This is a genomic window from Rhodococcoides fascians NBRC 12155 = LMG 3623 (assembly GCF_001894785.1).
GTDB classification, from domain to species: Bacteria; Actinomycetota; Actinomycetes; order Mycobacteriales; family Mycobacteriaceae; genus Rhodococcoides; species Rhodococcoides fascians.
Window position 1 is genome coordinate 1 of sequence record NZ_BCWW01000019.1, and the last position, 57,671, is coordinate 57,671.

Genomic DNA, 57,671 nt, shown 5'->3' on the forward strand with positions numbered 1-57,671 from the left:
CCTGCGGTGGCTCTGGTGGGCGCTGCGCGCCCACCGCCAGAAGCCGGCCGCCAAGGCGGCCTATTGCGGTCTTTCCTTGCCGGGCGCTGCGCGCCAACGGCCAACGGATCACCTATCTTGGTTGTCTTCCAACATCTTTCGCATTTAGTACACCTTCGGACCGCTGCGCGCCCCGACCAAGTAGACCGCTACCGGGAAGTGGGGCACGCTGCGCGTACCCCACTTCCCGTGCGACTACTACTCACCCACAGTGAAATTCACATCGAGATACGAGAAATTGTCTCGTAGATGCTGCCGTACATCGTCGAGATCTACGGCCTCGTCCGCATCTTCTTGGCTACGCGCCGATCGCGTCATTGTTAATGCAACCGTGACATTCACTTCTACATCGAAGTCACGTTCTCGGCCTTCGAGCCCCCACTGTTCGCAGAACCTCTCGAACTCGCTGCACAGACTGTTCTCGTCCGCCCATTCGCACGCGGACTCGCTCATCCGCCTGACCCACTCGCGATGGTTCGCACGCTCGGTATTGGCGCTCTCGCGTACGGCCTGCAAGGTCCGTTCGACGGCGGCCCGTTCGTGGATCGGCCGCACATACTCACCGAACCACGCGGGAGCGGCCCCAGGTGACACCGTGACCGGTGAGATGTCACGTGTACGCACCAACCCCGTCCAGCTCTTGTAGGTGTGCTCGACGGCCATCAACGGCTCACGCCACACGACAGCAACGCTTGCATGGGTCTCGGTGGCATTGCGCTCGTCCACCGAGAACCATCCCGACGCGGCGATAACGCCGCTTCCATCACTTATCTGCACATAGGCCCCCTCTGCGGGGTATCCCGCAACCAGGGGCTCTGGCAAGGCCTCGAGCACGACGGCCCGGTTCGACCAGTCAGCACCCCCTAGAGACCCGTTGTCGAAGACCACCTCGAGCACGGACGCAACTGGCAACACTGAATCGACGATCGATGTCATGGCAGATTTCAGCCTCTCAATTCGGGTGACGGATGGTCAGTCCGCCGATCAACAGAACGCCTCTGAATCTACCATCGAAACACTTGCACTGGAAGACGTAGGAGTCATCGAAACACGTTGATAAACAAAGCGTTTGGGATCACATCTATCGACAAGACGCAACCCGGCAGCGGCCGCAATTGTCCCCGGCGCACTCGGTGCCGGGGACCGGGTGCGCCCTGTCCGAAGCCAATGCCGGAATAGGATCGCTCAGGTGCCCCGTCCCTTTCCTCTTCTCGACGACTCCGTCTTCACCTCCTCCGGATACAAGCGGAGTACCAAACGGGTGGGACCCGATCTCGAGGACGCCTGCCTCTGCGGATCCCGCCGGCGGACGCGGTCCTGCCATGCGACTGCAGCCGGTCGCTGGATCGTCTCGGAACCGCCACCCCTCCTGAACGATGCTCGCACTGGCTACGCACACCCCGAGTGCTTCGGCCAGGCAGGAGCAGACTGTTCCGACAAGATCAGTAGAGAGCATTGGATCAGTGCCAACATTCACCGGCAGCTGCACATCGACGGAAAAGCACCCATGCTCAGCGGCGCACCGTGGCTGCATGGAGCATCGAAATCGGTAGGCACAAAAGCACTAGCCTCGAAGATCCTCTGTGAGCGCCACAACAATGCATTGTCACCTTTGGATTCCATTGCAGGACAGTTCTTTCAGGCAGTACGGGACATGCAGTTGTCCTTGGCGAGCACGACAGCACCTTTCCTGGGGCCGGCCGACGATCATTTCCTCCTTCTCAGTGGACCACGACTACAACTTTGGCTCCTCAAACTCGTTCTCGGGGGCGTGGCCTCACGCTCCTTCGGTGCGGCCGGCACACCCCTCAAGTCAGTCAGGACACAACCAGGGGTTGCGCTCCATGATATTCTTTGGCGCGGAGCGTTGTTCCCTAATCGATGGGGACTGCACGCTCGAAGGCACCGAGTCGATCCCAAGGGCACGCCAGAATCCATCGGCGTCATCAACCAAACAATTGACGACGAGGTATGCGGTGCAACAGTTCAATTCGGGGCACTCAATCTGAACCTCGGCCTTGGGGTGCCCGAGAACAGCGCGACGGTACAACCTGCTTCATACCGCTTCGATAGACCCTCGACAGACGTCCAGAAATACATTGCGCTTGCCTGGCCAGAGGACGGCCACGAACCCATCAGTTACTCGAACCTTGGATAGCCCACGGCGCGGCCGCTCCGCCACCAACAGCGTTGATAGCTCCCATTTCGACCTCGTATTCGCGATGTATTCTCGCGGGCATGACGCTCACCAGTTCGCTGGACCAGGCCAGTTCTACGATCCACGACGCCGGCCTCCGCATTCAATCTCTGCAGTCCACACTGGACGGCACCAAGCGAGACCTTGCGCAAACGCAGGAAGAACTGGCTCGCCTAGCTCTCGTTCTCGACACCTACGCTGCAGCTACCGAGGCTGGGCAACCTGCTGAAGGGAACCAGCTCAGACTGATCTCAGGAGCACTTGCTGCCGCAGCACAGAGCCTCACTAAGTCGTCCGACGCGCTTCGCGACGACGTGATCGCAGGCATCTAGCTAGCAGGTGACCGCCCCTTGGTCTCGGTCTCTGCGTCTCCGCGACGAGCTCGCCGGGCTTGCCAAGTACCTGATCGAACTGCATCGCTCGACAACCCGGTTTGGAGCTGGTTTGCCGCCAGGCGGGGAAGCCGTCGCTCGACACAGTTACGCAGCCCCGCCCCATAGCCCTGCAAGAGGATTGCCCACCCAGCGTAGTTGATTGAACGACCCTCGACGTCGCGCACGTGACAACAACAGTGACCCGTCGTGAATTGCTGAGCAGAACTCATCGATCCTGTTGAGCACCGACTCGGCCGGGGACGATTGCACTGTGATCCACACCGGAACCGAAAACTTTCGTATCCATTCCCACGTCTCACGGGATCCGGTAGCGGCCCACAGCAACAACACTATTCGGGTTCACGCTGTTGATGTTCGGGGTCCGATCGAACTGCGCCGCGCTACCGTTGATCTCGTCCTCGAACAGCAACTCGCACGCGCTCGACGAGTCGCGTTGACCGAACGTCCGTACGCGCAGCCGTGGCACGAATATTTGACCTCACTCGGCGACGGAGATCAGGAGTTTCTTGATCTGATAGAGGCGGCGTCCCAGCAGCTCGTAGCCCGGTCCGGACGCGCCGAGGTAGTTGCGAAGGTGTGCTTGGCTGTAATGCTCGCGTCTGGGTGTGTGGTTCGGCCGGCGTTCGACGGCGGAGCGCGGACGACCAATCGTGCAGCCGAGTCGGCCGACGGTCAGGACGACATGGCAGCGTTCCCGGAAACGTGGGCGGCGCGAGACGTCACTCGAAATAACAGGCTGGTGCTTGCAGTGGGATCGCTTCCTGCGAGCGATCCCACCTTGGCGGACGCCCTGATCACTGCGGTCGTACAGCCGTGCCGAGTCAGTGTGTTTCGCCCGCATTCTTGACAGAACACGGCGATACGCCCGGACAGTGATCGGGGATCGCTCTAGTCGAGCGATCCCAGGCGCGAGTCTTGCCGATGATCGTGGAACGACAGCATGTTGTGCGCGACGATCCACTGTAGAAACGAATCCGGGAGAGCGTGAATGGCGTCGGCATCGACGTGGTGCCCGACTTGGGTCAGGGCGTGACGGAAAAGCAGCACCTTCTGACGCTCGCCAGAGAGCCCGGGCCTGCTCGCCGAAGGCTCGAAACGCGGCGGCCACTCCAGAAGATCGCTGAAGTGCCATTCGATTAGATCGAGTGCGGCCAGATACTCCCGATGCGCCTTGGTCCCCGGCACGACCTTTGGGTAGAAGTACTGGTCAGTCGGGTCTTCTCCGGCTGTGAGACCGGTTTCTAATTCGCCCGGAACATAGTTCGGGGACGTCGGTGGCAACCGATGCACCCTGCCCGGATGTACGAGCACCCAGACTGCCTGCTCGTGGGATGTCGTTTGACCGCGTTCCAACGGTCCCGAGCAATCGACTCGGAACGACGTGGGGTCCGTTGTCACGAAAAAATTCTCGTTCATTCTCAGCGCTCTAGCGGTTGCGTGACCCCACCACTGGATATGGCAGCCTCCGCGCTGCTTGGTCCTAACCTGCGTCGCGTCCGCCCTCTCCGTGATCAAAAAACTGTTCCGAGAGAACGCCTTATGTGCATCCGGCACATCTAGTCGTCTGTATCCGTCGGTGACGTTCTTGGTGGGCCTACCGATTTCGAGGCGGTCCCCTTCCTCCAGCTGGATCGCAGGTCCGACCTGTTTCGGCGGGCTGAACCTTACGACGGGGACGCGCCTGTTGTTCGCACCGTCATCTCGGTACTTGACGATGTCCGAGGCCCACACTTCGACCGTGGTGTAATTCGTTGCCGTCATGAACTATTTTCCCTGCGTTCCTTGTGGTTTGCGACACGGGCCGATATCTTCTCGTACTGCGTCGATTGCCGCCACCGCTACCTCGGCTGCGACGGGAGCGGCATCCGCTGCACCGGATCGAGGCGACTGTTCACCGCCCAAGATTCGGACGGCGATGACTATTTCGGGGTTCTCTGCCGGCGCGAGTGCGACTACCCAGCCGTCGTAGGAACCGCGGTCGTCATCCGCGGTGCCGGTCTTCGCGGCGACCGGCATGTCGAGAATCCCGAGCTCGCCTGCGTGTCCGTCCTGCACGACCGCCCGCATACCGTCGAGCACGGGTCCGGTAACCGGGTTGTCGAGAACGAGTGCGGTTGCCGGTGGCGACGTAACGGAGTCGACATCCAGCTGGTCGTCTGTGCATTGCCCTAGCTGCACCCGCGCGCGGGGTAGTGCTCCGTTCGTCGCGAGTCGGCCCACCGCCACGGCCATTTCGTACGGTGATGCGCGGACGTCCTGCTGACCGAATCCCGTGCGCGCAAGCGCATCTGGGTCGTCGCCGACGCCTCCCACGACGATGCCGGGGTGAGTCGGGAAGTCGGCGGAATCGGCGGAGAGCACCGCGGTCATCTGGGTGATCGACTGCAGACCGGTTCGGATGGCGATCTCGGCGAATGCGGTGTTACTGGACTCCGCAAGTGCCTGGGTCAGATCGCCGCCGCCTTCGATGTTGCCGGCGTTGTGGACGATGCCGACCCCGCCCGGGGGTGTGTATTCGTCGCGAACCGGCGTGGTGGTGTTCTGTCCTGCGCTCAGGGCGCTGGCTGCGACGATGGTTTTGAACGTCGATCCCGGTGCGCTTTGCGAATACACCGCCGGGTAGCCGGCGTCATAGGAGTGTTGGTCCGAGCGGTGTGAGTAGAGGCCGAGGATACTGCCGTCCTTGAGGTCCAAGGCTACGACGTCCCCTTCGTATCCGCGGGTTTCGAGACCGTCGCGGGCAGCGGTCTGGACCGCTGAATCGAGGGAGGTGACCATTGTCGGTGATTCGCATGCCTTCTTCACAACAAGGTGTTCCAGCCATGGTCGTAAGCAAGTGCCGGCGCTCATGTTCGTGGCGACGAAGTAGGCGGCGTCGATGTCTCCGTTGAGCTGCGGTATCGACGACTCCAGGGTGCGGGTTTGCACGTCGGCATCGGTGGTCGCGTCACGCATCGTCGATGGGACGAGGAACGGCGTCCCGTCGCGGAAGACAACCGGGCCGGGGTTTCGTGACGCGGCATCCTGGGCTGCGGTTCGTGCGGGAACTTCGGGTACGACGGTTTGCCAGGCAACCAAAGTGATGACGATCAACCACAGTCCGAGGATCGCCCACTTCGTTCGGTCGACGCGTGCGACAACGCGGAGTTCGGGGACGCTTGGAACCGGCCGCCAGCGGTGGGATCCGATGCCGACGATAAGCCCGACGGCGATCCACATACAGGTCAGCGAGCTTCCTCCGTTGGAGAGGAACGGGACGACCATCCCCGTGACAGGCACCTTGTTGATGGTGGCGAGCGTGACGTACAGGGCTTGCACGGACACCATGGCTGCCAGGCCGGTCGAGATCAGGCGTGGCCCTGCGCTGGTGGCACGGATTGCCGACAGCCAGCAGGCGGTGACCAAGGCACCGAATAGGCAACAGATTGCTATGACCACTATCGCTCCCCGTTCCTCTCCGATGCCGGCGAGGACGAAGTCGTTCTCTACGTTGGCGACGTCGAGCGGGGATCCGTTGTTGAAGCCGGTGCCGAGCCAGCCTCCGGTCGCGAACGACCGAAGTGCCGCGCCTGTGTTCTGAAGCTGTCCGTCGGACGTGATGGGGTTCAACATCTGGTCGATGCGGGCGCGGAGCTTTCCCACACCGAAAAAGGTTGCGACGACGAGGACTGTACCGACGGCCGTAAATCCGATCCAGACGCGCGGTGGCGGGCCGCACACGATCAGCATGACTGCTACTGCACCGGTGAGCACGAGTACCGGACCGAGGTCGGATGCGTAGCCACCGAGGGCCGCGGCGAAGGCGACCGGCCAGCAGGCTAGCAACGCGGGCGTAACCCTTCCCGCTCGCAGCGCTGGTCCTGCGGCATACAGCATCGATCCCAATCCGATGATGATCAGGATTCTGGCCAGATCGCCCGTCTGTCCGACGAAGGGCCCGACAGATATCCAACCAGGGGCACCGTTGACTAGTACGCCGATCCCGGGCATGAGGGGAAGCGTCAGTGCGACACAACCTGCGACCGCTACGCCTGTCCCCGTGATCGAGCGAGCGGTGGTGTTCCACGTACTGCCGATCCACGCAGCGACGAGGAACGCGGCCACCCCGACCAAGGCCCACCGCGCCTGGTCGACGCCGCTACCCGGATAGAGCCTCTCCGCCGTCACGGCACCGAGGCACGTGAGGGTCCAGGCGGCGACTGGGATCACGAGGGAGGCGGATGCGCCCACAACGCGCCGAACGAACGCACACAACACGATCGGAACCACCGCTGCCGCCGCGACGTAGAGCAACGAATGCTGCACGGACCAACCCAGCTGGGCTGCTGCAGTCAGCACCAGCGCGGGAGGTCCCCCAAGAGCCGCGAGGTCGCTGGAACTCTGCCCGCCGCTGAAACCGGGTGCGCCGCCACCTGCTGGTCGAGTCGCCACCGCTTCCGTGTGTACCCGCAGGAGGGCGAGAACTGTGAGCGCCAGTACGGACAGCGTCGCGAGCATGTCGGCGATCATCTCGACGCCCCCGAGGCACTTCGTTTCACCAGACGTATCCGGTCGTGCTTTCCCAGTCGGATCACGCACTCGGACGTCGCCGCCCTCGGTTCGCGGGGGGGCCACCCGGCTGTTGTCGAGCCAGGTGCCGTTGGTGCTGTCGAGATCTTCGACTTCGACCACCTGAGCGGCGGGATGCCAGCGCAGGGCAGCGTGTGCCCGTGAGACGGTCCGCGAGGAAACGACAATGTCGGATGTGGAGGATGCGCCGACCACGTAGCGCCGACCCTTGCGAAGAGCGACGCGTCGACCGTCGGGCAGATCGGCGAACCACAGCTCGGAGGCGTCACCCGGCGCGACATCGGTGATGTCGTCCTCGCCGCGCGGTCGGCGAGGGACGTCGCCGACTTGGTCGGTCGGAGAGTCGTCGCCGTCGGGATAGCGAAGTACTACCTCGACATCTCGTCGGCCGAGAGCCGGGTTTGCGCGGAGGGAGAACGCAACGCCGGAGTAGTTCCACGATTCTGCTTCAGCACGGGCGGCGAGATCTTCTCCCAGTTCACGGGAGAACTGCACCCAGATCGGCACGACGCGTTCATACATCTCCGGAGCGAGTTCGAGGAGCACGCCTACCGGCATGAACTTCGTTCGAGCGGTGCCGATCGCACCGCTCACGATCTTGTCCAGAACCCGGACACTAACGTTTTCGGGGGTGGGTAGAGGAACCCGAAGACGCTCCTGCACCGTCTTGGAGACGGCGCGAGGAGCGTTCCCCGCGAAAGTGCCCTGTGCGCGTTGGGTCCGAACCACTTTCGCAATGACAGCGGCTGTAGCGACCAGTGCTGCGATGATGATCAGAGCAGTCATGCTTTCCTCCTCGGTCGAGGAAAGCATGACGCGCTACGGCCTTCACGAACAGAACCGATGGATTCTGTAGTTCACGCGCGCTGGATTCGGCCCACGATCACTGTGATGTTGTCGGTCGCACCGGTTTTGGCAATCTCAACGAGGCGTTCTGCGATGTGAATCGTGGAGCGTTGTCGCGCCTCCACCAACGTTGATTCGATGTCATTCTCGTGCAGTGAGCCTTTCCACAGACCGTCCGTGGCGACGAGCACGATGTCGCCTGGTTCTGCCTCGTGGGCCCACACATCGGGCGTGACCGACCGCGCACCACCGATACTGCGTGTGAGCGTGTTGCCGGTCGAATGGTCTGCCGTCAATCTTCTCAGTCGCCGACCTCGCGCAGGAAGAATGTAGACGCGGCTGTCACCGACATGGGCGCCGTACAGATAGCCGGTTTCATCCAAGTGAACGATATCCAGAGTCGTTGCTCTTCCTCGATCCGCGGGGTCGTCGTCCTGGCGCGCGCGGACGTCGGTGTTCGCACGCGTAACCGCCGACGCCAGACTCATGCCGTCTTCCTCGATCGCATCGCGGACTGCCCGCAGCGCAGCGCGAGATGCTTGACCGCCGGCAGACCGCCCGCCGACCCCATCGGCTATACCCAGCAAAGACCCGCTGAGGATCGCCCAGTCCTGATTTTCTTTGCGCGGGCCGGCGTCCGTCGCGCTGTCGGCGTCGAAGAAGAGTGCGCCACCGCCGCCGCCGGGAAACGACAGTATTCGACCTACTGTCGATTCCTCGGTATCGATCCGGTCCGTCGATCGGCCGAACAACCGGTCAAGGGCTCCGCCTCGGGTGCTCGTACTCGTACTGGGCTCGCCACGATCGATTACGCGAGACGCAGGGGGCACACCGATATCGGTCATTTCGCTTTGCACAGAGTCGGTTTCACCGCCGAGTGGAACGTGACGGGTGACGGTCAGGCTGTCCGGGTTGACCGTTGCACGAGGCGCACTGAAATCGTCCGGACTCGCTTGCCGTAGCACCCGGTCGGGACCGAACGGTTGCGGTGCCGGTGTTCGCTCCGGACGGCGTTCATCGTGGAAGTCGAACAGGTTGCGAGACATGTCATTCCGATCGTCGCGGCGGGGGGAGGCGGCCTGTGATTGCGCCACAGGATCGAAGGGATCGTGTTCTGTCTGTTCCTCGCGATCGGTCCATGAAGCACCGGCCTGGGACCCAAGCCCTTGCCCACGTTCGCGGCGATACTTCAGGTCTGAAATGCCAATACCAGCAAACCGCCACACCATCAGTGGGACAACACTTCCCACGAGAAAGACTGCCAGTGCGGCGTTGTCACGGACGAAGTCGATTCTCCCCACACCGAAGACCAGCACAGCGACGAAAACGATCCACAACGCAGCGCAGGCTATCCGGGTACGCAGTGCCTCGCGGATCCCGATCTTCGCGGGCGGAACTGGCGAAGAGTTGGGGACCATCGCACGTGCCTCTCTCAGTGGTAGATGCTTGTTCATCGTATGCCCCTGACCGTCGAGCCGAGGCGTGCCAGAGCGTCCGACATCACGGCTTCGTCACCGCGGTTCTCGAGCAGCGCACCGGGGTCGGACAGGCTCTCACCCTCGGCCAACGTCAGAGCAGTGCGATCAACTCGATCGAGTGGGTTGTTCGATAGCCATCGTTCGACGAGATCAGCAAGCGGCGTAGGCACACCGGGGGTGATGACGTCCAGCCGGGGCGCGTCAGGCCTGGTCTTTTCCAGCCACCGTCGGTACTCGTCCGATCGGCGGTCGACTTTGCCGTTGTCGAGCAGGGGCATGTCGACCCAACGGGACTCGGCGAAGTCACGCGGGTACGCCCCCGAGATGAGCCGATAGACCATTGCGCCCACTGACCACAGGTCGCACAGTGCCGTTTGATGGCCGAGTCCGCGCCCCGGGAGGATCTGTTCGATCGCGGCGTAGTTGTACGTGCCGGTGAAGGTGGAGTCCATGTCGGTGAACCCTGCTTGATCGAATGCGCGGGTCGCTCCGGCGATACCGAAGTCGGTGAGCACAGCGTGAGGTTCTCCATTGATCAAGTCGACAAGGACGTTGGCAGGCTTGATGTCGAGGTGCAGGAAGCCGGCGCGGTGCGTCACGAGCAGAGCTTCCAGCGTCTGGTGGATCAACTCCAGCAGTGGAAGTATCGGCACTTCGTTACCCCATCGGTCCTCCACGTACTTCTTCATATCGCCTAGCGGGTAGTGCCTCATGACGATGAACGGTCTCTCGGAATCGTCGTCTAGCTGCACGTCTTGTCCACTGACTATGTCGACGACATGGTGCCGACCCAACGGAATGAGCCGAGCGAGAACGTCGCGTTCGAGCCCTTTTAACGCTGGCTGCTTGGCCGGCGCAAACGCAGGATCGATTTTCCCGATCTTGGCTACGAAGTATTCCTCCCGAGTCGTTTGGTCTTCGTCCTCACGATCTTTTCTGGTGCACAGCCAGAGGTCGTACCACCGTGTTCGAGCGTCCGGGAGTGGTTCCACGAGCTGGAATTTGTCCCCGTCAGTCGTTCGGAGGACGTATCCGGGTCCGACACCGTTCGTCGGTTCGGAGTCCGGGTCGACGAGTGTCTCCGGCTCATCGAGAACATCGTCACGGGCGTTGGTCGGGGATTGCCAGCGCCCCCGAATGTCGTCGGCTTGTTTCTCGAAGACGTCGGTGAAGAACGCGCGGCGTTGATCGGCCGCGGGCTTCTTCCATCCCCTCTGCTTTTCCAGGAAGTGTGGAACAGCGTGCACAGAGTCGTTGATCTTCTCGGCCAGTTCGTTGTTCGCGTCGATGCTGTCCTTGCGGACCCGCGCGTCATGACCGGTGGTGCCGCCGACGAACTTCGCGGTCAACGGCACCAGATCGATGCTGGCGAGCACGATGAACAACAGGATGCGTACTGCCCAGATAGTGGTTCCGTGTTCTCCGGAGGCAAGTGAGGACAGCGCGACGATCCGACGCAGTAGCCCGTTCTGGCTGGTGTCAGCCTCGCTGGGTACCGGTACAGCGTTGACCTGTTCGCTGACCAGAATCTGTGCTTGGCATGTATCGATGGCCTGCTGTGTCAGGTCAGTGCTCGTCGGTCCTTGGCCGCACGCTTGCAACTGGTCGGCGGTGAAGCCTGATGGTTTGAGTATCACCGTGTAGTCCTGGCGCGCAGCGACTGCTCGCTGAAGCGCTTCGTTCGCTCTCGCGACTGCAGCGGAGGCCTCTTGTCCTTCTGCGCCGAGCCCCGGGATGCCGGTTCCCGTCTCGCAGTCCGGTGCCGGGTTTGATTCGCACTTGAGCACGCGATTCGCGTCCTCGACCTGTTTCGTCGCGGCATCGACCGAGGCCGTGAGACGGTCGACGGCTGTGTTCGGGTACTCGATTTGCTCTTTGTACCTCTGCTCTGCCGATGCCTTGGCATCGAGCCGAGCCTGGTTGTACTCGTTCTGCTGCCGGACTGCTGCAGCATTGTTGTCTCGATCGACCTGCGCTGAGATCTCGTCGTCGAAAAGCGTCAGCTCAACGCCCTCGGCCATCAAGATCGCGATGCCCGCGGCGAGGAGAAAGCGCACGAAGAACAGGCTGAATTTGCTCCGCCACCGCGACGAGGTGAGCGGCCGGGAAACGATCAGGCGGTCGACGTTGAACACGACGATCGTCCACACCACTCCGATGGCAATCACCAGCGCCAGCGGCAGATTCGAGTAGCCAGTGGTAGCGAGCAGCACTGCGGAAATGCCCGAGATGATCGAGGTCACGATCACCGACATCCCCAGGCTGCAGTACCAGTTGAGCTCCGCTTTTTCCTTGATGTGCATCCAGTTGGCACCGCAGCAACCGAGTAGAAAGCGTGCGATGGGGCCGGGTCGAGTGATCGTGTCCGGTCGGGTGGGGGTTGTCATGGCCGTGGCCTTTCCGAATGCTGCTGAACGCCGACGGGATCGGCATCACGATGGTCGCAGGTGTTGAAGTAACTAGAAGTCATCCGCGTCGGCCGCTCTGCACGAGAAACAACAGAGGTAGGAGATCCACGCTGACCAGAACGAAGAACAGCCCGACCACGACGAGCCAGACCGGGCCCGCGTTCTCGGAGTTCCACAGCAAGGAACCGAATGCCTCGAGGTGCGGGAGAAGCCCGTTGCTCGAGCGCGCGGGTGGGTGCTCCGGGGCGAGTTGGTCGACGCTCGATTCGACCAGCAGCATGCCCTGACAGCGGTCGGAATCGTAGGGCGTCAACTCGGTCGTCTGTTTCGAGTATCCGCACGTTGCAAGTTGGACTGCGTCGAAGGGGGCAGGCACCGGAAAGACGGTGTACTCGGCAAGCCGCTGCTGGGCCGAAGTGCGCTCAGTGGTGACAGCATCCAGCTCTTCATTGGCCGCCACCGACCGAGGGCCTATTCCTACTTCGCCTGTGCCGGAAAAACAATCGGGTGAAGACGTCATCTCGCACATCACCATTTGCCAGGCCCCGGCTTCGCGCATTTCAAGACCGGAGACTGCGTCCTGCAGGCTGTCTCGCATCTGCGCAGGCTGCGACAGTTGCTCGGCGTACATCCTCGACGCGACATCACGGTTGGCTTCTCGGCTGCGGTACCACTCGTTCAAGTCGTCTTGTTGATGCATCGCCACGTTCACCGCGACCTGAGAGCGAACCTCTTGCCCGAAGATCGCCATCCCGAACACCCAGGAACCCGTCCCGGCAGTGAGCACGCTCACGGACGCCATGACGGCCACACTGACGAGATGCGATCCGGTTCGTCGCGACCGCGCGAACACGGTGGACGCCACGGTCGCCACCACGAGGCGGCGATACGAAAAGTAGAGGGCGGCAACAACGACGCTGACGATCGATGCCCACACAGGACCCATGTCGGCAAGCCCCGCAATGATCGTCGCGCTCAGCGCGACGATCATTGTCGAGAACAAACCAGCTACTCCGACGCTCTGCAGCAGAGTCCATGTACCAACGGGCGCAGTACGTACGTACGTCGGGCCGGCGCACCACACGAGCGCCTGGGAGAAACGACTCGGCCCGTACTGGCCGCTCAATTCCTCACCCCCTCGCTCGACTCCGCCGCCGACCGACCCGTCCGGATAGACCGTTGGCTCCTCGTCGTCGTAGGACGTCACGCTGCCTTCCCCGCTCATTGCGCTGCCCGATCGGTAGTCCGTAACTGCGGCCGACTATCGGCCATCCGCGCTGCGAACACGGCGACACCCGAGCTGCGCTCGGACGCACGTGGGCCACGCCGCGCTGCGCTCGTCGAATGCGCGTTATGCGCCTCGACAACACGGTCCGATCCACGAAGACAGATCAGATCGTCACAGCTGCAGTACAGTTCGGCGCTCACACCGACGCCGGAGGCAACGACCTGAACGACTCGAACGCCGGCAGCCCGGAGCGCGCGTGCAAGCGGTGCGAAGATGTGGTCCCCGGACGCGATGATCACCTCATCGTGCTGGTGAGCCACCCTGCCCACATCCACCGAATCGAGCAACGCGAGGTCCGCGGCATCCGGCGCGGACGTGACACCGATACGCCGAGCGTTCGCCGGGACGGCGAAGAATGCCGGCGCGGCATGTCGCCAGGCTGCGGCGACCGTAATCTGGTCACGCTCTCCGACACCCACATCGGTGACGTAGTCCGCCCACCAGGCGGAGCATCGGACAGCGGAAACGTCGCCGGACACCATGTTCTCGATGTCGAGCAAGTGCAATCTGGATGGATCGATTCGGCTAGCCCGGTCGTCGCTCATGACTTCTCCGATCTCCGTCAGGACCCGCATATACGGGGTCTGACGATGATCAAACTGGAGGAGAGGCGACGACAACAGAATCGGTGCGTCCCCTTTGCCCGGGAACCTTGAATGCAACTACAGAACGACTGTTTGGCCGATGTCAACGGCTCAAGCTCTGCACGCCGACTCCCACGATATCTCGCGAGGTCGGTGGGGTAACCGCGTTTCCGCACATCCGAACATTTCGCTGCTTGGTTCCCCCGCGTAGAACGTACGTCGACGCGAAGCCCATTGCGCCTTTGAGTTCCGGTACGTCGAGCATTCTGAAGGACAGGTCTTCGACAGCGATCGGTCGGCGTGTGGACTTTCGATGGTGAGCGGCAGCGGGCACGACCAAGCCATGGTGGTTACCCGATGCCGTCACGGTGCAGAGAGCGTCGCTGACCGATCGCGCAGTCGAACCTCCACCTCGCAGCTCTGCGATGAACGGGGTGATCACCGCATGATGGCGGCCGCCCGCGGATACGGTCGACAGCGCCTCCGAGGTTCGATGATTCTTCGACTGGCCCCGCAGCACCGACACGAACGGCTCGAACACCGGGGCCCGCCCCTCAGACGGCCGTGATCTTGCCTGCCGATACTCGAACAGCGTGCCCGCGGCTTCTCTCGCGTCCTCGGCATGCGGAGCTGCCCAATACCGGTCGATGCCGGCCTGGATTCGTGCGATCGTTTTCGGCTTCAACGGACGAGTGCGGTCCCCTATCCGCTGGCCGGTCTTGGTCCAGTCGATGATGGTCGAGGCAGGGAGCCAGTCGGGCTCGAGCACGGTGTCCGCACACGCACGTGCGGGGCACCGGTAGGAGTACTGGCTACGGTACTTACCCACAGCCACCCCTGGGTTCTTCCAGGCCTGCAACGCACGCACGGGCCCGCAGCGAGAGCAGGTTGCCGGCGGACGGACCACGGTCTCGAAGTCAGGTGCCCGGTTGCCGGCCTTCCAGAAGCACACATAGAGGCGATCGCGGGACTGCGGCGCTGGTGTCCCAAAAGTCCATGAGTGCATCGAATTCAGGCAGATAAGGCGATGTTCGTAACCGAGGGCGTGCATCGCCGCGATCCATGGCCTGTAGAGAGGCCATGAGTAGATCTCGACGACGTTCTCGACGAAAACCAATTCGTATCGGTGATACTCGGTGAACCGAACGACGTCCCACATCGTCGCCCTCGATCGCTCGGCGGCCTCGGACGGTAGGTCGTCGGACAGTAACGAGATCTGCGCGGCGAGGCGCTTGGCCCCGCGAGCATTCGAGTGCCAGGTGCATTCGGGGCTGAACCATCCGATTGTCGTGCGAGGAAACAGCTTCGGAGTGATCTGAGAGAGGTCCGCGAGGATGTGCTCGGTGTGCTGGTGGTTGTACTGGTGCGTCTCGATTGCCTTGTCCCAGTGGTTCGACGCTGCCGATACCCTCACCCCGGGGATGGCGATCATTCCGGTCGTAGATCCGCCGGCACCGCAGAAGAAGTCCGATGCCGTGATGTCGAGCGATCCTCTCATCGTCCGGCTCCGTCGGGCACGCTGTCCCACACCCGTCGGTCGAGGATCCGGCCGGCGGCCTTACGGCCGACTCGTCGAACTTCGGTGCCGTCGTCGAAGTGGTGGTAGTCGCGGAATCTGGCGATCACCTCCGCTGGTGCCCACTCGCCCCACTGCTTGAACAGAAAGGGCACATCGGCAGCGGTGCACTGGTCCCGGATCTCTCGTACCCATCGCGGATGCATAGGCCGTGCCCCGCGGCCGGACTCACCGCCAACGATCACCCAGTCGAGCGCTGGTTCGCGCTCGCCGCCGCATTTCGAGTCTTCGACCGAACGGAGCCCGTCGCGAGTCAGCGCTCCTCCGATTCTGCTGGGTCGTAGGCGCGTGAAGTCGATCGGTCCGAGGAGCGGTTCGGCAGAGACGAACCGAAGAGCTGCAGGCGTGTCCAGCAGCGCCCATACTCGCAGGTCTGCAGTCTTCTGGTCTTCGGCCGAGACGCCGATCCACAGGTTCGGCAGCGGCCAGCTCTGGTACCAGACATCGGCGGGGCGGAAGGCTGCGACGACGCCAGCGATGGCGTCGTCGACGGCGCGGCGGAAGGCATCGGACTGGAGCAGTGCCCGCATCCGAGCGGGTCTCTTGGTGAGCAATTGAAAGGTGTGCTGGCGGGCGAGCGCGATCACCGCGAACACCGCGAACACCCGGGCGATGTAGTCGTCCGGGATTGCTGGATGGAAGAGGTCGCTCATCGAATTCACGAAGATCCGGCGTGGCCGGCTCCATCGCAGCGGCTGGTCGAGCTTGCCGGGGCGCATCTCGACGTCGAATCCGTGCTCGAAGTAGTGCCCCGGTGTGCCGCGGAACCGCTCAGCGAGGGTTTGGGCGTAGCAATGATCGCAGCCCGACGAGACTGCGGTGCAGCCGGTGACCGGGTTCCAGGTTGCGTCGGTCCATTCGATGGCCGTGGCGTCGCCCATCATCGCTCTTCCGGGTCGTGGAGGGCATCGAGGAGCTGGAATCGTAGATCGGCGTCAATCGCGAACGAGATCCCCCTGCTGGGCAATTCGATCGTGTAGCTGTTTCGATCAGGTGCGGTCGTGATGATCCATGGGTTGGGGTGGAGCGGGACAGCGTTTGTGTCGGTGGTGGGGTCGGTTTCGGTCATGGCGTCCTCCGAACGTTGGGTCATTGGCTGCAGACGCTCGACGCTGTTCGCGCATCGGCGCTGGTGATGTCGAGGTCGTATTTCGCGGCCACGGTGAGATACGAAGTGACGTAACGGCATTGGTATGGCGCGTTGGGTGGCAGCCAGGTGTCGATTCCCTTGTCCGACTTCTGCTGATTCGTACGTCCGTCCACCGCGAGCAAGTTGATGTCGACGTCGTTGGCGAAGGCGGTTCGCTGGTCGATCGACCAGGCCCACGCCCCTGCGTCCCACGCCCTCGCCAACGGGTACACGTGATCGATCTGAATCTTCCCGAGGTCGTCGATCGTCGATCCTGTGTAGGGGTCGTGGAGTATCCCTGCTGCGACTTTGCAGTCGCGGGTTCCGGGCTTGAACTCGACGTCGATCAGTTGGGTTGCCAGGACGTCGTTTCGAGTGTCACAGCCGTTGTGCGATCCAGGGGCGGACGAGTCATCGGTCCACGCCGGGCCGAACACGCACCCTGAGCCCTTCTTGCAGGATCGGTCGTATCCATCGACGTCTGCGAGCGAGTCCACCGTTTCGAGCTGAGCGAGGAGCTGCGCGATGGGTACAGGCGTGCTCGCCGCGGCTGGGTCTGGGGTGTTGACCACCGCTAGTCGTGAGAGCGGATCGGCGTGCGTTCCGAACGTGTACGTCCCGACCGCGAGTACGGCCATCACGATGGGCACCGCGATGCGGAGTCGTCCGCGCGCGCTCATCGAACCGCCTCCGCCGGCAAGTCGGCATGCCCGCAGCTTCCGCGCCGCCTACGGTCCGAACGGTCTGACCAACGATGCAGTAGTGCCAGAGTCAGAGCCGAGAAGGCAGCGAGCAACGTGCCGGCCAAGGAGATGACCAAACTGACGGTGACCAGATCCTTCACGATCGGCAGAGCCCCGTTGAAGATCGCGAGCATGCCGACGACGTAGCCGACACATGCAAGCGCAACAGTGCGAGCCTCGCGGCGGCCATCTTCGGCCGCGAGGTGGCGCTCTACGTCGTGGATGAGGCCGTCTCGGCCGGATTGTGGGTCCATCAGGGAGTCCTTTCGTAGTGAGCGCGATAGCAAACGCAGTCCTGCACGGGGTAGATAGCGTGGCGGTGAGGTCTGTGACAGCCGGCCACTGAATCGCAACCCAGGAGCGTTCTCCTGTGGCTGCACCGGGCGGGCAATATGCGCCCGGGTGTCACAAGCGTTGCGAGTTCGGGGCCGTCTGGTACTGGTCTAGTGGCCGGTCGCCGGGATGGACCGGGCCGACGTTGCGACGCCACGGCCCGGTCAGGTAGTCGTAGTGCTCTTGAGTGAAATCGGAACCGATCAGATCTCGTACGACCAAGCCTCGGCCGACATCGCGGGCAGCGACTCTGGCAGCCCCGCATCCGAGGACGCCGAGCAGGTTCATGGTCGCTGTGAGTTCGTGACGCCGATTGTCGCCGCAGGCCGCCGTGTGGGCAGCATGTGTCGCTTTCCGCCAGCCGGGTGCGCACCACCACGCGGCGCTGACCGTCTCCGGTGCGGTTTCCAGCAGATCGGACTCGACGTCGAGGGTGCGCGCCAAGTCGAACACCTGCCGCCACCGCAATCCGAAAACCACCTCGAAAACGTGGTCCGTCAGCTCATGGTCAGGAACGGTTGGTCGGAAGCGGTCGGCGGCGTTCGGAGTAGCAGCAAAGTACCTCTCAGACAGGCCGTGTTGCATCCGGCGATGGACTTCGCTGGCGATGGCGCTGTGCGCCTTACTGTTCGAGCTGCAGCCGGTACTGCCGGCAGCTCGTGCGTGCGGTGAGAGGTCGACCGAGGGCGGCCGCGTTGTCGAGATCGAGGATTGCATGGGTACTCCCGTTTCTGTGGGACAGATGGTCGGTCTGTCGATCAATTTCTGACTGGTCTCTGTGCCGCTATGCGACCAACAACGCGGCGCTATATCACTCTGCTGCTTAATTTTCCGATCTTTCAGCGCCGTCCAGCCAGTCACCGATCCTGCCGCGGACGGCGTCACCACCGGGGGGATCGTCGTAGGCGTCTTCGAGCGCTCCCCGCGCTCCGGATGAGATGACCGCGAGATCGCAGTCTCGTGTGTCGGCCCAGTCGCCCCACGTCCATCCCCTTCCTGCGTCGATGTGAAATTGTGTTGCTGCAGCCGGAACACCGTCGACGAAGACTTGGATGTGGGTAGGACCATCTGGATCGCGGACGACGATCACCTCGATCCGAAGTGCGGGGGCGAATCTTCTCGTCACGATGTCGCACCGGCCAGACGCTCGGGCCTGTCGAACTCCCCTGCCGCCCGACTATTCGAGTTCACAGTCCGGTGGTGGCGCGACGCAGCCTCTCTCGGTGGCCGTGCCCTGTGAACGGGCTTGGCATCCGTTGCGCCGCTACGCCGTCGAAGCAGCCACTCGATCCCGGTTGCTACAGCACACGCCACGGAGGAAACGGCGAACACCATCGCTACACGACGCGGATCTCCGTCGATGGCGGCATCGTCGGTCCGGCGCAGCAGTGCAGCCCAAGCCAAGCCGGCAAATGCAGCGAAGACAGCCAACACCCCCGCAACACCGCGCGCTACGGCTACCACGCAATATCGCGACGAACCCGAACTGCTCGCAGGTACATGATTCCTACCGTCGATCCGGACGAGGACTCTCATATTCGACACACCTCTGCACTTCTCGGAAGTCGGATGGTCAGTCCGCTCATCTGGTGAAAACGCCGACAACAACAGAAGTCGTCGTCGCCGCGGCTTCGTGGAACCACCCACCAAGCCGATACGCCAGGACACTACCCACCGGACCCGGAGTTCGCTAGGGCTCAGCAGCGAAAACGTCCCCGGCGCACCCAGTGCCGGGGACGGGCCTGGGGCGAGCAGCGACCCGGCGCACCGAACCGCCGCTCACTCCTCTCCCCAGAGCGTCCCCTACTCGGTCCCGTACAGCTCGCAGCGGTAGTGGTCTTGACCGCGTTCGTCTACGGCGTCCCAATCGACGCCGACGGCGTCGGCAAGGTGCCGCAGGTCGCTCAGAAAGTCTCCGAACACCGTTGTCAGTTCCTCGGTTTCGAGGCCGATCGGTCTGGCGTATGCGATCAGCCCTTCGGCAGCGTTGGCCGCTCGAACACCGTTGTCCCGGCTTTGGGTATCGAGGGTGTAGCCGATGCGCGGACGCTCGCGTCCCTCGACCGATGCGTGGAGTTCTTTCGGCGTCTCGATGCCGGATAGCCGCTCGGCCTTGTACTCGATACTTGTGTCGGACATGTTGTGTGCCTTTCTTTTTGGGGATCGCTACACGACGGGCGTGCAGTGCAGTGCGGCCATCAGGCCGGTGTGGGTGGCGTGAGCCGGGGATGGTTCGGCGTGTTCGAGGACGTGGGCGGTGGCGTCATCGATGACCACAGTCATGTGGGCTCGGTGGCGGGTGAGCATCACGCACGCTCTGCCGGGGTCGAGATTGAACGGCTCGGCTGTCCGGTACCCGGCAAGCGGGTGCAACACGACAACGGCGGCGCGTTCGAGGCCTTGCAGAGAGTTTGCGGTGCCGACCAGTACGTCGGGGTGATCCGAGAGCAAGGCCCGGACAGCGGCAGCCTGCGTGACATGAGGGACGACGACAGCCAGGTCCGCCGCTGTCATGGCCCGCTGTCCGTCCGGTGTGGTCACATCGGCGTCCAGCAGTTCTCGCGCGCGCAGGGCGCACTGTGTGGCCAGGACGGGGTCGGTTGGGCCTCCGATGACCCGCACTGGCCGATGCGCGAGTTCGGGCAGGCCGGGGCCGCTGGAATCGGTCAGATGCTCCGGTGGGCGACGGGAAGTGAAAGGCAGGCCGGGGTAGAACAGCGGTTGAATGAGGGCCGTTGTCCTCGCGCCGAGACGCCAGGTGTGTCGCAGACGGACCACGCCGACCGAATCGCCGTGAGCTGCTTGCAGAGCGAGGGGGGCAGGCAGGTTCGGTGCGGTCTCGCTGCCCTCCCACCGCGATACGTCTCCGGTGACCACCGGATCGATCTGTCCGGGGTCTCCGACGCAGACGACCTGTCGAGCCATCGCGCCGAGCGCCCCCAGATCGGCGTAGGTACATTGCCATGCTTCGTCCACGATCAACACATCGGCACCGATTCGGTCCGGGTCCGAGAAGAGCCACGGCGCCGTGGTACCGATGAGAATTGCGCCAGTCTCATTCGACCACCGCACTTTTCGTCCTGTCACTACGGGAGTGCTTCCACTGTCGGGGAGGGGTGCTTTCGCCTTCCAGATCAACGCTGCTCGATCTGTCAGCGCGCCGAGCCGACGCGCGATTTCCACGGCTTGTTCTCGGGTTTGCGCCGCGATACCCACCCGTAGGTCTGCGCGATGGGCCAAGGCGGCGGCGAGCAACGCGACCAGTCGAGTTTTTCCTGCGCCCGGTGGTGACGGGACGACGACAACGGGGTCTCCGGACCACACAGAGAACAGCACGCGTGCAGTGATCGGGTCGGCCATGATCTGTGATCCGGGCCAATGGGCGGGCGATGACGGTTCGGTTCCCTTGAAAGGTGTTGCGTCGGGGTTCGGGGTGTCCGCTCCGGGTGCGACGATACGCATTGTTGTCCCGTTCTTCTTCTAATGTGTTGTTCATGAATACTTTTGGTCGTCTTCTGATCACGGAGCGTCCTCTGCACCCGCTATCAGGACATCGAGCGGGACTTCGCGGCGCACGGCGCTCGGGGCTTGTCCGGTCGAAAGCCAGGAACGGCGAGCGCGGTACAGATTCCAGTACCTCGCCCGTCCTGCTCGCATCGTCGCCGGTGAAGGCGGTTGGGGCATCAAGGTCACCTGGTCTCCGTCGTTCGGTGCGTGCGCTCCGAACACCCCGATACCGAGCGTCAGTTTGCCGTTGACCACCTGTGCGGACGTGACGTCGGCAGAGAAGCGCTCGAAGGGTTGATCGAGCGGTGATCCGACCCATCCCGTAACTGCCGAATCAACCCGCATCCTTGAGTCCAGCCGGTCGCAGGTCACCGACACCGAAACGTTGCGGCGGCGTGAACCTGTCGGCGGTGCCGCCACCGATGCGATGCCCTGGGCCACGTGTCCTGTATGCAGCGCACGTACTCGCCACAGTGGATCACTCAGCAACGCAGCGGCTTTGAGGTCGGCGGCATCGCATCGGGTCCGTAGTCCCATGGCCGCACTAGCTGAGTTGTCCGGCCGTGACCAGTCGTGGCCCGCAGTCGTGGCCGACAATGTCCGATCCCAGGAGTATCGGTCATCGTCGTGTATCGGATCGAGAAGCGGCAACAGCGGTCCCGTTGCGATGCACGCTGCCCACTCATGCAGGCCTGCGACGCTCTCGTCGGTAATGCCGAGCCAGGAACGCCATGTTCGGGCCGCTCGCTCGGCGTCGGGCGCAGTGCCGAGGACCAGACGCGAGGACGACGCAGCAACCAGATCGATCACCGCCGACGTTCCGGGATGGTCGGCTCGATCGGCCCACCATCCGATCATGGCGGCAGCCCCCGCTATGTCCGGATCAGGGTGGTGGGCGTGCGCACGCGCCAGGGCCAGCAGGCTCGGTATCGTCGCGGCGTCATCGGTGAGCAGCATGGCCGGTTCAGCCGTACCCACCGTCGTTGCCCCGTTGCGAGCGAGCAGGGCCAGAGCCTCGGTGTCGTGCGCGGACTCTTCGGTGCATCCATCTCGAGCGACGGACACGGCCAGCGTTGTTCCTCGCGTGACCGCACGCACGGCCACGGCGGCTCTGGACGGCTTGAAGGTGGCATGTGCCAGCCGAGGGACCGGTTGCATCTTTTCGGCGGCATAGAGGCGTTGCGCGAGGTCGAACCACTCCACGCTCATCGCTCGTCACCGTCGACGAGGATCAGGGCGTTGCTCGCGCACTCCCACCCTGCGCGCAACGCCATTGTGGCGGCGTCGGCCGCTGCGCTGGCGACGACGATGCGGATATCGGCGGCGGCGATTCCAGTGCCGGTGAGCACCCTGTCTGCGTACTTGAGCAGTTCCACGGGTCCGCTTTCGTTCATCGTGTGGCCCCCGATCCGACTGGCACGTGCACCGTCGATGCCCATGCCGGTGTGACGCCCCTACCCTGGACGCCGCCGATGATTGCGCACACTAGGTGGGACCTCGTGGGCCGGTCGGGCCAGGGTGTATCGCCATCGGTCAGCACCACGACGACGTGGGGTGCAGGGCGCGCAGCGTTGGCTGCGGCGATTCCCACCCTCATATCGGTTCCGCCACCACCAACCAACGTCACATCAGCGACCGATCGTACGTGTTGTGCCGTAGTGGATTTGGCGTCACACGCCAGAATCCGAACCCGGTCGCGTGCTATGCCACCAGCTTTGAGAACTCCCGCCACTTCGCCCATCGCGGCATCGAGGTCTGCGGCGGGAGGGACGGGAGTACGAATAGTTCGTCCTACCCGCCTGCTCTGCCAACGCACGCCGAATTACGGCCCGTAGCAGACGATCCCACGCTACCGTGGGCGGGGCGAGAACATCAGCTGCCCACCGGACCAGTCCCGCCGGGGCACTACCTCGACCGGTACCAGCTGCTTCGCGAACTGCCTGCGCGATAGATCGGCGCACCAGGTCCGCTTCCGCATTGTCCAGTCCCTCCGTGATCACTTCTCCCGAGCCGATGAGTTCACCGGGGACCACAGGGCACCCCGATCCTGATCCGCATCCCGGATCGCCCTCAGCGCCAACGAGTTCGGTGACAGTCTGATGCGCAATCGGGTCACGCAGGTAGTCGTAGTACTGCTCGGCTGTGTCTCCGGAAAGGCAGCCGAATGATTGAGGGGTGATCACCCCTTCGGGCAGGCTGACTCCCGCAGCCAACAGGTCGTCGTTGATTTCGGCGTCGGCCGCGAAGTTCCACACCAGATGATCGATGGGCTTCGCCAGAGCGGCGGCACGGTCGGCGTGTGCCCGTAACAAATGCCCGACCTCGTGCAGCAGCACTGCACCGACCATCGGCACCGGCCACGCGCAAGGCCCGACCAACAGATCCGGATCCAGGTACAGCCGCCACCGAGCGTCGACCGCAAACGTACCCAGGCCCGGTGCCGCCACGGGTTGCGCTGCGAACAGAGCGCGCATGAAGTACGGCATCTGCTCAGCCGACACCAGCCGCGCGAGTCGGAACGCTCGCATTTCAACCGGCTCGAGCTCACGCACGCCGCTCATGCCGCAGCCTCGACCAAACCCGCTGCCACCAGCATCGGCGCAAACCGGCGCGCGCTCGCAGGAACAGCGGCCTTCGCCGGTCGCGCTTTCGCCAGAGTGCGTGCCGCAGCCCCGGCCACGTCGGGTGCTCCTGCCTCGGCGGCGGCAATCAGCGGACCCCAGGCGTTGCGCCACGCTTCGACGGTGCCCCGCGAGGCCGCCCACGCCGTCACGCCGGACAGCACGGCCCACACCAGATCAGGACGCGAGCGCCAATCGAACGCCGTCTCGGGGTTTTCGATCACGGCAACGGGGTCTGGGAGGTCGGCCTTGCGACGCCATTCGAGGAATTCGACACCCGCGCCTTCCCCGATCAAGCCGAATACCACCGCGTTGGTCGCCGCATTGTCGTCGTCGCAAAGATGTGGCAACACCCGCGCAAGCATCGACCAGGTGCGCCGAGACGGCCATGCTCCACCTGTCTGCACTCCGACCTTCGGAAACGCATCGAGCGCCTCGGGCGCACGCTGGATGTACCCGATGATGGAACTGCGCACCAACGCCTCCCGCTGCTCGTCGCTGGTCACCGCACGCGAAGAGGCCGTGCTTGCCCAACCCGTGGCCATACCGTCGAGCCATTCATCGACAGACGGCGTGAACTCGATGTGGCAGAAGCGGTTTGCTAAGGGAGCCTCCAACTCGTACCCCCCTGCAGCGCAATCGGGCGGATTCGCACCTGCGATGACCCGAGTCCCCTTCGGCAGTTGCAGATCACCCACCTTCAAATCCAGTGCGACTGCCAGCATCGCCGCCTGAACGGCCGGTGGACTCGTGGTCAGCTCGTCCAGAAAGAGGTAGCCCCCACCCTCTGCATGTAGCCGTCGCGCCCAATCCGGGGCCTCCAATCTCACGCCACTCTCACGGACTACCGGTAGGCCTGCGAAGTCGGCGGGCTCCCGCAAGGACCCCAAGACCGTTTCGCACAACACCCCCTCGGATGCAGCAAGTGCTCGAACCAGGCTCGACTTCCCCATACCCGGACCCGAGATCAACAACGACGGGACACCAGCCCTCCCGCACGCATCCACAACAGTTACCGCAGTCGCCAAATCCGGCATCGCAAAACTCCTCGAAAGATGGGCAAGATGGTCAGTCTCACCAACAACAGGACGCCTCAATCTTACTGCGTCAGAACGCTTTTCACCCAGTCACACCAACCGTCAACGTCCCCGGCGCACTCAGTGCCGGGGACATTGACGGTCCGGGCTCAAAGAGCACCGGACCGCCACGTGTGCTGCGTGAAGTGTCCGGGTCCCTCGATATCGTCGAACCCACTCGAAAAAGGCCGGGTCGCCCGAAAGAAAGGACCCAACACGTGACACCGCTCGAAACAGCCATCGCCGCGCCACTGCCCCCGCCCGCGGCGGCGGACATTTCGTCATGGCGCTCGGACGCATTGTGCGCACAGACAGACCCCGAGGAGTTCTTCCCGCCCCCGGGTGGAGCAACCAGCAGAGCAAAGCGGGTCTGCGCAGAATGCCCCGCCAGAGCCGCTTGCCTCGCCCATGCACTGACGTACAACGAACAACACGGAATTTGGGGCGGAAAGACACCACGAGAGCGCCAAGAGCTTCAGCACACCACAGCCATAGAGAGCCGGCCTACCCGGCATCAACAACAGGCGCTCACGATAGCCACGCTTTCGGCCCAGAACGTCCCAGCCGAGTCCAGTGCAAGCCAGCTCGGAATCACGACCCGGCAGGTGTACCGAATACGCTCCCGCACAGCGTGAATCAACGCGCGATTCGCCGGTCAGACCTGCCTGGTGATGCCTACCCCGTTACAGTCGGCGCGATCAACCGCGGTTGATCGTCGAAGCGTCTCGACTTGCGTCGCTCCTCGCTGAAGGCTTCTCGCCGCAGGTGATGTCTTGGCCGGCGAGAAGGTCCGCAAGAACGACCGCGCGCGCCGCATGGGCCAAGATTTCGGCAGGTAGCGGTGGACCATCGAGGGTTCGGATTCGCATGGTTGTCAGTATGGCGTTCGGCTCCGACAAGTTGCTGTCCCGCAACGTTTCCGGTGCGTGTTCACGGGTCACTGGGGTGTCCATGGCATGCATAGCTCGCGCATTCTCGACCGGTGCATGTGCGGTGGCCGTATCGCGCCTCGGCCCAAACCGCCTGTTTCGACTGTTGGTTTGCCCTGCAGACAGATGCGTGGGCTCAGGCGGCCGAGGTGGCCGTTCGGATGGAGGTGGCCGGCCGACCAGTCATCGATGTCGACGGGCTGCACTTCCCATCTCAGCACCTGCCCCTCGCCCTGGCTGCGCTTCTTCCCGATCGCATCGATCGACGCCAGGGTTGCGCTCACCCGGTCGATGTCGCCGACACCTCTCCAGAGCACAGTCCGCGTGGAGGTCAGTAGGAGCGGCATTTGGCGTGCGCGATATCGGCCCTGCCGGTCGGAGATGACCGATGGTCGGTACCTCGCGAGTTGCTCGAGCGCACGGTGGTCGGGTCGTCCGCTCCAGTGATGGATTTCCGGGGCGTCGGCCAGGTCTTCGGGATAGGCGTATGTCGCGCACCAATGCCAGTCGTCGCCTCCCCCCAGAGTGCACCGAGCGAGTGGTAGATCCAGATCGGCGGGCACCTCGTCGGGGCCGGCGGCTTCGAGGTACTGTCCGCGGTCCCGAGCAGCGGCTTTTTCGTCTTCCCACATCTCGGATGCGAGCAAGCCATCGAGGCTCGTCGCCCACGGAGCTGCATGCGCAAGTCCGACCGCCAGGTGTGCTTTTACCTCGAACGGCCTCATCACGTCAACGCCTCCATGACTTCCAGCGCCTCGTCACGGCGCTCTCGAAGATGGGTTCGCCAGTCGAGCTCTTTCGGCTCGTCGCCGGCGAGAAGGGTCCGCTCGAATCTGGTGCGGACGAGGCCGTGTCCGATAGCTGTACGCCCGCCGATGGTTCCGGACTCGACGAACCTGCCAACGACGTCGGAGAAGAAGGCCACGTCCAGATCGGTTGCGCGATCGAGACGCAAAAAGGACTCGAATCGTGTACCGGCAGGCAGCGTTTCGATCTCATAACGCATCAGAGAGCTACCGTCGACGGTGGCTGCGTCGGTTCGGCCGACTGCGGGGAAGTCATGATCGGTGGAATCGTCGAACCGGCTGTACCGTTCGAGCGCCATGGTGTCGAATTGGCTCAAGACAGCACGGTCCGGTGCGGGACGGCTCATGAGGTGGTCGGTTTCGAGGACGTGCGGGATCACTTTGCCCACGCGGAGACAGCCGTCGATCATTCGACCGCCGCCGCTCCCGCCGAACACGCTGACCTGTGGGTTCAATGTACGGAGCCGGTGTAGCCGTTCGCCGGACAGCGGCTCTCCGGTGACCTTGGTCAGGCTGCCCCCGTTCCGAAGTGTGTGTGCTGCAGACAAGCTGAGAAGCCCTTCGTATGCGAGGACGTCCCGTAATAGCTCCTCCCCGATCCGCCGGAGCGCCCCTCGGAAGGAGTTCCCGGACACAATCGGAACCAAGGCTGCGGAACCGTTGGGCTGCTGTATTTTTTCGCGCCGGAACAAGGTCGTTGTGGTGGCGCTGTGTTCACCGCGGTGCGAGATTGCCGAGACCGCTGTGATGTCGAGCTGCCAGCGCATGGTCGAGGTCACTTCTGCCTCCTGGGCGATGTAGCAGTCGCTGCGGTGGACCGGCGCGCTTGAACAGCTTCGGCCACGATCCGTGTTCGGAGTACGAGGGCGGTGGTGTTTTCCCGTAAGAGGGTCAGGACCGGTATCGATTCCTCGCGTAGAAGGACCGATAGTTCGAGGCGTTGTTCTTTCGTCGACGGCGCTGACTCGAGATCGGTTGCCACGGTGCTCCACCATCGATCGAGGTCGGCTCCGCCGGTGTATGTCGCGACCCGGACTCGGTCTGGCAGGTGGTGGTCCCAGTACAGCTCTCTCCGGCGTCCCACCCACCCGGTGTCCCAGTTGATTCCGTAGTGCAGCAGCAACAACAGTCGTTCAGCTATTGCTGCCGCACCGGTGACGGGCGGCAGAAAGCTCGCTGCGTCCAGCCAGGTTCGGGTCGGTGTCGTAGCTCTGGTCGGGGTCATGCCGTGCCTCTGGTTGACGTTGAAGCCGTCGCTGCGAGGTCGAGGTACACAGGACGCTCTCGCCACGGATCGAGGCTGTCCCAATCCGCGAACACAGACGTCCACGTTCGATGAGGAATGTTCTTGAGCGTGCTGAATGCCGGCGCTGCGCGCGCAAGCGCTGCCAGGGAGAACCCTCGCCGTCGCAATCGCACGACTGCGCTCAGGCGTTCCGCGTCGTGCTCTGTCCATGGAAGCGCGACGTCGTCGACGGCGACCCGACCCCACCGGGCATGAGGAAGAATGTGCTTGCGCCCAGGGCGTAACGGAACCACGACGGCGGACGTCGGAGAGATCGCTTGTCCCAGAACGCGACGTAAGCGGGTCTTCGACAATTTTGTGGCGCACACTGGATCACTGGTGACCAGCAGGAGGTCCGAGCGAAGTGCCGTTGTCGTGTACACCCAGACGCAGACGTGACACATCGTAGGAGCCGCAACGTCTACCCACCCGTCGAACCCGGTGAACGTTCTCGACACAGTCTCACGCACTCGCCGTCCGGAACCTTCTGTCGCGCCACCGCACCGCGCGCACGCGGAGTCACCAGAAACGCCGGCTGGTGGCCACGAAACCGCGCATCCTGTTGCGGCCTTGTAGGCGGTCGTCACAACGTCGAGCGCCGCACTGCCCCTTGATAGTTCGACCATCTCTGCACTCTAACGGCGCGCCCGGACACCACGGACAGGCCAACTTTCACCGGCACGGTCCAACTCACCAAGGACTCGGGCCGGGCGCTGGTGCGTGCCGGCCGACGTTGGCAGGAAAGTCGTCGGCGAGGAGAGCAGCCAGCTCGACGAACGCGCGTTGTGCAGGCTTGCCCAGTAACTCGAGATCGATGGTGTCGCCTTCGGCAAGGTGGTCGTCGTACGGGACGACCTGGACGGCGCGAGTGCGTTCTGCGAAGTAGGACTTGAGTTGCTCGACATCGAGGGCCGTCGAGCCCTTCCGTGATTCGTTGATGACGACAACGGTGCGTTTGACCAGGTCGTCGAAGCCGTGTCGCGACAGCCATTCGAGGGTCGCCCCAGCGCTGCGCGCTCCGTCCTTGGCCGCGGAGGAGACCAGGACCAATGCGTCGGCTTCTTTGAGGACCCCTGCCATGGCCGAGTTCATGAGACCGGTGCCGCAATCGGTCAAGATGATGTTGTAGAACTGTTCGAGGATGCGCAGTGCGGCGGTGTAGTCGTGCTCGTTGAATGCCTCGGAAACGGACGGATCACGCTCGCTTGCAAGAACTTCGAGCCTGCTTCGCGCTTGCGAGGTGTAGCTCCGTACGTCGGAGTAGCTGTGTACTTCTTTGTCCGCGAGCAAGTCCCGCACTGTGCGGTCACTGTCTCGGTGAATGCGGTAGGCGAGCGTCCCGAAATCTGGGTTGGCGTCATAGGCAATGACGCGCTCGCCCCGCAGTGCTGCGAATGTCGATCCAAGCCCTGTTGTCGTGGTTGTTTTTCCGACCCCGCCCTTCATGGACAGGACTGCGATCTTGTAGTTCCCTCGAACCGGTTGCCGTACGCGGCGCAGGAGCTGCTCGTACTCGAGTTCAGCCGGCGACTGTCCGGGATTGGCTGAACCGAACGAGAGTCGGTAGAGCCACCGTCGCCAACCTTTGCTCGGAGGCAGTTGCGCACGGCGGATCAGCTCCAGTTCGTCGATCGACCGCGGAGGGGCAACAGCTGCTGTCGGCCTTGCTGTCGGAATTGCTGTCGGCACTGGTTCTACCAACTGAACGGGCTGCGAGGTGAAGGGGCGATGAGCTGTCACTGCCAGAGAGTCGGAGGCGCTTGTTGGCTCCGGGTGAGACGTCGGTGCTGAACTGTCGACCGACTTGTTGGTGTGCCATTGCTCAACAGCGGGTGCGGAGCCGCCCTGCCCTGGCCAGGCCGAGGGCCGGTCCGGCATTGGTGCCTGACCATCGTTGACGCGCGGCGGCCGTGAGGCCGGCTCCGAGGTGGGTCGATGTGCACCAGAATTGGGCTGGCTCGCCGAGGGGGAGCTGCTGGGTGCGGAGCTGGGCCGGTCTCTCTGCGCGAATTCTGATGCGACTTTGGACCGGGCTTGGGATACGTTTTTCGACACGTTTTCATCAGCGTTGTTGGCTGCGACTTTGGGTGCGTCGTTCGGCACGAATTCGCTGGCTACAGGCTGTTCACGGGCGGGTTCTGGATGGCCTACGCCCGAGTCCTGGACGAGGTCACCGTCCTGCCCATCGTGGCGATCTTCCGACCCCCCTTCCGGCTCGGAATGGTTCGACTGATCGGTCGCATTGTTCGCCGCCGACGGATCGACCACCCACCGGGGCAACGCGCTGCCTGGGTCGGACTCTGTGGGACTCATCGGTCGCCACCTCTTCCTCTTGCTCATTCAACGGACGATATCCGGGCGAACATAACACCGGCACCGGACACCTCGAACACCCCGAAAACTGCTGCCGAGCGGCCCCACGGACCGCCGTTGTGCAACCGGTAATTCCGCCTGTTCGGGTACAGCTTCTGCTTTGTCCAGTCTGAAGTGTCCGTGTCCCGACTATCGTTGTGGCGGTGCGTAGCAACGATTTCGACGGCCTCGATCTCACTCGACTACGGTCCCTTCGATCCTCGCGGCATGACATTTCGACGATCGTCGATCGCGTGGCCGAACACCTCGACGAATTCGATGGGTACGTCGCATTCAGCGGTGGAAAAGATTCCGTCGTTGCTGTCGATCTCGCCCGCCAGGCGGACCCAGATGTCCCGGTAGCCTTTTTCGATTCCGGTCTCGAATACCCCGAGACCTACGCCTACGTCGAGCAGATTGCGACGAAGCTGGGACTGGACCTGCACATCATTCGCGCTGAACCAACGCTGCTGACAGTGATGGCCCGGACCGGGGAATGGGACCACGGCGGTAGCCCGTCGGCTCATGTACCCGCACGAGGCTTCGAGACCTTGATTGCGCAGCCTGCCCGGGCTGCGCACACCAAGTTCGGTGACGGGGAGGTCTGGGGCGTGCGGGCAGACGAATCCAGGAAAGGAACCGGCAGGTGGTCGATGTACTACTCCGCTCTCGCACGTGAGATCAGCGAGCGCTGCCAAGGCGCGAGCTGCTGCAGCAACAAAGCGGAGCAGCGTCGACACCACGGGGGGACGGTTCGCCGCACCGATGGAACTGTGGCCTATGGGCCGGTATGGGACTGGTCCGCGGACGATGTGCTCGCCTATTCGCATCAGCACGACCTTCCGAGCAACCCTGTCTACGCCAAACTGGCCGCGCTGGGCGCACCTGCAGCGAATCTGCGGGTTTCACACATTCTCGACGGAAATTTCCTCGAATCGGGCAGGGTCACTCGTCTGCGTCGAGGTTGGCCGAGCCTGTTCGAGGAGATCGCCGCAGTGCTCCCGCGAATACGCGAGTTCGTGTAGATCGCCATATCGACTGTGCGCGTGTAGCATTCCTGGCACTGAGATTGCACAGGGTGAGTCGGAGGCACACCACACGGTGGCCTCCGACTACTTTTTTTGCATCAGAACCAAACGACCTCTTGTCGGCCGATCGGCGCTAGCTCAGGCGTAGGTTCATGAGGTCTGAACTTTCCGGGTTGAGCTCCAACAACAGGCGATACCCCGGCCCTGTCCGCTCGGTCTCGTCGGGCAGGTTCAGCATTCGACCCACCAGATCGTCTCTGCCGATCTCATGAGCGAATTGTTCGGCGCTCGCGAGGCGCTGAGCGTAACGCGCCTCATCGCGGGGGTCGAGAAATTTCCTCATCGTGTACATGCCGTAGGCGGCCTGCTCGGCTTCGCGAGACGGAATCGGGTAAGTCATTGCTTCGAAGGCATCGTCGGTGAGCGGCGATCTGTTTCCCTCCATGTGGTGCAGGTTCTCGGCCACCTGCCGCACAGTCGGAGCCGCGCCCGAAGGCCCGGAGTGAAGTAGATACGCCCAAGGGGTCGAATGCACGAGATACCGTGGGATATAGCGCTTGTTTCGGCGGGTAGCAGCTGGGATGAGAGCTGGCGGGAAGACTGATGTGGATGGGTTCTCATAAATTTCTTTGACCTTCTGCGCCGCGGAGACTGCGCACCCCCAATCCAACGAGCCCCACATCGGATACGGAACGTGCCCGCCGTGCACCGCCCTGAGGTTGCGTGCGATCGCATCGATGTACTGGCCCTTTACGAGAAATCTATCTTCGGGCCACCCGTTGAAGAAGACATACAACGGAGTTGCACCGTCGAGCCTGCTCTTCAAAATCAGGGTCTCGTACTGCTTGACTTCTTTAACTGAGTGTCCGAGCTGCTCATAGCGGTTGAATTTGTGGCTGGCGCGTTTTGCTTGAATACGAAGCTTGATCCACCGCTCGTCGGCCGAAGAACCGATCCACCACTCCCAATCCGCACCGTTGCCCGCCTCGACCGCCTTGGCGTATTTCGTCACTCTCAGCGCCGGAATACGCTGCTGAAGCTTGATCAAGTTGAGGTCGGTGAGCGTCTCTTCTCCAGGTCCGATGCCGCCTGCAATTCCCGTCTCCATCAGATCCCAGGTATCAGAGGCTGCTTCATTCATCGCGTGGACCATGTAATTGGCACTGAAGTGTGTACTCATCCCGGGGCCGACTTCAGGCGCTCTTGCGGTCGCGTCGCGATCCCAGTTCGTCGATTCGGGTGACCTTGTCGCTTCCCACAGAAACTGCAGGGAGCGCACGGATATCGGCAGCCACGTCCGCGACTGTATGTCCGATCGCGATGCCGAACACGCCCTGACCACCGTGTAGCAAGTCCACTATCTCGTCGTCAGATGTGCACTCGTACACCGAAATACCGTCGCAGAGCAGAGTTACAGACGCCAGCCCCTGGGCGTCACGCGCACGCAGGCACTCGATCGCAATGCGTACATTCTGCAAAGACACTCCGGCCTCGAGGAGACGACGAATCACTTTGACCACCACGATGTCGGAGAAGGCATACATCCTTTGCGATCCCGAACCGGATGCAGGGCGGATCGACGGTGACACAAGCCCTGTACGGGCCCAGTAGTCGAGCTGGCGGTACGTTACCCCAGTCACTTGCTGGACCTGGGGCGATTTGTACCCCAGACACCCGTTCACGGCGTCGGCGGCGGTGCCGTTCGAGGTCTTGAAAAGCCCCGGCACGATGTCCTCGAACGAACCCTGTTCGCTGCAGCTCACAACTCGCACCCACCCTTTAATCGATCGTTCGATGCACGATACCGCTCGACATCGCTCTGCTTTCTCTCCCGGCCAGCGGGCCACCTCTGCACGTCCGCCCCCACCGTTACTCGGCGGACAAACCGAGCAGCCATCCGATGAACGGCGTAAGACGAGGAACACCGAACCTGAAGAGCAGAAACACCGCGAGGAAGACGGCTATCGTGACCCGCTTGGATCGGAACTCCGTGAAGGAACGGATCGCTATAACGGCAGTGACTGCCACTACCAGGGAGCAGAAGTTCAGCACGTCGTCGCCGCTCATCCGAGCAAACCTGCCGATGCAATCGGGCTGAGTGGGGTCATTTCATGGGGCGTGATGCTGTTCATCGCCGCACCGTAACGATTATGGCACCGATGGCGGAGGTCTTGAACGGAACGTAGAATTCCCCGAATAGGGGAATTCTACGAAGCTTGATCCCACGGGCGTGTCGGACAGTGTTCGGCCACCACCGTCGCCCTGCTGACGTTCAGCATTCTCGATCTCCCCGCCTCCGGTGGCCGTGAACCCGGATCTAGCGCATACCTGCGCCCTGACAATCACTGCCATACAACCTGTTTCGCAGATGTCATGTGCCTGCCCGTTACCTTTTGAGCAGTCCTGATAACCGAGCGTTACGGGTGAGATCGGCCGCGGAATCAGCCTGCGAGAATCACGTTCATCGCATTCAGGAGCGCGCCGACTGCCGGGATTCGGGTCGAGCTCGCCGCACGTAGCGAACGTGTCACGGCCGGCTCGGTCGGCAGATACCGCACCCTGGCCGTTCGGACTCGCGCGGTGTCCGGAACCAGCGCGACGGCCAGACCTGCTTCGACGAGGGCCAGTTGGGTCGAGTAGTCGGACACCTCGTAGCGGATCGTCGGTTCGACTCCAGCTTCGCGCAATGCGTGCACGAGCGCGGAGTGCGCATCCGACCCTGATGGGCATACCGTCCAGATCGATTCCGTTTCGCCGGAGAGGGTTGCCATCTCACGGTTGTCCTCGATCGGTACCGCGAGGTGTACATCCTCGGTGTGGAGCGTGTGGACGTCGATACCTGCGGGGACCGTCGCCGGCCGATGGTCCCAGGACTCGAAGACGACGAGATCGAGGGTGCGGTGCTGGAGGCGGTCGAGCAAATCGATTCCTTCTCCGTCGACGACCTCGGGGCGCAGCAGTGGATACGTGCGAGCAAGGTCTGCCAGAGCTGGGACCACCAGCCGACGTAATGCACTTGCGACCGCGCCTACTCTCAGCGCTCCGGCAACGTCGGTGTCGATCGAGGCAAGGTCGTCTTCTGCGGCTTCGGCGAGAGCGGACATGGCGGCCGCACGTGTCGCCAGTGCGCGACCGGCGGGGGTCAGCCGTATCGACCTTCCCTCTCTCTCGACCAGGGTGGTGCCGGCTTCCTTCTCCAACTTGCGGATGTGTTGCGACACTCCGGGTCCGGTGAGGTGTAAAGATTCTGCAGCTCGAGTGACCGAACCTTGTTCGGCTACTGCGGCGAAAACTTTCATCCGATCCCACGACAACATATAAGTGATACTACTGTTTCAGCGGTAGAACTGGCTAGTAGACTTATCGGTTTGTAACTGGTTGCCTTGACCAGGTGACCAGAACCGCGATACCGAGAGCTGACGCCGCCGATCGGGGGGTGGGCGGGAATGCGGCGCTGGTCATCGCCGGTGCCGCGTCGCTGTCACTGTCCGCAACCTTCGTCAAACTCGCCGATGTCACCTCGGGGACGGCGGCATTTCTACGATGTCTGATCGCGCTGGCGGCTCTCGTTCCGATGGCGCTGTGGGAACTTCACCGACGCGGCGCAATGCCGACGAGGTTGTATCCCATGGCCATTGGTGCCGGAGTCTTCCTCGGAGCGGACTACGTGATGTGGACCGCGAGCATCCTCGACGTCGGTGCCTCGATCGCCACCGTCCTTATCAATGTCCAGGTCGTCGTGCTGCCGCTGATCGCGCTCGTCGTCGATCGAACCGCAATCCCCCGACGATTCCTCATGGCGGTGCCTTGCATGCTGCTCGGCGTTGCACTCGCCGGCGGACTCATCGGCGGAACAGGAGCCGACAACGCGCTCCGCGGGTCCATCCTGGGAATCTCCGCCGGTGCCGCGTACGCGGCCTACCTGTTCCTGAACCGCCGCTCCACCCAGCGAAGCCCCAGCCATCTGGTCACCCCGATCTGTGTGGCCACCGCATCGGCAACGGTCACTGCCGGCATTGTCTCGGCAGGCCTCGGAGACCTCGATCTCGACATCTCCGCGGCCGCGTGGGGATGGATGATCGCGCTCGCTTTGCTCGGACAGGTTGCCGCCTGGCTGTTCATCAGTTCGGGATCCCGATCGCTGGCGGCTAATACCGTCGCGGCCCTACTCCTGCTGCAGCCTGTGCTGGCTATCGCGTTCGGATTCGTTGTCCTCAGCGAGCGACCCACCTGGATTCAACTAGCCGGAGCCGCCGTCGTCGTCGGAGCCGTCTGGACCGCAACCCGACACCCCCACCACCCTGACTCCACTTCAAGCCACGGAAGAGGCCTTCATGACCCCATCTCCGACGAGCATCGATCGAGTCGTCCTACCCACCGATAGCACCATCCCTGTCGCCCGCAGCGCCGAATACGACACCTACTTCAGGATCTCCCGCAGCAACGACCCGCACGCGTGGGCGGTCAGCGCACTGACCGTCGTCACCGCCATCACCACAGATCTGCCGCAGTCCACTCTGGACAACGACTCACGACTCCGCCTACTCGACGCCCTGGCCGTAGTCGTCGGCGATGCCTCCGCCGCAGCAGCCGTGTCCGCACGGGAACGAGATCCTTCCCAATTGGCAGCGCCGACGGACCACAGTGCGGACAATCGCACCCCGCAGGCTCCGAACGACTCTGCACGACAAGCGATCACACGCTGGAAGAAGGGCCACCACCTGTTCCACCTGTTCGTCATATCCATGAACAGCCGGCTCGCGGCAGTGCTGGAGTGCCTTGCAAACAAGCAGTGGCCCACTCTCGCCCACCAACTCACCGAACTAGGGACTCTCTACGCCGGGGCGACCGAGAGCATGCGGTACGCGTCCGATTTCTCACCGGAGATCTACCGTGACTTCGTCCGGCCTTCCATGGAACCGCCCTGGCTCGAACCCGGGTTCTCCGCCGTGTTCAACCGGGATCACGACGTGATGCTCACCCGCGCCAAGATCGTCCGTACAACGCTCAAGACGGCTGAACTTCCCGGCGTCGCAGCAGATTCCGCACGACGGCTCTGGAAGAGCCAGGCCGAGAACCGGCGCGCCCACCAACTCATCTGCCAACGATTCGTCCCCGGCGGCGATTCACTGCTGCAAGAGCACTTCGACAGCACCGGTCAGAGCAACTGAAACAGAAAGGCTTCGCCCTCTCATGATCACCGTCATCGAAACCTGGCACCTGACCGCCGAAGCGGCCGAGAACGCCCTCTCGGTCCTGCAAGAAATGGACGAACTCCTCGACGACAACGCACACCACCACCCGGGGTGGGCGGGCCACGCGCGCTTCTTCCAGCACGCATCGGACCCCCAACGCGTAACGATGACCTACCCCTGGGAAAGCGCCGAGCACGCCACGCACCTCCTCGAATCGGAGACGCCACTACTCGAAGATTTCTACCGCCGGTACTGCGAACGCCCCCGCGAGGTCGTCTTCGCCCACGAGCTGCCGGTCGACGTCGAATGACCCCCGACCCAACAAAGCCGACTGGCGACTGGACTCCCGAGCAGCTCAAAGCCTTCGGCACCGACACCCTCGATCGAATATGTCGACACTTCGCCGCGCTCGACGACGTGCCCGTCACGACGCCGGCCGATGCGGCCGATGTCGCCGACGCGATCGACAGCGAGCTGCCGTCCGAGGCAACAGATTTCGCCGACATACTCGACGACACCTGGAACAACGTCGTTCCGCATTTGACGCACTGGAACCATCCACGATTCCACGCCTACTTCAGCAACAGTTCCTCCGGACCGGCCATCCTCGCCGAGATGACCGCTGCGGCATTGAACGTCAACGTCATGTTGTGGAAGAGCGCGCCCTCGGCTGCCGCCGTCGAAGACACCGTCACCAGATGGCTCGCCGAACTGCTCGACTACCCCGCCGCAGACGCACTGCTCGTCGACGGTGCATCACTGGGCACGTTCTACGCGTTGGCCACCGCCCGCCACCGGGCACAGCCCGAGGTTCGACATCACGGAACATCCGGCCAGAAACCCGGCCGGATCTACGCCTCCGACCAGGCCCACTCGTCGGTCGACAAAGCTGCGATCGCTCTCGGCATCGGGCTCGACAATGTCGTACGCCTACCCACCGACGCTAGCGGCCAACTCGATCCTGCTGCTCTGTCGACTCGCATTGGATCGGACGTCGCGGACGGTTACACACCGATCGCTGTTGTCGCCACCGTCGGTACGACCACTTCAGGTGCTCTCGACCCGGTCGAGGCGATTGCGGCCGTGTGCCGCGACCACCGAGTGTGGCTGCACGTCGACGCCGCGTACGGAGGCTTCTGGCGCATAGCCCCGGCCATCGCGCAGGTCCTTCCGTCACTCGCGGCCGCCGATTCTCTCGTCGCCAACCCACACAAAGTGCTCTTCACCCCTATGGAGTGCGGGGCACTGTTCTGCCGTCACCCCGGAGCACTCGAAGCCGCCTTCACACTGGTTCCCGAATACCTGCGTACCGACACCACCGGCGGTATCGACTACATGAATTACACCCTCAACCTTGGGCGACAATTCCGAGCTCTGAAACTGTGGTGGACCCTGCGCGCCTTCGGAATACGAGGCATCCGAACTCGACTCGAACACAGTCTCACCCTGGCGACGAGGCTGCGAGACGCCCTTGCCGCAGACCCGCGGTGGCATCTCGCGAACGATTCGCCGCTCCCCTTGCTCTGCCTCCGGATCTCCTCTGCCGACGGACAGGCGACGCGGAAGATCCTCGAGACCGTCAACAGCACCCACCGGACGCTGCTCTCCCACTCCGAGCTCGACGGCCACTACGTCATCCGAGTGTCCATCGGCAACATCCACACCACTGCCGACCACATCGACCAACTGGTTGCCGAACTTACCGAGGCAGCCGACGCCGTCGTCGGCACACCCCGACCACTCGCTTCAGTGACCGTCACCCAACAGGAGGTACCTGCATCGTGACCACCACCATTTCCACCGAGGCCATGCTGCACGAGAAGGCGGCAGCAATCTCCGCCATCGGGCGGTGGTCCGCGGCCAACGAGAACTTGCCGTGGGCCCCGGCCCCCGACTCCCATGCCGTGCACTGGAGTTATGCCGAGCTTCGACCGCTCGCGATCGCGGCCGCCGACATGGTCAAGGGCGACCGAGCAGCTCTACGGGTACTGACCCTCGCCAATCCGGGCCATGCCCGCGAGGCCGCCGTCGGATATCTCTATTCGGGGCTGCAGATCATCAACCGCGGTGAAGGTATGACCCCGCATCGGCACGCGCCGACGGCCCTGCGCTACATGCACGAGGGTGACGGGGCATGGACGGCCGTCGGTGGAACCAAGATGTATCTCGAGCCTCGCGACGTGGTGATCACCCCCGCCGGCGAATGGCATGAGCACGGCAACGACAGCCCCACCGACTCCCCCGCCATCTGGCAGGATTGCACCAACGACCCCCTCGTCGCCGCCCTCGCCGCGACACAGTTCGAGCTCCACACCGACAACACCCACCTCGAGCCCCACATTTTCGCGCAAGACAGACACCACCGAAACCTGAGCGAGCCGCTGCTCTACAAGTGGGACAACGTACTTCGCGCTCTCGGTGAGCAACAGCGGACCCACGAGGCCGACCCGCACCACGCATACCGACACACCCTGCACGCAGAAGGAACCCACGACCCTGTCACACCGGTCATCGATGCTGCATTCACACTCCTACCTGCAGGGATCCAAACACAACCGATGCGGCGTACCGCTTCCGCCGTCTTGATCGGGGCACAAGGGTTGTCCACCATCCACGTCGACGGAAAGCCGTTCCGGTGCAGCGAAGGAGACAGCCTCGCCGTTCCATCGTGGTCGACTGTCAGCTACGTCAACGACACCGACATTCCAGCCGTGCTGTTCGAGTTCAACGACGCGCCCGCGATGACCGCCCTCGGTCTCTACCGCGAAGAGAAAGACGCACAACGGTGACACCAACGTCGACCATCACGATCCTGCTGTCCGAAGCCCACATTCTGACGCTCAATGACGGCTCCACTCAACCATGCGGCTTCTGGGCCGAAGAGTTCATCACAGCCCATCGAATCTTCACGGCCGCAAACATACGGACGATCATCGCGACACCCGGCGGCGGCGCTGCGCACGTCGAGCCCGACAGCATGCACGCCCCTCACAGCCCAGACCCTGACGGGTACAGAACGTACCTATCCGGTCTGAGCGAAAATTTGCGCGCGCCGGCCGCGCTCGAAACGGTTGACCCCTCTACCGTCGACGGGATCTTTGTGCCCGGCGGCTACGGGCCAGTGGTGGACCTGCACAAGAACTCTCACGTTGGAGAGTTTCTCCGCGCGCTCCGACGGGAGGGGACCCCGATCGCGACGGTCTGCCATGGAACTGCGGCGTTGCTTGCCGACACAGCATCCGGAGCAACGTGGCCGTATGCAGCCCTGACGATGACGAGTTTCTCGGACCAAGAGGAAGCCGATGTAGGACTGCTCGGCACGCTCCCCTTCACCGTCGAGCAGGAAATCCAGCGCCGGGGCGGCACGTACACCGCAGGACACCCGTGGCAGCAGCACATCGAAATCACCGACACGCTCATCACCGGACAGAACCCCGCCTCCACCGAGGCGGTCGCAGAACAGCTGACCCAACGGATCGCAAACTACTCCAGTTCGACTACCCGTTCAGGAACTCGCTAGTTCACCGGCCGGTTGACCTCTCGGCTTTATCCCTGGATGGAACTGCTCGGAACGCTGTAACGTGCGTGGGATTTGGAATTTTAGAGGCCTATTCTGTCTGTCAGGATTGACGTCTTGGCCGAAGTCGCCACGACCAGCATTCTTAACCACTGACCGACCGAAACGAAAACACGACCATGAAAACCGACATTACAGATACAGAAAACCCGCCACCCTAGGTCGAGTGACGGGTCTTTCCATCGATTAAAGCGCCGCAATAATGCAAATCAACATTAATATCGAAGGGATCAATGTAGACGCTGCTACAACCAATCCCGTTGTTGCCTTAATTACTTCTGTCACGGCAACAATGATCGCCGCTAAGGTGTATAATTTATCTATCATGATTCAAATAGATCCTCCATTCAATAGATTTACCGATGCTTTTCCGGCATCCACCAATTATAGCAGGTAATTCACCTTTTCGCTTGAGCAACCCATTCCTCCAAACGATGAGAACGAACTCTGCGAAGAGTAGAAGGCAGATACTTTAAGTAGTCCTATTGTCGCATCAATTCTGCCGCGCCGCTGCCCGGCAGACCTTACGGAATTGACCGCTTCGATACCTGCGATAGCACTTCCCGGATCACCGGCCAAAACGATTCAAGACCTCGCCTCAATCACCCCGGAGGCGTCGTGCATGCTGGGACCACTCTACAGCTGGCTGACTGCATTCGGCGACCTAGCATTGCTCGACCTCGTAGGCTGCACGAATGGACAGAGCAAGCATTCCGTCGCCTGGCGATATGGACCATCTGAGCAGCGCAGAACGCAAAGCGAAGCGCAAAGATGACCGTGGACGGCGAGTCGGCACCAAAGTGCGCGATTACGAGCGCATGTGCGGATCTGGACCCGATCGATTGGCCGAGACTCTGATTGCGCGCCACAACGTCAGGATGAAGAACACGGAGAAGCTGCCGGATGGATTCCGATTCGAAGCAATCCTTTTTCTGGCACCGATAGCAATACTGGATATCGCGCATCGCAAGCTGAACCTCACTTTGGATCGCGCACCGTCAGCCTATTATGGCAAATGGCCTCACGACCTCGGTTGGGGAGTGGACAGCTGCGTCGCGGCCACCCGACTGCTTCTCGCAGGACAAGTGGTGGCCGCTGCCACGATCGCCCGACAACAACTCGAACGATGGACTGCGGTCATGGCACCTGTCGTCGGAGTCGAGCAACATCCGTCTGAAAAAGTGGAGGACTTCATCGCGCGTGCGTGGACCGCATACGCCGAGCGCATGCCAAATCCTGGCGCACCGCCGGAATCATCCAACATCGAGGGCGACGCAGACCCGACTACTGCGCAAGATATCGAGGGCGACGACAGCTCCGCAAGCACAGAGGAGCCAACCGCACCTCATAAGCACGTCGTCCTGGCGAACGGACGTGAAGTATGCCCAGCCGTCGTCTACGGCGTTCTCAGCGAAATAATGCATGCGCGACTCTTCGAGGAAGCCATGTGGTGGGAGTCGGCCGCGCTCCTGAGCAGATTCGATGTACCAAGTGTCGTATACGGCGCGGTGGACTGCATAGCGGACGCGTTGAGCTTGAGCCTTACCCAGATCCAGTACATGACGGCTGCTGGCCTGTATCGGCAGGGCGATCCCGAGGACGCCGTGACGTTGATAGCAAGTATCAACCTTGCCGTACGGCCGTCGGCTGACGTCGCGTGTGAAGAACCACCAGATGATGCCCTCCCTTATTCGGCATCGTTCGTACTGCCGAGATTGCCTACAGTCATGCCATTGTCGCCCGATGAAGGCCTCTTGCCGGTGTTTGTTCGCTACCTAGACGATCAACGATCCACGTACGAGTCGCTGGCCTGGAATCATCGGCCCGCAGGTCGCTTGTATCGGGACGACGAGCTTGCGACTTTAGCCTTCGGCGCTCATCGCCAGGCGAGTGCATCGTTTGCGCTACGAGCCCTCGCCGCCGAGCGAGACGAACTAGGCGACGATTTCAACATTGACTCGGTGGCCTCGCGCGGGACGAACTACATCGTGGTTGCCGAGTTGGCAGCTCTTGCTGCTCTGTGGACACGCAACGGTCCTCTGCTACCAGCAGCATCGACTCCACTGGCTCTGGTGTCGTCGACGTTGCGGTCCGCATACTGGCTGTGGTTGGAAGACGACGACCGGGCGATGGCCTCGCTTCGATGCACGCTCGAACAAATCGCTCGATCAAGAGTCCACCGGACGAAACCGGAGAAAGCGCAGCGCCTTGAAAAATCCGTACACAACAAGCCCCAGCGGTGGATAGAGACCGCCGGGTGGAGTCGACTGTCGGCTTGGAATCGAGTATTGGGCGCATACGCGCACGCCCACAAAAAGCCTAACTGGGAAGGCGCAAGAGAGCTCCTGAAGGACTTGCAGCTCGACGCTCACGAGCCGTACGCCTTGCAACGCGCGCGTGGTGACGCACTGAATGTGGTGACGACTCTGGTGGCGCACGAGTCAATCAGCATTCTGGCTCTATTCTCACAGAAGGTGGCGGCTACCGCCGCTGAACTGCTGGAAAACCACTCAGGCTTGGACATGACACGGGAATGGATGGATGCGTTGATGAGTAACGCACTTGCCCATCGGAAAACACCGATTACAGAACAAGACTGATCGGCCAGCCCGAACACCCCGCTCCGGTAGCTACTCGACGGGCTGGGCGGCGTCGGCGGGGCACCATTGGTGATCGAGGCGTTATGCGGTTCTGAACTTTGTCCGCAGGTATCGGTGATAGCTTGCGGCTGTGCATTCGGGGGGTTCCGGCGTATTGGGCTGGCGACTGTTTTTCACTCGTCAGCAGTTGCCTATACCTCGGTCAGTGAACGACCCGGGGGCTGAATCGGAGGATCTCGACAGATTGCCTCACACCGGCAAAACGCCGGATGGCACTCCGTACCTGATCGATCCGTCCGGACGATACGACGTACGCCTGAACGACTTTTTCACCACGGAGTTGATCAACGCACCGCCGACCACCCAGGCAGCGTATGCGTACGACCTGAAACGGTTCCTGAAATTCCTATGGGACAACCGATCCCAGAGATCATGGACTGATGCAACGCCAGGCGATCGTGATGCGTACAAGCATTGGCGATTGCTCGACCCGGCGGGCGCACGAGTAGAAGCTACGACGTGGGACCGTGAGGTAGCGACGGTGAACCAGTTCTATCGCTGGGCAGTCGTACGCGGGCACGCCGCATGTAACCCGTTCGTGCAGCGCCTATCTCGCAGCCGAGATCCACGGAGACCCCGCGGTCAAACACCGGCAGAGTCATCGCACAGGGGCCGAGTCAATGACGTCGCGTGGCTCCCACCGGCCACGTATCGGCGGTGGCGCGATATAGGTGTCCGAGGTTTCGACATGGCAGGGTTGCCGGATCCGGCGTTCCGCGGACGGTTTGCCTCACGGAACGGGGCTTATTGCGACCTGATGATTCGCACCGGTTTACGGTTGTCCGAGCAGACAAGCTTGAGTGTGTTCGAATTCCCTCACCCAGTAGCGGGCACGTTGAACGTTCGATCGTGGCTTCCGCGGAGTATCGCCAAGGGTGGATCGGCCCGCCACATCTACTTCCCGATGTCGACGTTGACCGAGGTATGGAACTACATCGCGATAGAGCGGGCGGAAGCCATCGAGATGGCCCAGGCGAACGGCGCGTACGAGCAGATTCGGAGTCCGCTGATCGTTGCCAATCGGCTTCGGCCGTTCGTTCGAATCGGCGGCGAACGGGTCGACGCTGCCAAGCTCACCCACGACGAGCGGCGCCGTACTTTCATCGAGTGCCGCGAGGGCTTGGAGCCAATTGCCCTGTGGATCAACGAGGACGGTCTTCCGAGCAAGCCGTCCGCGTGGCAGGAAGTGTTCAAGACAGCAAACCGCCGCTGTGTGCGCCGCGAGGTCCCGATCCGGTGTCATCCGCACATGCTTCGGCATTCGTTTGCCGTGATCACTCTCGAACAACTGTGGCGCGGGCATATCAAGGAGCTGACACCGATGTCGGGACCTCAGCGCGAGACGTACCAACGTGTGTTCGGCGACCCGCTGAACTGGATCCGCATTCGATTGGGGCATCGCTCGATCGAGACGACACAGATCTACCTGCACACCCTCTCGGAATTGGAGATGGAGACGCGCGTGGCGTTGGTCCCCGACGGGTGGGAGCCCACCGTTGTCGAGAAGCGAGTCGACCCCGACTTATCCTGCGCGGACAATTGCGTTGTCTGAGCCGATCAACGGCCAAGTGCGCCGTGCGGGACTGCATCACGTGGCACCGCATCCAGATGGCTACTACCAGCCCGATGTCACCGAGCAATCAGCAGGCGACCCGCCGGTTGTGCGGTTCTACGGCGAGGACAACAGGACAGCGCACTATTCGTTCGCGCGGTTGCCCTGCCCTGAGCTTCACGCCGATCTGGCTGTCGCATGGGCGGCTCGAATCGGGCCGGTGGGTCAGGTGCGCACCCGTTCGGGTGCCGACAACGGGTGGATCACTCTGCAGCGTTTCCTGAGGTTCCTCGGCGATCTCCCACAGCCGCCTGTCTGTTTGGACCGAGTGACGGTGGCGAATCTCGAGCACTATCGCGCACTGCAGCTCAAAAGAACCACTGCGACGCGCGTGACCCAACAGATGGCTGCAGTGAAACTGATACTTCGCCACCTGCCGGTCACCCGATTGCACTGGGAGGTCGCAGAATACGTAGCGCGACCGGGTGACTTCCATGAACCTCACCGACCCGGGGCCGGCGCGGCTCCCGGATACTCGGACCGCGAGTTCATGGCGATCATGGCAGCGGCACGTTCGGACGTCGCTGCCCTTCGCGGGCGGCTGCGGTCGTCGCGGCGATTGCTGTCCGTGTTCGAGCTGCAGCCGCACACGCTTTCAGCGGCAGAACGCGAGCGAGCCGCGCATCTGGCGGAGATGGCGAGCACCGGTGCCGTCACACCACCGCAACGCCCGAGCACTGTCTCCGGATCTGTCACCGACCTGGCCGGATGGCTGACGAAGGCCGGTCAACTATTTCTCACGACCCGCGACGTGCTGCCCCTGCTCGTGCTGGGCGTCGGACTCAGTGGCCGTAACAGCGAAACAATCAAGGAGCTTTCGCCCGAGCACCGCGTTCTGGAGGATCGCGCGGTAGCGGTCAACGTGATCAAGCGCCGGCGAGGAAAGGCTCGTACCTGCGAAACAGTGCACTGGGAGGGCGGCCCGAACGACTCCGGACTGCACACCCCCGGCGGCTTCTTCCTACTGCTCCACGAGTTGACCAGCAGTAGCAGAGCATTCAGCGGTAGCCGACGGGTGTGGTCCATTTGGACACGTGACAACATGCGAGGAACAGCGGACTTCATCCGGACGCGCTCGGCAGCCAACGGTCACATCGACCCTTTCGATCTGCAGGTTGGCCGATGGCTCGAGCATCGCAAGTGGGTTGCGCAGCATGGTCTGACAGCCGACGGCAATGGTCCGGGGGCGGAACCGTTGGTGTTGTCGATGAACCGTCTGAAAACCACGGTGGAAGTGCGTCGAACACGCGCTGTCGGAGGGCATCTCAGGTCTGCGTCGAGAACGAACACGCCGGATGTGTCATTTCTGCACTACCTGCGTAGCGATCCTAGGGTGCGTGACTGGGCCGATGAGGTACTCACCGAAGCACTCCACGAGGCAGAACACAATGCTCATGCCTTCCGTGGGAGAATTCTCGGACCCACTGGGGCGGCTGCATTCGTGTCGGATCCAACTGGCACCGCCGCCGGACTGGGTGTTTCGGTCGATCAGATCCGGCGCGCAGTCGACGGCGAACTGGACACCTTGGTGAGTTCGTGTCTGGACTTCGAGCACAGCCCATTCAGCGGCGGCGGAGTGTGTGGGGTGTCCTTCCTGACCTGCCTGCGCTGCCCGAACGCGTTGGTCACCGAACGCCACCTCCCCCACCTTTTCTCGTTGCTCGACTGGCTTCAACGTGATCTCGACCAACGCGACATCGACGATTGGTGTGGTCGGCACGGCGTCACTTGGCTGATCATCACCCGCCTGATACTTCCCAAATTTACTGATGCGCAACAGGAACAGGCCCGCGCCGCGAAACCTGACGACCTACCCGCCGACCTGCTCGACGGATTGAAGGAACTCGCATGAGCTTGCCAGCACCCCACCCCGGGCCAGCACGGATATCTGCCGAAACGCTGGTGCTCGGGGACCGAACTTTGCGACCGGGCGCGGTACTCGAAGACACGGCACGCTTTTCGGACACGGTGTGGAGGCTGGGACCCGCACAGCGACAACAACACCAGAAGCAGATATCCATCGACTTCACCAATGTTCCTAAGAGTTTTCGCGAGGTCGCGAAACAGGTTACTTACGCATTGCTCCGGGCGGATCGTCCTCGCGGGTGCGAACGCATCAAGGCGATCGACACGGTCGCAAACCTGTCCGGGCAAGTGGGTGCGGTCCTGCGCTGGGTCGACAACCGTGGCCTACGCTCGATCTCCGCGATCACGCGCGACGACCTACGGGCCTTCAAGCAGCATGTGCACGAGCTCCGCCTCACCGACGGAAGCAGAGCGCACCTTCCGCGGGCCTTTCAGCTGCTGTGGCTCTGCCGTGCACACCTCGATGATCCTTTGACCTTCGATCCGGCCGCCGCCCTCGATACACCCCGGTCCGGACACTCCCAGCACGGACACGAGAACGAGACCGCCCGCATACCCGAGCAGGTGCACGCACCGCTACTGGTCTGGGCCATGCGATGGGTCGACGATTTCGCACCCGATGTGCTCCGCGCCGGGGCAGAGTGGCACACGCTGCAAAGACCCCCGGCCGCGCCGGGACAAGATCGCCGAGGGCCGCAGACAGACACACGGGCCAACGTCGCGGCGATCTCCCGGGTAATAGCTCGCTATCGCGGTGAACGACGCGCGCTTCCGGCCTACCAAGGAACGGTGAATTTGAGTCACCTGCGCCGCGAAGCCAATCTCGGCCGCTCGGTCGTCGGCCCGACCCGGCCCGCCGGCGCGGTCATCATCGCTGCCGTCGCCGAGCTCGGGATCGACGACGACACCTACCTGCGGGCACCGATCGACGGACTGTTGGACGGACAACTCTGGCGGGGACGGATCCGATATGCGGAACTCGAAGAACTCACCAGGATGCTGTACATCGCCTGCTACATCGTGATCATCTACCTCTCCGGCATGCGGGACAGCGAGGTCAAACACCTACAGCGAGGATGCGTATCGGTATGGCGGGACGACACCGGAAAGGTCGCAAGGCACCGGATAACCGGAGTGGCGTTCAAAGGTGAACGACAGGCCACCGGGGTCGCCGCCACCTGGGTCGTTACCGCGCCTGCACAACGGGCAGTTGCAGTCCTGGAACGGTTGCAACCCACGACGGAGAAATACCTGTTTGCGCTGCCCCCGACCTCGAGAAGAAGCGGCAGCCCGCGGCCCAACCATGTGAAATCTACCGCTGCCACGAACCGCGACCTGGCCGACTTCGTAAGTTGGATCGACAAATTCAGCAGCAAACTCGGTCACCGCGATCGGATTCCCGAGGTCAATGGCGCGGCATGGAAGCTGAGCAGCCGACAGTTCCGGCGAACCCTGGCCTGGTACATCGCGAGACGCCCCGGCGGGAGCATCGCCGGGGCACTGCAATATCGCCACGTGCGCGTCCAGATGTTCGAGGGCTACGCCGGCACCTCCCAGTCGGGGTTCCGCGACGAAGCCGAAGACGACATCGCCCGCGGCGACAAGCTCGCCGACCTGATCACCAACCCGGATCTGCACCGTCTGACCGGACCCGCCGCCGCCGAGGCAGAACGACGGCTCGCTGAATTCGAGCGTCACGTTCGATTCGACGGCACGGTCATCAACGACCCCAAACGAATGCAACGCCACATGGCACGTCACGACCCCCACATCTACCCAGGCGAATTCGTGACCTGCGTCCACAACCCCGACCGCGCGCTCTGCCGACGAAGCGACGGACGAGACGGACCGTCACTGCCGGACTGCCAACCACTGCGCTGCCGCAACGCAGCACTGACCACCGGCAACCGCGAGCAGATGAAGGAAGCGCTGCAGTCCTACGACCGCGAACTCTCCGACACCGTCCGTCTGGGCCCCTATGTTCGTCACCGCCTCCAACTCAAACGATCCGAAATCGCAGAATTCCTCACCGACGAGCACAACGTTTCACTCACAGCACCGTGAAGAAACCACTCCCCGATGACGCCGCAGTCCAGGCCGCGATGGATGGCGTGCTTACCGAATGCGAAACATCGGGGCGTCGAGCAACCGTCACCTCGGTAGAGGACCGTCTCGGCATTACCCACGCGACGTTCTACCGGAACTATCCCGCCCTCATCACCTGGTTCCAGCAACAAAACAAGAGTCGGGCAGCGACACAGGTCAGCCGAAAAGACAGTGCAGCAGACGATCTCGCTCGACTGCGGCGCGATAACTCCGACCTGAAAAAGCTAGTGGCGATCTACGCGAACGCAATCCGTCAACTCACCCTCGACAACGCAGCGATGACAGCGGAGCTCGATAAGACGTCCGGCGTCACCACACTCAGACCTCGATGAAGCTGGCACCTTCTCCAGCCCAACTCCGATCCGCGTCGGCCGTAGCCGTGACCTCGCTGGTCAGGTTGACATATCGCGTGCCCAAACGCTTCCCGGGCGGATACGCAAGCCAGTGGCCAACGCGAATGGAGCGAAGCCTTGAGCCCAATGCGACAATCTCACCCCACCTCGAAGCTCCGGCGACTCCGGTGTTGCAGCTCTCGTGCCCGGACCGGCTCACACCCGCCCCGAGTTACCGCCACCGCTCTGAGCTGTAGGTCTAGATCGCAGGGTCAGGCGGTTTTGCGAATCACTGTTGTGGCGTACTCGACCGATCCTGGCCGTCTGCCAGGACGTTCGGGAACAGAGCAGTGAGAAGAGTTGAATACGCGGTATTCCAAGTCCATTGCGCCGCAACCCAACTGCGTCCGCGTTCACCCATCGCGCGGGCGCGGACCGGGTTGTCGAGGAGTTCGACGATGGCTTGGGTCAATTGCTCGACGTCTTTGACTACATAGCCAGTTCGGCCTGCCTGCACGGTTTCGGGGGCACCTCCGGAATCACCCGCGATGATCGGCAGTCCCATGGCGGAGGCCTCCAGGTATGCGATACCGAGTCCCTCCTCTTCGAGTCCCAGGCGACGCGTTCGGCACGGCATCGCGAAGATCGTGGCGCCGGCGAGGACTTGCGCAACGAGCTCGTGCGGAAGTCCCCCAACGAAGGTCACCGCGTTCTCCACGCCCTTTGTCCGGGCCAGACGCTGCAGACGTCGACGGTCAGGGCCGTCGCCGACGAGAAGCAACGTGGTGTCGGGATGTCGTTCCAGAACCGCAGGAAGCGCACGAATCAACGAGTCCTGGCCTTTCCGCGGGACGAGACGCGCGGTGCACACGATCACGCCGCTGTTGCCGTCCGGGGATGGATCGGGGCCCGCCACGGAGCCGCGCACGGGGTTGAATTGTTCGACGTCGACGCCCGGGCTCAAACGCACCAACGCTGTATCGGGCGTAACCGCTGGCAGGATTGCGCGGTAGGTATGGCCGGAGATGTACGTCAGCACGTCGACCCAACGGCCAATTGTGTGCAATCCCCACCGCGTCAAAGGAACCTTGGCCCACCATGTTTCATGCCCGTGAGTGGTGGCGACGACCCGCTTCACCCCGCAGGCCCGAAGCGCGGGAGCGATCAGGCCCAGGGGAGCTGCGGCAGCGATCCACGCGGTATCGCAGCCGTGTTCGAGCGCGATTCGACCTGCCCTGCGCATCACCCGTCCCGTCGGAAGCAGGGTTCGGCTGCGGTCCCGTATGACCAAGAATGGAAGCGAAGCGTCGTATGCGGCTGCTCCGCGTTCCGCCGAGGTGTAGACCACGATCGACTCGGACGGAAAGCGGTGAGCCATTTCCGATGCGAACGTTTCGATGCCGCCCTGCCTCGGCGGGAAGTCGTTGGTCACGATCAAGGTCCGGCTCATGCCGCGACCCGCTCGCTTTCACGATTGGGACTCGAGACGGCGGTGTCCGTTCCGGGAACCCTCGCAATCCACGCCATTCCCCAGAACATCAAAGGGTAGGCGAAGTACCCGAACCTGGCCGAAGGGGCAAGAAGGAACAGCACGGTGAGCCCGAGTGCAGCGATCGAGCAGGCCGCCGCGAACGTGCGCGGTGGTTTCACGCACAGTCTGATTCCGATGACGATGGCACCGACGAAAAGTGCGAGCAAAGAAACGATGTGGCCGTACTCGCCCGCTTCCGCCAACGCGCCGCCGATCACCGACGAGCCTGCCGGAGTCGGAACGTCTGCGCGACCGAGTGGGAACAACACCGTGTGCTCCACCAGTGCGCCGCCATCGAGGATCACTGGAGGAACGACTACCGCTCCCGCCAGAGCAACGGACACCGCACTGACCCGCACTGCTGACCATGTACCGGCGCGTTGACGATGTAGTACCAACGCGACGATGGCTACCGGCCATGCGGTCCACTTCAGTGCGCATGCGAACGCCAACACAGCAGCCGCGGCCCATCGGCGGTCTGCCGCCATCAGCGCCAAACCGAGCAGACAAGCACCGATGACCGGCAGATCCACCCCACCTGTGCACAGCGGAATCGCGATGAGAGGGGACGCTGTGAGAAGCCCGAGCTTCCCGAACGACTCCTGATCGATTCGTCCCCGGTCGGATCTCGTCAGCCGAACAACGATGAGCACACAGGCGGCGAAGAACACTCCGAACCAGACTCTGGGGTCCCCGAGCGGACCCTCCAGGACGACGCCAGGCAGCCCGAACAACGCCATCGCCGGAAGGTACGGGTTGTACTGAGTCAGCTCGTGAGGGTCATTGACATATGGACTGCCGGTGTCGAGCAAGTGGCGGGCCGAGTCGATGACTACTGCAACCTCGAGCTGCGCGAGTGCGCCCCCGATCAGCACGATCATCGGAACCAACACAGCGCCCAACACAGCGACACCAGCCGCTCGAGGTCGATTACGTGATCGCAACAGGACCGCACCCGCAGCGAGATAGCCAGTGACAGCGCACACTCCCCACACCCGATGCGTGGTCAATTCGGTGGTCATCACGTACACGGCCGTGTACGCGGCGAGTGCCACGTAGATCCCGACGAGTAGGCGGTCCCGACCGACAATGCTACGAGAATCCCTCTGTAAGAGCATGTTTCGACGCTACAAAGACAGTGGGACTATGTCGTCACGCATCGGAGCCAAACTCGGCATCCCCCGGAGGAGCTAGTCGAGTCGGTGGGAGAGTTCATTTTCGTAGTAGAAAACGACAGCCTGCGTCCGGTCACGAAGGTCGAGCTTGGTGAGAATCCGCCCGACGTGGGTCTTCACTGTCTCCTCCGCCAGCACGAGATCGGACGCGATCTCTCGATTCGACAGACCCGTGGCCAGAGCGTCCAACACGTCGAGCTCTCGGGGAGTCAACGCCGACACTGCGGCGGTGTTCGGGCGACCGCGCCGACGCCGGGCGAACTCCGAGATGAGCCGGGTTGTGACAGTCGGTGCCAGCATCGATTCCCCGGACGCGACTGTGCGGACGCCCCGGACGAAATCCGCTGCGGTGGATTGCTTGAGCAGAAACCCGCTTGCACCGACACTGAGCGCTTCGTACACGTAATCGTCGAGGTCGAACGTCGTGAGCATCAGCACGCGGATCGAGTTCGTCCTCTCGCCCAGTGATGCGAGGATCTGCTCGGTCGCCCGGATTCCATCGAGCACTGGCATTCGGATGTCCATCACGACAACGTCGGGCCGCAGGCTGACAGCAAGATCGACGGCCTCCGCACCGTTCGCGGCCTCACCGACCACGACGATGTCAGGTTCGGCCCTGAGTACGGCTGCGATTCCGTCGCGCACCAATTCCTGGTCGTCCGCCAGCAGAACCCTGATGGTCATCGGCGGCGCTCCACTGCGCTCGGATCATCGCCAATGTTACTGCGTGGTGGGATGTTTCGTCCGCGAACTGGGAAGATTACAGACACCTCGAATCGTCCGTTCTTCGTCATCCCGGCAGTCATGCTTCCGCCGAATGCGGCTGCCCGCTCGGAGATACCGACAAGTCCGTGTCCTCGGCCTCTCGAATCGGCGGACACCTGTTCGGTTTCGTTGCCGACAGTCACCCGAAGCTCGTCGTTCGTGCGGGTCACGCGTATCTCAACCTTCGTGCCGGGTGCGTGACGTGCTGCATTGGCGAGCGATTCCTGGAGGATGCGGTAGACGGTAGTGGACAGCGCTTCCGGCAGCGTGTCGAGCTCCCCGTCCGTATACAACGTGACGTGGGCTCCGGCCGCGCTCCATTGGCTCACAAGGGCGCCGATGTCGGACAGGTTCGGTGCCGGTGAGTGTTCAGTTGCCTCGTCCGGGTCACGAAGGACCTCGATAACCTGGCGCATCTCGGTCAGTGCGGTTGCCGATGCGCGATGTATGTCGTCGAACGTCGCAATCGCCTCGGGTGGGAGGTCGGGGCTCTTGAACCGTGCGGCCTGTGCCTGCACCGCGATCATCGACATGTGGTGCGCCACTACATCGTGCAGTTCCCGTGCGATCCGCGCCCGCTCTTCGATCACCGCCTGACGCCGCTCCTGTCCCATGCGGAGCTGCTGTTCGTCCGCCAGGGCGGTTTCCGCCGACGACAGTCGCATCATGACCACTCCCGCGACGGTGATCGCAGCCAACGTCGCGGCAATGATCAGCAAAGCGAACGGTGGCATCTTCACCGTCAAGACAGTCGGGACCACGACCGCCAGGAAGGACACGAGGGCGACCGCGGCTCCCACGTTCGGCGGATGCACTCGGGCCACTCGATACAGGGCGAGCCCCGCCGCAATGCAACTTGCCGCCGGCCATGGGAAAACCTCTTCCTGAACCAGCCCTGACAGCGTTCCGGCGAACATCCCGAGTGCGATCAACTGCCAGGTCAGCAGAGGTGCCACCCGGATCAGAAGGAGGGGAAGTGTCTGAACAGCGCCGAGGACGTAACTGGCGGCGACCGAGTTGACCATACTCGTCAGTTGACCTATCGCAGTACCGAACAGCACGGCGACAAGCACCGCTCCAGCTGCAAGCGCCATGAATCTCGGCCGACTACCAGGCTCGTCGGTCCGCCCTCTCATTGTGGGCAACGTCGGGCGCAGGGCCGTTTTGATTCCGGCTGTCAGTTCGGCAATCACCGACACGACCCTACTTTGAGAAGATCCGCTTCAAATCGAAGATTGCGCGGCCGCCCACGATGCAGTCGTGGGCGCGCGGCGAAGCTGATCGCAGACAGCTTCTAGATCGACTGTGGACGGTGACACAGGTTGAACGACCTACGGCGAGCCGGACATAGCCCTTGTCGTTGCCCTCAGCCACGTTCGGGTGACATACTCGAATGGTCAGGAGCGACGCCGTGGTGGTGCTACGGGGTTTCCGGCGAATCTTCCACTATTTCGGCTGTCCCTGCTTGGCAACCAGTCTGGCAGTGCCACGTGCACTCCTGGTCGCCCGGCTCGGCCCGGCTCTCAAACGAGAAGGCGGCACCATCATGACCAGCTACAGCGTAATGAAGGCATCACACGACCGGGCAGCGGTAATCGCGACGTGGCCGGGCTTCGACTCAGAAGAACATTCCATCAAGATCACCACCGTCGCCAGCGCCTCGTACGCTCACAGCCTTGCTTTTTACCTCACTCAACTATCGGAATCCGCATGGGACGCAGCTATGTGGCTCGACACCTACCCAGAGATAGCCACGGCCATATCGAAATTGATCGTGCAGCTCCGAACATCCAATAGAATTGGGCCACAAACAGTTTCGACCGACGGCCTGCGCCATGGAGAAACGTGGACGTCCTCGGCACTGGCAGAGCAGCTCGTCGACGACTACTTCATCTCCCTACTCGACGACCTGACCACCACACAACGACTCTCTGTTGCCGATGAACTCGAAACCGACGCTGACGAACGACGCGACCTACTCGACCACACTCGCGACGAATACGAAACCGACAGCAGAGTCAATCAAGCCGGCCTGGTCACCCGCGTTCAAGAATTCGGCTCCATAGGACCTCTACCCGAAGGCGCATCCGGCTACCTACGCACCTGCTACAGCGAAGGACTCGATTTCGGAGACCGATTGAGGGCCGCGAAACAAATCCGACGGATGGAACAACTCGTCGCTGCATGCAACCATCACGGCGGACGCGCACGGGCACATACCGATCCCTGCGAGGCACACTGCGTTGTCGCTGTGCACCCCGGGAAAATCAGCGACGGCGACACACCGTGCTACATCACTCCCGTTCGCTTCGGACCGCACACACATTCCCCGGGCAGACCCAACCCGTACGGCAAGCTGCGCATACGTCGCGGCCACGAGTGGATCGCCGAGGTCGACCCAGATGACACTGCAGGTTTTGTCACCGCCCTTGGTGACTGGGCTGGAACCTTCGCGTCGTAGTGCCTGAGGCCCAAAATCGGCTCTGCGGCCAACTGCCCGAGGGCGGTAAGGGAAGGAGACCTCGTCGACGCCCGCAATCACCTCGCACACGGCGATGAACCCCGCATTTGCAAACGGTCAGAGAACGAATGGTTCGCACTCTACGAATCCACCCTCACGTTGTTGGCATTGGTGGCGATGACGAAGCCGGCGTATTCGAGGCGGTGCAACTTCGTGCACTTCGACGCGGTGCTCTACGACGAGCAGGTGTCGATCGCAGAGAACGCGCGTTGAACCGTCCGTTGGGCAAGGCCCGGCCAGGCTGCCGATCGTGCTGGGGCGGGCTCTAGGGGTGCTGTGTAGCTGTCTGGTGCGCGAGTGCCACGGTGCTTACGGCCTAGCTTCCAGGGCGGCTGGGGTCGTTGTGCGGCCTTGCCCCTGCTGCGCCGGTCTGCCTGTTCGTGGTCAGTTCGGAAGTTCGCAGTCGATGGTTGCACTGCACACCAACCCGGCCAGGCGCGAGGGTGCCTGCAGGCGGCACAGGTGGGCTCACCTCCTTAGGGTGATTGGGTGAAAGCAATGCGTGGAGATCGCCCCTGGAGCCGCATCGCAGGCCTGGTGTGCGGTGCACTCGCCGTCATTTTCGGCACCTTTTCCCTCCACCGGACGGGGTGGACCGTAGATCGGGTCTTCCAGGAGTTCTGGGTAGCCACAGCTCTCATAGGCCTTGTATTGGGCTGTGCCGCGATCGGGTGCCCCATCAGCGATTTTTGGCGTGCCCGTCCACGCAAAAGAGACTGGGCGTGGTCCATGGCCGTAGCGCTCGGCCTGGTCGCCGTCCTTGCTCTGACGAGTACCCACACCAACGTGGATCTGGGCTCGCTGCCGGCATGGGTCTCGGCAGGTGGTGCTCTGTTCACCGCCGCAGGCGTCGTACTCGCCCTCCGGTCGTACCAATCGACGCGGCATTCGGACCTGGAGGACCAGGCGAACCAGGTCCGACTACTGCACATGCTCCCGTGGCCCGACGGCCTCGACGCGAACCGAAAGCAACAGTGGCGCACAGAATTCACCAATCGCAGCAAGGACCCGCTGTACGAGATCGAAATTCACGGCTTCCGCGCCCAGGTCGAAGACGACGCTGACGCGGTGAATATGCGGGCGTTCGCAGAGACAGCCCTGTCGGAGGACACACCGATCAGATCGGGTGGTTGGCGGAGGCAGGCCGTGCTCGAGGCGGGTGAAACGTTCAATATCCGGTGGGAATCAGACGATCCCGCCGAGCAGAACCCGGCTCCCGCATTCGTTAGCATCTGGTACTCGGTAATGGACGCCAACGGCCGCTACTGGAACGTCGTCGACAACAACGAACCCGAGAAAGTGCCCCGCCCGTCCCGTCGCCTCGGATGACACGAGCAAAGGCTCACACCCCCAGCCGCGGAAGCACACTCGACGGTGTCAGCCCTCTGCTTCTCCCCCTGGGCGGCTCAGACACCATCCGAGGTAACCGGAAGAACGTCGAACTCAGCGTCGCGGATCACCGATAGATCGAACGCGTCCGAACCGTCGATCGGTGCAACGAGAATCGTCTGACCCTCATCTGGGGCTGTGATGATCCGCCCCCACTTCTCAGGCTCGTAGCGGACGAGCCCGAAGCGATAATTCCCGAGGTGACGGCCTCGGGCGGTGACGACACGAGCCGGGTCGATAAGCATGTTCGTAGCCATAATCGCACCGTACCCGAACACGGAAAGCCATAGTGCACAACACCATCAAGCATCAAAGACCTGCCGAACAGTGGCAAGTTGCTGGTCGCGTTGTGTTCGCGATGACCCGAGGCTTCTACCGTCGAAATCCCCGCCGAGGGTCACGTGGCTCGTGTCCGTCCATGGCCGTGAACCACGTATCGCATGGAAAGACACGTAGACCGTGTGCCGCTGTCGCCGGGTGATAGAACACCTCGACATCGCGGTCGCCCATCAGAACGTCTGTGACGGCGTCCCAGTCGACGTCCCGCGGATGGGACGCCAGTACGGCAACATCGTCGCCGTACACCTCATCGGCCAGCGCTGCGGCGGCTTGGGCGATGACGATCATGAGCGCGAGCTGTTCGGCGATCGTGTGAGGCCGGGGTAGCCGACCGGCGTCGAGGTCCTGAGCCAAGTCGTCGAAAGATCGGGCCATCTGACGTCGCCACAGAGCGGACTCGGCGAATGTGCATTCGGGAAGTCGGTTCAACAAATACCACCACCGCACCGTGTCGACCGGATCATCACCGCGCTCCTCGACGTCGTCGTACGCCATGTCGGCGCACACCCACGCGTGGATCCGTAACAACTCCCGCTGCCGATCAGTCAGTGAGAACCGCGGCACAAATCGGCGAATGTGCATTCGGGAAGTCGGTTCAACAAATACCACCACCGCACCGTGTCGACCGGATCATCACCGCGCTCCTCGACGTCGTCGTACGCCATGTCGGCGCACACCCACGCGTGGATCCGTAACAACTTCCGCTGCCGATCAGTCAGTGAGAACCGCGGCACAAACTCGATGACATCGCCCATGGTCGTCCATGCTGCCCGCCCCAGAACTGATCTGCGCACGGATCGACCACATCCGCACGTCGACCCGTGCATGCAGGAATACGCGCACGTCTGCATGCAGATCGGATACCACGTACCAGCCAGGGTCACTCGGCAGTGAGCTACCAGGACAGCCGGAAGCTCCTCAGATCATTCGATTCGATGGTGTCACCGTCCCACGCGAATCGATCGTCGGGCAGTTCAGCGTGTTCGGTCAGTTTCTCGAGGTGGAGCGCCTTGCTGTGATCGCGGCTGCTTAGGCTCGCGATGAGGCCGGTTCCATCGTCGATGACGATTGTCGTGGTGAGTCCAGTGGGCGATGTCAGCTCGGTCGACCATGCCGGACGGTCAGCGTGGTCGATCGCCGTCGGGCCCTGGGTGACGTGCTGAGGTGGTGTGCGCCGAGTCAGGAGTGAACGCGGGCCGAAGAGATCTCGCGGGGTGAACAGTGCGCCGAGGCGGATCAGGCTGGTGGTGCGTTGGTGGACCATCTGTCCATCGATGCGGGCGACGGGGACCGTATCAGTGGAGCTCGACGATGAGTAGACGATCTCGCCATTGCGTTCGACCCACCAGCGGTCACCCCGGCCGTAGCGGAACTCGAAACGGTCGTCGACGAAGCCTGTGTCGGTCACACCGAC

51 protein-coding genes and 2 pseudogenes (1 of these 53 running past the window's edge) are annotated in these 57,671 nt (G+C 62.7%); 17 read left to right on the plus strand and 36 right to left on the minus strand.

Translation table 11 applies throughout. The features are described from left to right. Window positions 1-237 precede the first annotated feature (237 nt). Window positions 238-816 (minus strand): hypothetical protein, encoded by a 579-nt coding sequence (locus tag RFA01S_RS25615; protein ID WP_162182881.1) that lies wholly within the window; start codon window positions 814-816, stop codon window positions 238-240. Window positions 817-973: 157 nt separating this feature from the next. On the opposite strand from RFA01S_RS25615, the gene RFA01S_RS28350 reads away from it, so the two are divergent. Both RFA01S_RS28350 and RFA01S_RS25620 read left to right on the plus strand, forming a co-directional pair. Continuing rightward, on the plus strand, window positions 974-1,096 hold the full coding sequence (locus tag RFA01S_RS28350; protein WP_255032396.1) for a hypothetical protein: 123 nt from the start codon (window positions 974-976) through the stop codon (window positions 1,094-1,096). Window positions 1,097-2,277: 1,181 nt separating this feature from the next. Next, entirely contained in the window at window positions 2,278-2,568 is a 291-nt protein-coding gene (locus RFA01S_RS25620; protein WP_032375883.1) for a hypothetical protein, read from the plus strand. A gap of 358 nt (window positions 2,569-2,926) precedes the next feature. Here the strand turns inward: RFA01S_RS25620 and RFA01S_RS27980 are convergent, their stop codons facing one another. From RFA01S_RS27980 to RFA01S_RS25720, 20 genes and pseudogenes are all read right to left on the minus strand, one after another. After that, window positions 2,927-3,097: a hypothetical protein gene (locus tag RFA01S_RS27980; RefSeq protein WP_155289038.1), complete on the minus strand. Its 171-nt coding sequence runs from the start codon at window positions 3,095-3,097 to the stop codon at window positions 2,927-2,929. 422 nt (window positions 3,098-3,519) lie between these two features. Continuing rightward, a complete protein-coding gene (locus RFA01S_RS27580) occupies window positions 3,520-3,816 on the minus strand; it encodes a hypothetical protein (RefSeq protein WP_139278548.1) in 297 nt (98 codons plus the stop codon). A gap of 579 nt (window positions 3,817-4,395) precedes the next feature. Further along, entirely contained in the window at window positions 4,396-7,986 is a 3,591-nt protein-coding gene (locus RFA01S_RS25635; RefSeq protein WP_072692247.1) for an FtsW/RodA/SpoVE family cell cycle protein, read from the minus strand. Window positions 7,987-8,057: 71 nt separating this feature from the next. Continuing rightward, on the minus strand, window positions 8,058-9,092 hold the full coding sequence (locus tag RFA01S_RS25640; protein WP_157773226.1) for a PP2C family protein-serine/threonine phosphatase: 1,035 nt from the start codon (window positions 9,090-9,092) through the stop codon (window positions 8,058-8,060). A gap of 404 nt (window positions 9,093-9,496) precedes the next feature. Beyond that, entirely contained in the window at window positions 9,497-11,911 is a 2,415-nt protein-coding gene (locus RFA01S_RS25645) for a DUF4407 domain-containing protein (protein WP_015586230.1), read from the minus strand. Between the two features lie 79 nt (window positions 11,912-11,990). Next, window positions 11,991-13,139, minus strand: a complete 1,149-nt coding sequence (locus RFA01S_RS25650; protein WP_157773223.1) for a DUF4407 domain-containing protein — start codon at window positions 13,137-13,139, stop codon at window positions 11,991-11,993. Window positions 13,140-13,153: 14 nt separating this feature from the next. Beyond that, window positions 13,154-13,765 carry an NYN domain-containing protein gene (locus tag RFA01S_RS25655; protein ID WP_157773221.1) on the minus strand — a complete coding sequence of 204 codons (612 nt, stop codon included), beginning with the start codon at window positions 13,763-13,765 and terminating at the stop codon, window positions 13,154-13,156. Between the two features lie 142 nt (window positions 13,766-13,907). Then, window positions 13,908-15,302 (minus strand): DNA cytosine methyltransferase, encoded by a 1,395-nt coding sequence (locus tag RFA01S_RS25660; protein WP_015586227.1) that lies wholly within the window; start codon window positions 15,300-15,302, stop codon window positions 13,908-13,910. Next, a complete protein-coding gene (locus RFA01S_RS25665) occupies window positions 15,299-16,261 on the minus strand; it encodes a DUF5131 family protein (RefSeq protein WP_015586226.1) in 963 nt (320 codons plus the stop codon). Before RFA01S_RS25665 ends, RFA01S_RS25660 begins: the two co-directional genes overlap by 4 nt. Then, entirely contained in the window at window positions 16,261-16,449 is a 189-nt protein-coding gene (locus RFA01S_RS25670; RefSeq protein ID WP_139278549.1) for a hypothetical protein, read from the minus strand. The genes RFA01S_RS25665 and RFA01S_RS25670 overlap by 1 nt, the downstream gene beginning before the upstream one ends. A 20-nt stretch (window positions 16,450-16,469) precedes the next feature. Beyond that, complete coding sequence (locus RFA01S_RS25675; RefSeq protein WP_015586224.1) at window positions 16,470-17,189, minus strand: HNH endonuclease family protein; 720 nt, start codon at window positions 17,187-17,189, stop codon at window positions 16,470-16,472. After that, the gene (locus RFA01S_RS25680; protein ID WP_015586223.1) at window positions 17,186-17,506 is read right to left on the minus strand and encodes a hypothetical protein; all 321 of its coding nucleotides are present in this window, start codon (window positions 17,504-17,506) and stop codon (window positions 17,186-17,188) included. The genes RFA01S_RS25675 and RFA01S_RS25680 overlap by 4 nt, the downstream gene beginning before the upstream one ends. Window positions 17,507-17,657: 151 nt before the next feature. After that, window positions 17,658-18,065 carry a hypothetical protein gene (locus tag RFA01S_RS25685; protein ID WP_032375879.1) on the minus strand — a complete coding sequence of 136 codons (408 nt, stop codon included), beginning with the start codon at window positions 18,063-18,065 and terminating at the stop codon, window positions 17,658-17,660. A 343-nt stretch (window positions 18,066-18,408) separates the two neighbouring features. Next, entirely contained in the window at window positions 18,409-18,711 is a 303-nt protein-coding gene (locus tag RFA01S_RS25690) for a hypothetical protein (RefSeq protein WP_032375878.1), read from the minus strand. Window positions 18,712-19,388: 677 nt separating this feature from the next. After that, window positions 19,389-19,724, minus strand: coding sequence for a hypothetical protein (locus tag RFA01S_RS25695; protein ID WP_015586219.1), 336 nt, complete (start codon window positions 19,722-19,724; stop codon window positions 19,389-19,391). Between the two features lie 27 nt (window positions 19,725-19,751). Next, window positions 19,752-21,047 carry an AAA family ATPase gene (locus RFA01S_RS25700; protein ID WP_015586218.1) on the minus strand — a complete coding sequence of 432 codons (1,296 nt, stop codon included), beginning with the start codon at window positions 21,045-21,047 and terminating at the stop codon, window positions 19,752-19,754. A gap of 57 nt (window positions 21,048-21,104) precedes the next feature. Continuing rightward, window positions 21,105-22,301: a hypothetical protein gene (locus tag RFA01S_RS25705; protein ID WP_015586217.1), complete on the minus strand. Its 1,197-nt coding sequence runs from the start codon at window positions 22,299-22,301 to the stop codon at window positions 21,105-21,107. Then, complete coding sequence (locus RFA01S_RS25710; RefSeq protein WP_032364835.1) at window positions 22,298-22,486, minus strand: hypothetical protein; 189 nt, start codon at window positions 22,484-22,486, stop codon at window positions 22,298-22,300. Before RFA01S_RS25710 ends, RFA01S_RS25705 begins: the two co-directional genes overlap by 4 nt. Continuing rightward, window positions 22,483-23,653, minus strand: a pseudogene (locus RFA01S_RS25715) (vWA domain-containing protein). Before RFA01S_RS25715 ends, RFA01S_RS25710 begins: the two are co-directional and overlap by 4 nt. Beyond that, window positions 23,650-24,750 carry an ATP-binding protein gene (locus RFA01S_RS25720; RefSeq protein WP_015586215.1) on the minus strand — a complete coding sequence of 367 codons (1,101 nt, stop codon included), beginning with the start codon at window positions 24,748-24,750 and terminating at the stop codon, window positions 23,650-23,652. The pseudogene RFA01S_RS25715 and the gene RFA01S_RS25720 overlap by 4 nt, the downstream one beginning before the upstream one ends. A gap of 257 nt (window positions 24,751-25,007) precedes the next feature. On the opposite strand from RFA01S_RS25720, the gene RFA01S_RS28600 reads away from it, so the two are divergent. Next, window positions 25,008-25,424, plus strand: coding sequence for a WhiB family transcriptional regulator (locus RFA01S_RS28600; protein ID WP_072692248.1), 417 nt, complete (start codon window positions 25,008-25,010; stop codon window positions 25,422-25,424). Window positions 25,425-25,726: 302 nt separating this feature from the next. Here the strand turns inward: RFA01S_RS28600 and RFA01S_RS25735 are convergent, their stop codons facing one another. The 4 genes and pseudogenes from RFA01S_RS25735 to RFA01S_RS28360 form a co-directional block, all read right to left on the minus strand. Then, a complete protein-coding gene (locus RFA01S_RS25735) occupies window positions 25,727-26,443 on the minus strand; it encodes a hypothetical protein (protein WP_015586212.1) in 717 nt (238 codons plus the stop codon). Next, window positions 26,443-27,303, minus strand: coding sequence for an RAMP superfamily CRISPR-associated protein (locus RFA01S_RS25740; RefSeq protein ID WP_015586211.1), 861 nt, complete (start codon window positions 27,301-27,303; stop codon window positions 26,443-26,445). Before RFA01S_RS25740 ends, RFA01S_RS25735 begins: the two co-directional genes overlap by 1 nt. Next, on the minus strand, window positions 27,300-27,749 hold the full coding sequence (locus RFA01S_RS25745; RefSeq protein ID WP_015586210.1) for a hypothetical protein: 450 nt from the start codon (window positions 27,747-27,749) through the stop codon (window positions 27,300-27,302). The genes RFA01S_RS25740 and RFA01S_RS25745 overlap by 4 nt, the downstream gene beginning before the upstream one ends. A 750-nt stretch (window positions 27,750-28,499) precedes the next feature. After that, a pseudogene (locus tag RFA01S_RS28360) lies at window positions 28,500-29,492 on the minus strand (MinD/ParA family ATP-binding protein); the annotation flags it as partial. An 827-nt stretch (window positions 29,493-30,319) separates the two neighbouring features. Between RFA01S_RS28360 and RFA01S_RS25760 the strand changes: the two are divergent. Next, entirely contained in the window at window positions 30,320-31,186 is an 867-nt protein-coding gene (locus tag RFA01S_RS25760) for a phosphoadenosine phosphosulfate reductase domain-containing protein (protein ID WP_015586207.1), read from the plus strand. 136 nt (window positions 31,187-31,322) lie between these two features. On the opposite strand, the gene RFA01S_RS25765 is transcribed toward RFA01S_RS25760, so the two are convergent. The 4 genes from RFA01S_RS25765 to RFA01S_RS25780 all read right to left on the minus strand — a co-directional run bounded on the left by RFA01S_RS25765 (window position 31,323) and on the right by RFA01S_RS25780 (window position 34,506). Then, the gene (locus tag RFA01S_RS25765) at window positions 31,323-32,330 is read right to left on the minus strand and encodes a DUF6615 family protein (RefSeq protein ID WP_139278550.1); all 1,008 of its coding nucleotides are present in this window, start codon (window positions 32,328-32,330) and stop codon (window positions 31,323-31,325) included. Window positions 32,331-32,382: 52 nt separating this feature from the next. Next, window positions 32,383-32,916 (minus strand): MerR family transcriptional regulator, encoded by a 534-nt coding sequence (locus tag RFA01S_RS25770; protein WP_052047235.1) that lies wholly within the window; start codon window positions 32,914-32,916, stop codon window positions 32,383-32,385. A 142-nt stretch (window positions 32,917-33,058) separates the two neighbouring features. Next, window positions 33,059-33,256 (minus strand): hypothetical protein, encoded by a 198-nt coding sequence (locus tag RFA01S_RS25775; RefSeq protein ID WP_032375875.1) that lies wholly within the window; start codon window positions 33,254-33,256, stop codon window positions 33,059-33,061. Window positions 33,257-33,630: 374 nt separating this feature from the next. Next, a complete protein-coding gene (locus RFA01S_RS25780; RefSeq protein WP_015586203.1) occupies window positions 33,631-34,506 on the minus strand; it encodes a LysR family transcriptional regulator in 876 nt (291 codons plus the stop codon). A gap of 74 nt (window positions 34,507-34,580) precedes the next feature. On the opposite strand from RFA01S_RS25780, the gene RFA01S_RS25785 reads away from it, so the two are divergent. The 11 genes from RFA01S_RS25785 to RFA01S_RS25835 all read left to right on the plus strand — a co-directional run bounded on the left by RFA01S_RS25785 (window position 34,581) and on the right by RFA01S_RS25835 (window position 48,537). After that, entirely contained in the window at window positions 34,581-35,573 is a 993-nt protein-coding gene (locus RFA01S_RS25785) for a DMT family transporter (protein ID WP_230591638.1), read from the plus strand. Further along, window positions 35,524-36,360, plus strand: coding sequence for a 3-methyl-L-tyrosine peroxygenase-related protein (locus RFA01S_RS25790; protein ID WP_015586201.1), 837 nt, complete (start codon window positions 35,524-35,526; stop codon window positions 36,358-36,360). The genes RFA01S_RS25785 and RFA01S_RS25790 overlap by 50 nt, the downstream gene beginning before the upstream one ends. A gap of 22 nt (window positions 36,361-36,382) precedes the next feature. Continuing rightward, window positions 36,383-36,694 (plus strand): antibiotic biosynthesis monooxygenase, encoded by a 312-nt coding sequence (locus RFA01S_RS25795; protein WP_015586200.1) that lies wholly within the window; start codon window positions 36,383-36,385, stop codon window positions 36,692-36,694. Further along, window positions 36,691-38,169, plus strand: coding sequence for a pyridoxal phosphate-dependent decarboxylase family protein (locus RFA01S_RS25800; protein WP_015586199.1), 1,479 nt, complete (start codon window positions 36,691-36,693; stop codon window positions 38,167-38,169). The genes RFA01S_RS25795 and RFA01S_RS25800 overlap by 4 nt, the downstream gene beginning before the upstream one ends. Continuing rightward, window positions 38,166-39,173 (plus strand): cupin domain-containing protein, encoded by a 1,008-nt coding sequence (locus RFA01S_RS25805; RefSeq protein WP_015586198.1) that lies wholly within the window; start codon window positions 38,166-38,168, stop codon window positions 39,171-39,173. Before RFA01S_RS25800 ends, RFA01S_RS25805 begins: the two co-directional genes overlap by 4 nt. After that, window positions 39,170-39,904, plus strand: coding sequence for a type 1 glutamine amidotransferase domain-containing protein (locus RFA01S_RS25810; RefSeq protein WP_015586197.1), 735 nt, complete (start codon window positions 39,170-39,172; stop codon window positions 39,902-39,904). The genes RFA01S_RS25805 and RFA01S_RS25810 overlap by 4 nt, the downstream gene beginning before the upstream one ends. 752 nt (window positions 39,905-40,656) lie before the next feature. Beyond that, entirely contained in the window at window positions 40,657-42,561 is a 1,905-nt protein-coding gene (locus RFA01S_RS25815; RefSeq protein ID WP_015586196.1) for a hypothetical protein, read from the plus strand. Between the two features lie 205 nt (window positions 42,562-42,766). Then, window positions 42,767-44,173 carry a site-specific integrase gene (locus tag RFA01S_RS28690; RefSeq protein ID WP_072692249.1) on the plus strand — a complete coding sequence of 469 codons (1,407 nt, stop codon included), beginning with the start codon at window positions 42,767-42,769 and terminating at the stop codon, window positions 44,171-44,173. Next, window positions 44,166-46,085 (plus strand): hypothetical protein, encoded by a 1,920-nt coding sequence (locus tag RFA01S_RS25825; RefSeq protein ID WP_015586194.1) that lies wholly within the window; start codon window positions 44,166-44,168, stop codon window positions 46,083-46,085. The genes RFA01S_RS28690 and RFA01S_RS25825 overlap by 8 nt, the downstream gene beginning before the upstream one ends. Further along, complete coding sequence (locus RFA01S_RS25830) at window positions 46,082-48,163, plus strand: site-specific integrase (RefSeq protein ID WP_139278551.1); 2,082 nt, start codon at window positions 46,082-46,084, stop codon at window positions 48,161-48,163. Before RFA01S_RS25825 ends, RFA01S_RS25830 begins: the two co-directional genes overlap by 4 nt. Next, window positions 48,160-48,537, plus strand: coding sequence for a hypothetical protein (locus RFA01S_RS25835; protein WP_015586192.1), 378 nt, complete (start codon window positions 48,160-48,162; stop codon window positions 48,535-48,537). Before RFA01S_RS25830 ends, RFA01S_RS25835 begins: the two co-directional genes overlap by 4 nt. A 289-nt stretch (window positions 48,538-48,826) precedes the next feature. Here RFA01S_RS25835 and RFA01S_RS25840 read toward each other — a convergent pair whose 3' ends face one another. From RFA01S_RS25840 to RFA01S_RS25855, 4 genes are all read right to left on the minus strand, one after another. Continuing rightward, the gene (locus RFA01S_RS25840) at window positions 48,827-49,987 is read right to left on the minus strand and encodes a glycosyltransferase family 4 protein (RefSeq protein WP_015586190.1); all 1,161 of its coding nucleotides are present in this window, start codon (window positions 49,985-49,987) and stop codon (window positions 48,827-48,829) included. Continuing rightward, window positions 49,984-51,186 (minus strand): glycosyltransferase 87 family protein, encoded by a 1,203-nt coding sequence (locus RFA01S_RS25845; protein ID WP_015586189.1) that lies wholly within the window; start codon window positions 51,184-51,186, stop codon window positions 49,984-49,986. Before RFA01S_RS25845 ends, RFA01S_RS25840 begins: the two co-directional genes overlap by 4 nt. A gap of 72 nt (window positions 51,187-51,258) precedes the next feature. Next, window positions 51,259-51,927 carry a response regulator gene (locus tag RFA01S_RS25850; RefSeq protein ID WP_015586188.1) on the minus strand — a complete coding sequence of 223 codons (669 nt, stop codon included), beginning with the start codon at window positions 51,925-51,927 and terminating at the stop codon, window positions 51,259-51,261. Next, a complete protein-coding gene (locus RFA01S_RS25855; RefSeq protein ID WP_139278552.1) occupies window positions 51,924-53,102 on the minus strand; it encodes a sensor histidine kinase in 1,179 nt (392 codons plus the stop codon). The genes RFA01S_RS25850 and RFA01S_RS25855 overlap by 4 nt, the downstream gene beginning before the upstream one ends. Window positions 53,103-53,491: 389 nt before the next feature. Between RFA01S_RS25855 and RFA01S_RS25860 the strand changes: the two genes are divergently transcribed. Together RFA01S_RS25860 and RFA01S_RS25865 are read left to right on the plus strand one after the other, a co-directional pair. Continuing rightward, window positions 53,492-54,469: a hypothetical protein gene (locus RFA01S_RS25860; protein WP_032407140.1), complete on the plus strand. Its 978-nt coding sequence runs from the start codon at window positions 53,492-53,494 to the stop codon at window positions 54,467-54,469. A 789-nt stretch (window positions 54,470-55,258) separates the two neighbouring features. After that, complete coding sequence (locus tag RFA01S_RS25865) at window positions 55,259-55,858, plus strand: hypothetical protein (RefSeq protein ID WP_032375871.1); 600 nt, start codon at window positions 55,259-55,261, stop codon at window positions 55,856-55,858. A 77-nt stretch (window positions 55,859-55,935) separates the two neighbouring features. Here RFA01S_RS25865 and RFA01S_RS25870 read toward each other — a convergent pair whose 3' ends face one another. From RFA01S_RS25870 to RFA01S_RS25885, 3 genes are all read right to left on the minus strand, one after another. Further along, on the minus strand, window positions 55,936-56,175 hold the full coding sequence (locus RFA01S_RS25870) for a hypothetical protein (RefSeq protein WP_139278553.1): 240 nt from the start codon (window positions 56,173-56,175) through the stop codon (window positions 55,936-55,938). Between the two features lie 115 nt (window positions 56,176-56,290). Further along, window positions 56,291-56,752: a hypothetical protein gene (locus RFA01S_RS25875; RefSeq protein ID WP_094717151.1), complete on the minus strand. Its 462-nt coding sequence runs from the start codon at window positions 56,750-56,752 to the stop codon at window positions 56,291-56,293. A 400-nt stretch (window positions 56,753-57,152) separates the two neighbouring features. After that, window positions 57,153-57,671 carry the 3' portion of a hypothetical protein gene (locus RFA01S_RS25885; protein ID WP_139278554.1) on the minus strand. The gene runs 237 nt beyond the window's last position, so the window shows 519 of its 756 coding nt (coding positions 238-756); its start codon lies off the right edge, out of view — the gene reads right to left on this strand; the stop codon is at window positions 57,153-57,155.

Coding starts and splice junctions, on each gene's coding strand:
- RFA01S_RS25865 (WP_032375871.1), top strand. CDS start 55,259: ATGGCCGTAGCGCTCGGCCTGGTCGCCGTCCTTGCTCTGACGAGTACC.
- RFA01S_RS25870 (WP_139278553.1), bottom strand. CDS start 56,175: ATGGCTACGAACATGCTTATCGACCCGGCTCGTGTCGTCACCGCCCGA.
- RFA01S_RS25795 (WP_015586200.1), top strand. CDS start 36,383: ATGATCACCGTCATCGAAACCTGGCACCTGACCGCCGAAGCGGCCGAG.
- RFA01S_RS25790 (WP_015586201.1), top strand. CDS start 35,524: ATGACCCCATCTCCGACGAGCATCGATCGAGTCGTCCTACCCACCGAT.
- RFA01S_RS25745 (WP_015586210.1), bottom strand. CDS start 27,749: ATGACCCCGACCAGAGCTACGACACCGACCCGAACCTGGCTGGACGCA.
- RFA01S_RS25815 (WP_015586196.1), top strand. CDS start 40,657: ATGGACAGAGCAAGCATTCCGTCGCCTGGCGATATGGACCATCTGAGC.
- RFA01S_RS25640 (WP_157773226.1), bottom strand. CDS start 9,092: ATGTCTCGCAACCTGTTCGACTTCCACGATGAACGCCGTCCGGAGCGA.
- RFA01S_RS25670 (WP_139278549.1), bottom strand. CDS start 16,449: ATGACCGAAACCGACCCCACCACCGACACAAACGCTGTCCCGCTCCAC.
- RFA01S_RS25620 (WP_032375883.1), top strand. CDS start 2,278: ATGACGCTCACCAGTTCGCTGGACCAGGCCAGTTCTACGATCCACGAC.
- RFA01S_RS25720 (WP_015586215.1), bottom strand. CDS start 24,750: ATGCCGGATTTGGCGACTGCGGTAACTGTTGTGGATGCGTGCGGGAGG.
- RFA01S_RS25665 (WP_015586226.1), bottom strand. CDS start 16,261: ATGGGCGACGCCACGGCCATCGAATGGACCGACGCAACCTGGAACCCG.
- RFA01S_RS25855 (WP_139278552.1), bottom strand. CDS start 53,102: ATGGCGCTTGCAGCTGGAGCGGTGCTTGTCGCCGTGCTGTTCGGTACT.
- RFA01S_RS25765 (WP_139278550.1), bottom strand. CDS start 32,330: ATGAATGAAGCAGCCTCTGATACCTGGGATCTGATGGAGACGGGAATT.
- RFA01S_RS25680 (WP_015586223.1), bottom strand. CDS start 17,506: ATGGACCCACAATCCGGCCGAGACGGCCTCATCCACGACGTAGAGCGC.
- RFA01S_RS25850 (WP_015586188.1), bottom strand. CDS start 51,927: ATGACCATCAGGGTTCTGCTGGCGGACGACCAGGAATTGGTGCGCGAC.
- RFA01S_RS25830 (WP_139278551.1), top strand. CDS start 46,082: ATGAGCTTGCCAGCACCCCACCCCGGGCCAGCACGGATATCTGCCGAA.
- RFA01S_RS25705 (WP_015586217.1), bottom strand. CDS start 22,301: ATGAGCGTGGAGTGGTTCGACCTCGCGCAACGCCTCTATGCCGCCGAA.
- RFA01S_RS25875 (WP_094717151.1), bottom strand. CDS start 56,752: ATGGCGTACGACGACGTCGAGGAGCGCGGTGATGATCCGGTCGACACG.
- RFA01S_RS25775 (WP_032375875.1), bottom strand. CDS start 33,256: ATGAGCGGCGACGACGTGCTGAACTTCTGCTCCCTGGTAGTGGCAGTC.
- RFA01S_RS25645 (WP_015586230.1), bottom strand. CDS start 11,911: ATGACAACCCCCACCCGACCGGACACGATCACTCGACCCGGCCCCATC.
- RFA01S_RS28350 (WP_255032396.1), top strand. CDS start 974: ATGGCAGATTTCAGCCTCTCAATTCGGGTGACGGATGGTCAGTCCGCC.
- RFA01S_RS25845 (WP_015586189.1), bottom strand. CDS start 51,186: ATGCTCTTACAGAGGGATTCTCGTAGCATTGTCGGTCGGGACCGCCTA.
- RFA01S_RS25675 (WP_015586224.1), bottom strand. CDS start 17,189: ATGAGCGCGCGCGGACGACTCCGCATCGCGGTGCCCATCGTGATGGCC.
- RFA01S_RS25695 (WP_015586219.1), bottom strand. CDS start 19,724: ATGTCCGACACAAGTATCGAGTACAAGGCCGAGCGGCTATCCGGCATC.
- RFA01S_RS25710 (WP_032364835.1), bottom strand. CDS start 22,486: ATGAACGAAAGCGGACCCGTGGAACTGCTCAAGTACGCAGACAGGGTG.
- RFA01S_RS25840 (WP_015586190.1), bottom strand. CDS start 49,987: ATGAGCCGGACCTTGATCGTGACCAACGACTTCCCGCCGAGGCAGGGC.
- RFA01S_RS25660 (WP_015586227.1), bottom strand. CDS start 15,302: ATGAGAGGATCGCTCGACATCACGGCATCGGACTTCTTCTGCGGTGCC.
- RFA01S_RS25800 (WP_015586199.1), top strand. CDS start 36,691: ATGACCCCCGACCCAACAAAGCCGACTGGCGACTGGACTCCCGAGCAG.
- RFA01S_RS25780 (WP_015586203.1), bottom strand. CDS start 34,506: ATGTTGTCGTGGGATCGGATGAAAGTTTTCGCCGCAGTAGCCGAACAA.
- RFA01S_RS25735 (WP_015586212.1), bottom strand. CDS start 26,443: ATGAGGCCGTTCGAGGTAAAAGCACACCTGGCGGTCGGACTTGCGCAT.
- RFA01S_RS25655 (WP_157773221.1), bottom strand. CDS start 13,765: ATGAGCGACGACCGGGCTAGCCGAATCGATCCATCCAGATTGCACTTG.
- RFA01S_RS25635 (WP_072692247.1), bottom strand. CDS start 7,986: ATGACTGCTCTGATCATCATCGCAGCACTGGTCGCTACAGCCGCTGTC.
- RFA01S_RS25700 (WP_015586218.1), bottom strand. CDS start 21,047: ATGCGTATCGTCGCACCCGGAGCGGACACCCCGAACCCCGACGCAACA.